The 55,504-nt window shown below is 58.6% G+C and carries 54 protein-coding genes and 5 tRNA genes (2 of these 59 running past the window's edge); 24 read left to right on the top strand and 35 right to left on the bottom strand.

Translation table 11 applies throughout. The features are described from left to right. The 4 genes from AB5Y73_RS11015 to AB5Y73_RS11000 all read left to right on the top strand — a co-directional run. Positions 1–240: the final stretch of a YaeQ family protein gene (locus AB5Y73_RS11015; RefSeq protein WP_005336887.1), read on the top strand. 318 nt of this gene lie to the left of the window's left edge; the window shows 240 of its 558 coding nt (coding positions 319–558); its start codon lies beyond the left edge, outside the window; the stop codon is at positions 238–240. A 12-nt stretch (positions 241–252) separates the two neighbouring features. Next, on the top strand, positions 253–1,137 hold the full coding sequence (locus AB5Y73_RS11010) for an AEC family transporter (RefSeq protein ID WP_107683067.1): 885 nt from the start codon (positions 253–255) through the stop codon (positions 1,135–1,137). 265 nt (positions 1,138–1,402) lie between these two features. Next, positions 1,403–1,867 (top strand): hypothetical protein, encoded by a 465-nt coding sequence (locus AB5Y73_RS11005; RefSeq protein ID WP_058056875.1) that lies wholly within the window; start codon positions 1,403–1,405, stop codon positions 1,865–1,867. Between the two features lie 283 nt (positions 1,868–2,150). Next, entirely contained in the window at positions 2,151–3,986 is a 1,836-nt protein-coding gene (locus AB5Y73_RS11000; RefSeq protein WP_279499638.1) for a sigma 54-interacting transcriptional regulator, read from the top strand. Between the two features lie 134 nt (positions 3,987–4,120). Here the strand turns inward: AB5Y73_RS11000 and AB5Y73_RS10995 are convergent. From AB5Y73_RS10995 to AB5Y73_RS10965, 7 genes are all read right to left on the bottom strand, one after another. Beyond that, positions 4,121–4,197 (bottom strand) — tRNA-Val (locus AB5Y73_RS10995). A 38-nt stretch (positions 4,198–4,235) separates the two neighbouring features. Continuing rightward, a tRNA-Val gene (locus tag AB5Y73_RS10990) sits at positions 4,236–4,312 on the bottom strand. 34 nt (positions 4,313–4,346) lie between these two features. Beyond that, positions 4,347–4,423: transfer RNA gene (locus tag AB5Y73_RS10985), tRNA-Val, on the bottom strand. An 18-nt stretch (positions 4,424–4,441) separates the two neighbouring features. Continuing rightward, a tRNA-Val gene (locus AB5Y73_RS10980) sits at positions 4,442–4,518 on the bottom strand. A 13-nt stretch (positions 4,519–4,531) separates the two neighbouring features. Next, a tRNA-Val gene (locus AB5Y73_RS10975) sits at positions 4,532–4,608 on the bottom strand. Positions 4,609–4,767: 159 nt separating this feature from the next. Continuing rightward, a complete protein-coding gene (locus AB5Y73_RS10970; protein ID WP_047440645.1) occupies positions 4,768–6,147 on the bottom strand; it encodes an MATE family efflux transporter in 1,380 nt (459 codons plus the stop codon). A gap of 149 nt (positions 6,148–6,296) precedes the next feature. Next, positions 6,297–6,503: a YaeP family protein gene (locus tag AB5Y73_RS10965; RefSeq protein ID WP_107683065.1), complete on the bottom strand. Its 207-nt coding sequence runs from the start codon at positions 6,501–6,503 to the stop codon at positions 6,297–6,299. 130 nt (positions 6,504–6,633) lie between these two features. Here AB5Y73_RS10965 and AB5Y73_RS10960 point away from each other — a divergent pair, with 130 nt between their 5' ends. Both AB5Y73_RS10960 and AB5Y73_RS10955 read left to right on the top strand, forming a co-directional pair. Beyond that, positions 6,634–7,536 (top strand): DMT family transporter, encoded by a 903-nt coding sequence (locus AB5Y73_RS10960; protein WP_107683064.1) that lies wholly within the window; start codon positions 6,634–6,636, stop codon positions 7,534–7,536. Between the two features lie 102 nt (positions 7,537–7,638). Then, on the top strand, positions 7,639–8,256 hold the full coding sequence (locus AB5Y73_RS10955) for a riboflavin synthase subunit alpha (protein ID WP_107683063.1): 618 nt from the start codon (positions 7,639–7,641) through the stop codon (positions 8,254–8,256). A gap of 174 nt (positions 8,257–8,430) precedes the next feature. On the opposite strand, the gene AB5Y73_RS10950 is transcribed toward AB5Y73_RS10955, so the two are convergent. The 4 genes from AB5Y73_RS10950 to AB5Y73_RS10935 all read right to left on the bottom strand — a co-directional run bounded on the left by AB5Y73_RS10950 (position 8,431) and on the right by AB5Y73_RS10935 (position 11,848). Continuing rightward, entirely contained in the window at positions 8,431–8,634 is a 204-nt protein-coding gene (locus AB5Y73_RS10950; RefSeq protein ID WP_005336871.1) for a CPXCG motif-containing cysteine-rich protein, read from the bottom strand. Between the two features lie 272 nt (positions 8,635–8,906). Further along, on the bottom strand, positions 8,907–9,566 hold the full coding sequence (hxpB, locus tag AB5Y73_RS10945; RefSeq protein ID WP_107683061.1) for a hexitol phosphatase HxpB: 660 nt from the start codon (positions 9,564–9,566) through the stop codon (positions 8,907–8,909). Between the two features lie 127 nt (positions 9,567–9,693). Further along, positions 9,694–10,872 carry a formate-dependent phosphoribosylglycinamide formyltransferase gene (gene purT, locus AB5Y73_RS10940; protein ID WP_107683060.1) on the bottom strand — a complete coding sequence of 393 codons (1,179 nt, stop codon included), beginning with the start codon at positions 10,870–10,872 and terminating at the stop codon, positions 9,694–9,696. Positions 10,873–10,957: 85 nt separating this feature from the next. Beyond that, entirely contained in the window at positions 10,958–11,848 is an 891-nt protein-coding gene (locus AB5Y73_RS10935) for a DMT family transporter (protein ID WP_069528158.1), read from the bottom strand. Positions 11,849–12,074: 226 nt separating this feature from the next. Between AB5Y73_RS10935 and AB5Y73_RS10930 the strand changes: the two genes are divergently transcribed. After that, positions 12,075–12,662, top strand: coding sequence for an FMN-dependent NADH-azoreductase (locus AB5Y73_RS10930; protein WP_005352326.1), 588 nt, complete (start codon positions 12,075–12,077; stop codon positions 12,660–12,662). 199 nt (positions 12,663–12,861) lie between these two features. On the opposite strand, the gene AB5Y73_RS10925 is transcribed toward AB5Y73_RS10930, so the two are convergent. The 4 genes from AB5Y73_RS10925 to AB5Y73_RS10910 all read right to left on the bottom strand — a co-directional run bounded on the left by AB5Y73_RS10925 (position 12,862) and on the right by AB5Y73_RS10910 (position 15,245). Further along, entirely contained in the window at positions 12,862–13,041 is a 180-nt protein-coding gene (locus AB5Y73_RS10925; RefSeq protein ID WP_107683059.1) for a hypothetical protein, read from the bottom strand. A gap of 163 nt (positions 13,042–13,204) precedes the next feature. After that, positions 13,205–13,393: a DUF4250 domain-containing protein gene (locus AB5Y73_RS10920; RefSeq protein WP_019445848.1), complete on the bottom strand. Its 189-nt coding sequence runs from the start codon at positions 13,391–13,393 to the stop codon at positions 13,205–13,207. A gap of 2 nt (positions 13,394–13,395) precedes the next feature. Then, the gene (locus AB5Y73_RS10915; protein WP_005336856.1) at positions 13,396–13,860 is read right to left on the bottom strand and encodes a MarR family winged helix-turn-helix transcriptional regulator; all 465 of its coding nucleotides are present in this window, start codon (positions 13,858–13,860) and stop codon (positions 13,396–13,398) included. A gap of 170 nt (positions 13,861–14,030) precedes the next feature. Further along, positions 14,031–15,245 carry a UPF0149 family protein gene (locus tag AB5Y73_RS10910; RefSeq protein WP_107683057.1) on the bottom strand — a complete coding sequence of 405 codons (1,215 nt, stop codon included), beginning with the start codon at positions 15,243–15,245 and terminating at the stop codon, positions 14,031–14,033. 231 nt (positions 15,246–15,476) lie between these two features. Between AB5Y73_RS10910 and AB5Y73_RS10905 the strand changes: the two genes are divergently transcribed. Both AB5Y73_RS10905 and AB5Y73_RS10900 read left to right on the top strand, forming a co-directional pair. Then, positions 15,477–16,337, top strand: coding sequence for a S1 RNA-binding domain-containing protein (locus tag AB5Y73_RS10905; RefSeq protein WP_234799731.1), 861 nt, complete (start codon positions 15,477–15,479; stop codon positions 16,335–16,337). A gap of 1 nt (position 16,338) precedes the next feature. Beyond that, complete coding sequence (locus AB5Y73_RS10900) at positions 16,339–16,650, top strand: DUF1289 domain-containing protein (protein WP_107683055.1); 312 nt, start codon at positions 16,339–16,341, stop codon at positions 16,648–16,650. A 55-nt stretch (positions 16,651–16,705) separates the two neighbouring features. Here the strand turns inward: AB5Y73_RS10900 and AB5Y73_RS10895 are convergent, their stop codons facing one another. Next, positions 16,706–17,029, bottom strand: coding sequence for an HI1450 family dsDNA-mimic protein (locus tag AB5Y73_RS10895; RefSeq protein WP_005336851.1), 324 nt, complete (start codon positions 17,027–17,029; stop codon positions 16,706–16,708). Positions 17,030–17,176: 147 nt separating this feature from the next. Between AB5Y73_RS10895 and AB5Y73_RS10890 the strand changes: the two genes are divergently transcribed. Then, positions 17,177–17,305 (top strand): hypothetical protein, encoded by a 129-nt coding sequence (locus tag AB5Y73_RS10890; protein ID WP_265781921.1) that lies wholly within the window; start codon positions 17,177–17,179, stop codon positions 17,303–17,305. 3 nt (positions 17,306–17,308) lie between these two features. On the opposite strand, the gene mtgA is transcribed toward AB5Y73_RS10890, so the two are convergent. From mtgA to minC, 5 genes are all read right to left on the bottom strand, one after another. Next, entirely contained in the window at positions 17,309–18,100 is a 792-nt protein-coding gene (mtgA, locus tag AB5Y73_RS10885) for a monofunctional biosynthetic peptidoglycan transglycosylase (protein ID WP_162895358.1), read from the bottom strand. Continuing rightward, on the bottom strand, positions 18,085–18,411 hold the full coding sequence (locus AB5Y73_RS10880; RefSeq protein ID WP_162895357.1) for an HI1450 family dsDNA-mimic protein: 327 nt from the start codon (positions 18,409–18,411) through the stop codon (positions 18,085–18,087). Before AB5Y73_RS10880 ends, mtgA begins: the two co-directional genes overlap by 16 nt. A gap of 197 nt (positions 18,412–18,608) precedes the next feature. After that, positions 18,609–18,875 carry a cell division topological specificity factor MinE gene (gene minE, locus AB5Y73_RS10875; RefSeq protein WP_005336848.1) on the bottom strand — a complete coding sequence of 89 codons (267 nt, stop codon included), beginning with the start codon at positions 18,873–18,875 and terminating at the stop codon, positions 18,609–18,611. 2 nt (positions 18,876–18,877) lie between these two features. After that, positions 18,878–19,690, bottom strand: a complete 813-nt coding sequence (minD, locus tag AB5Y73_RS10870; RefSeq protein WP_005336847.1) for a septum site-determining protein MinD — start codon at positions 19,688–19,690, stop codon at positions 18,878–18,880. Positions 19,691–19,708: 18 nt separating this feature from the next. After that, on the bottom strand, positions 19,709–20,428 hold the full coding sequence (gene minC / locus AB5Y73_RS10865) for a septum site-determining protein MinC (RefSeq protein WP_013723728.1): 720 nt from the start codon (positions 20,426–20,428) through the stop codon (positions 19,709–19,711). Between the two features lie 107 nt (positions 20,429–20,535). On the opposite strand from minC, the gene AB5Y73_RS10860 reads away from it, so the two are divergent. Further along, positions 20,536–20,814: a YcgL domain-containing protein gene (locus AB5Y73_RS10860; RefSeq protein ID WP_005360946.1), complete on the top strand. Its 279-nt coding sequence runs from the start codon at positions 20,536–20,538 to the stop codon at positions 20,812–20,814. Between the two features lie 851 nt (positions 20,815–21,665). Here the strand turns inward: AB5Y73_RS10860 and AB5Y73_RS10855 are convergent. From AB5Y73_RS10855 to AB5Y73_RS10845, 3 genes are all read right to left on the bottom strand, one after another. Continuing rightward, positions 21,666–23,036, bottom strand: a complete 1,371-nt coding sequence (locus AB5Y73_RS10855) for an L-serine ammonia-lyase (RefSeq protein WP_005336844.1) — start codon at positions 23,034–23,036, stop codon at positions 21,666–21,668. A 275-nt stretch (positions 23,037–23,311) separates the two neighbouring features. Then, entirely contained in the window at positions 23,312–24,697 is a 1,386-nt protein-coding gene (locus tag AB5Y73_RS10850) for an L-serine ammonia-lyase (RefSeq protein ID WP_279499637.1), read from the bottom strand. Between the two features lie 154 nt (positions 24,698–24,851). Next, positions 24,852–25,136 carry a pyrimidine/purine nucleoside phosphorylase gene (locus AB5Y73_RS10845; protein WP_005336842.1) on the bottom strand — a complete coding sequence of 95 codons (285 nt, stop codon included), beginning with the start codon at positions 25,134–25,136 and terminating at the stop codon, positions 24,852–24,854. Positions 25,137–25,406: 270 nt separating this feature from the next. Between AB5Y73_RS10845 and AB5Y73_RS10840 the strand changes: the two genes are divergently transcribed. Continuing rightward, on the top strand, positions 25,407–26,648 hold the full coding sequence (locus tag AB5Y73_RS10840) for a dicarboxylate/amino acid:cation symporter (protein WP_107683052.1): 1,242 nt from the start codon (positions 25,407–25,409) through the stop codon (positions 26,646–26,648). Positions 26,649–28,274: 1,626 nt separating this feature from the next. Here the strand turns inward: AB5Y73_RS10840 and pfkA are convergent. From pfkA to elyC, 3 genes are all read right to left on the bottom strand, one after another. Continuing rightward, positions 28,275–29,246: a 6-phosphofructokinase gene (gene pfkA, locus AB5Y73_RS10835; protein WP_005336840.1), complete on the bottom strand. Its 972-nt coding sequence runs from the start codon at positions 29,244–29,246 to the stop codon at positions 28,275–28,277. A 149-nt stretch (positions 29,247–29,395) separates the two neighbouring features. Further along, positions 29,396–30,151: a triose-phosphate isomerase gene (gene tpiA, locus AB5Y73_RS10830; RefSeq protein WP_005336839.1), complete on the bottom strand. Its 756-nt coding sequence runs from the start codon at positions 30,149–30,151 to the stop codon at positions 29,396–29,398. A gap of 135 nt (positions 30,152–30,286) precedes the next feature. Then, on the bottom strand, positions 30,287–31,057 hold the full coding sequence (elyC, locus tag AB5Y73_RS10825; protein WP_162895356.1) for an envelope biogenesis factor ElyC: 771 nt from the start codon (positions 31,055–31,057) through the stop codon (positions 30,287–30,289). 101 nt (positions 31,058–31,158) lie between these two features. On the opposite strand from elyC, the gene cmoM reads away from it, so the two are divergent. The 6 genes from cmoM (at position 31,159) to AB5Y73_RS10795 (ending at position 39,833) form a co-directional block, all read left to right on the top strand. Further along, a complete protein-coding gene (cmoM, locus tag AB5Y73_RS10820) occupies positions 31,159–31,935 on the top strand; it encodes a tRNA uridine 5-oxyacetic acid(34) methyltransferase CmoM (RefSeq protein WP_031227571.1) in 777 nt (258 codons plus the stop codon). Between the two features lie 100 nt (positions 31,936–32,035). Next, the gene (gene mukF / locus AB5Y73_RS10815) at positions 32,036–33,370 is read left to right on the top strand and encodes a chromosome partition protein MukF (RefSeq protein ID WP_107683050.1); all 1,335 of its coding nucleotides are present in this window, start codon (positions 32,036–32,038) and stop codon (positions 33,368–33,370) included. Beyond that, positions 33,351–34,070 carry a chromosome partition protein MukE gene (gene mukE / locus AB5Y73_RS10810; RefSeq protein WP_279499636.1) on the top strand — a complete coding sequence of 240 codons (720 nt, stop codon included), beginning with the start codon at positions 33,351–33,353 and terminating at the stop codon, positions 34,068–34,070. The genes mukF and mukE overlap by 20 nt, the downstream gene beginning before the upstream one ends. Positions 34,071–34,073: 3 nt before the next feature. Beyond that, positions 34,074–38,501 (top strand): chromosome partition protein MukB, encoded by a 4,428-nt coding sequence (mukB, locus tag AB5Y73_RS10805; protein ID WP_181497336.1) that lies wholly within the window; start codon positions 34,074–34,076, stop codon positions 38,499–38,501. A 259-nt stretch (positions 38,502–38,760) separates the two neighbouring features. Then, on the top strand, positions 38,761–39,147 hold the full coding sequence (locus tag AB5Y73_RS10800; protein ID WP_181294872.1) for a septal ring lytic transglycosylase RlpA family protein: 387 nt from the start codon (positions 38,761–38,763) through the stop codon (positions 39,145–39,147). Between the two features lie 158 nt (positions 39,148–39,305). After that, positions 39,306–39,833, top strand: coding sequence for a hypothetical protein (locus tag AB5Y73_RS10795; RefSeq protein ID WP_234829655.1), 528 nt, complete (start codon positions 39,306–39,308; stop codon positions 39,831–39,833). Between the two features lie 36 nt (positions 39,834–39,869). On the opposite strand, the gene AB5Y73_RS10790 is transcribed toward AB5Y73_RS10795, so the two are convergent. The 3 genes from AB5Y73_RS10790 to AB5Y73_RS10780 form a co-directional block, all read right to left on the bottom strand. Continuing rightward, the gene (locus tag AB5Y73_RS10790; protein ID WP_042055942.1) at positions 39,870–40,496 is read right to left on the bottom strand and encodes a heme-binding beta-barrel domain-containing protein; all 627 of its coding nucleotides are present in this window, start codon (positions 40,494–40,496) and stop codon (positions 39,870–39,872) included. 298 nt (positions 40,497–40,794) lie between these two features. Then, a complete protein-coding gene (locus AB5Y73_RS10785; RefSeq protein ID WP_005352285.1) occupies positions 40,795–40,998 on the bottom strand; it encodes a hypothetical protein in 204 nt (67 codons plus the stop codon). Between the two features lie 477 nt (positions 40,999–41,475). Beyond that, a complete protein-coding gene (locus tag AB5Y73_RS10780; protein ID WP_107683047.1) occupies positions 41,476–42,717 on the bottom strand; it encodes a triacylglycerol lipase in 1,242 nt (413 codons plus the stop codon). Positions 42,718–42,929: 212 nt separating this feature from the next. Between AB5Y73_RS10780 and AB5Y73_RS10775 the strand changes: the two genes are divergently transcribed. Then, the gene (locus AB5Y73_RS10775) at positions 42,930–43,934 is read left to right on the top strand and encodes a Wadjet anti-phage system protein JetD domain-containing protein (protein ID WP_107683046.1); all 1,005 of its coding nucleotides are present in this window, start codon (positions 42,930–42,932) and stop codon (positions 43,932–43,934) included. Positions 43,935–43,975: 41 nt separating this feature from the next. Here AB5Y73_RS10775 and AB5Y73_RS10770 read toward each other — a convergent pair whose 3' ends face one another. Further along, complete coding sequence (locus AB5Y73_RS10770; RefSeq protein WP_107683045.1) at positions 43,976–44,569, bottom strand: hypothetical protein; 594 nt, start codon at positions 44,567–44,569, stop codon at positions 43,976–43,978. A gap of 607 nt (positions 44,570–45,176) precedes the next feature. On the opposite strand from AB5Y73_RS10770, the gene ygeW reads away from it, so the two are divergent. The 5 genes from ygeW to arcC all read left to right on the top strand — a co-directional run bounded on the left by ygeW (position 45,177) and on the right by arcC (position 51,625). Next, entirely contained in the window at positions 45,177–46,364 is a 1,188-nt protein-coding gene (ygeW, locus tag AB5Y73_RS10765; RefSeq protein WP_005336811.1) for a knotted carbamoyltransferase YgeW, read from the top strand. A gap of 137 nt (positions 46,365–46,501) precedes the next feature. After that, entirely contained in the window at positions 46,502–47,701 is a 1,200-nt protein-coding gene (gene dpaL, locus AB5Y73_RS10760) for a diaminopropionate ammonia-lyase (protein WP_107683044.1), read from the top strand. 139 nt (positions 47,702–47,840) lie between these two features. After that, positions 47,841–49,058 (top strand): YgeY family selenium metabolism-linked hydrolase, encoded by a 1,218-nt coding sequence (locus AB5Y73_RS10755; protein WP_040070003.1) that lies wholly within the window; start codon positions 47,841–47,843, stop codon positions 49,056–49,058. 114 nt (positions 49,059–49,172) lie between these two features. Continuing rightward, positions 49,173–50,597 (top strand): dihydropyrimidinase, encoded by a 1,425-nt coding sequence (gene hydA, locus AB5Y73_RS10750; RefSeq protein WP_118854775.1) that lies wholly within the window; start codon positions 49,173–49,175, stop codon positions 50,595–50,597. Between the two features lie 95 nt (positions 50,598–50,692). After that, complete coding sequence (arcC, locus tag AB5Y73_RS10745; protein WP_107683043.1) at positions 50,693–51,625, top strand: carbamate kinase; 933 nt, start codon at positions 50,693–50,695, stop codon at positions 51,623–51,625. 153 nt (positions 51,626–51,778) lie between these two features. Here the strand turns inward: arcC and AB5Y73_RS10740 are convergent, their stop codons facing one another. The 4 genes from AB5Y73_RS10740 to AB5Y73_RS10725 form a co-directional block, all read right to left on the bottom strand. Further along, entirely contained in the window at positions 51,779–53,002 is a 1,224-nt protein-coding gene (locus tag AB5Y73_RS10740; RefSeq protein WP_107683042.1) for an MFS transporter, read from the bottom strand. A 55-nt stretch (positions 53,003–53,057) separates the two neighbouring features. Beyond that, positions 53,058–53,828 carry an ABC transporter ATP-binding protein gene (locus tag AB5Y73_RS10735; RefSeq protein ID WP_107683041.1) on the bottom strand — a complete coding sequence of 257 codons (771 nt, stop codon included), beginning with the start codon at positions 53,826–53,828 and terminating at the stop codon, positions 53,058–53,060. Continuing rightward, complete coding sequence (locus AB5Y73_RS10730) at positions 53,821–54,873, bottom strand: iron ABC transporter permease (protein ID WP_107683040.1); 1,053 nt, start codon at positions 54,871–54,873, stop codon at positions 53,821–53,823. The genes AB5Y73_RS10735 and AB5Y73_RS10730 overlap by 8 nt, the downstream gene beginning before the upstream one ends. A gap of 99 nt (positions 54,874–54,972) precedes the next feature. Then, positions 54,973–55,504, bottom strand: partial view of an ABC transporter substrate-binding protein gene (locus tag AB5Y73_RS10725; RefSeq protein WP_107683039.1) — the 3' end only. It continues 590 nt past the right edge of the window; 532 of the gene's 1,122 nt are visible here — the last part of the coding sequence; its start codon lies beyond the right edge, outside the window — the gene reads right to left on this strand; it ends in the stop codon at positions 54,973–54,975.

Below are 55,504 nucleotides of genomic sequence, written 5' to 3'. Positions count from 1 at the left end.
TACGGCGGTCGTGGCACCAGCGTCTGGTGGAAGCAGAACCAGGGCAAGCTGAGCCAGCATGACAACCTCAGCATCATCGAACTCTCCGACAGCCAGACCCTGCCGCTGACCGCCATGGTCGAACGTACCATGCAGCTCACCTGCACTATCTCTGATGGTCAGCTCTGGGTCAGTAACGGCGCACTGGAAGTGACGCTGGATCCGGTGGTGCTGATGGGCAAACCGGCCCGCGAACTGTAACGGACGCCGCCCATGTTCAGCGCCTTGCTCAATATCGTCATTCCGGTGTTCGGTGTGGTCGGGCTCGGCGCCCTCTATGGGCGATTGCGACCGGGGGCCGCGCTCGGTTACGTCAATCGGGCCAATATCGAGCTGTTTACCCCGGCGCTGGTCTTCTCCGCGCTGGTCAAGTACCCGCTGGCGCTGGCGGAGCATCTGCCGCTGATTGCGGCGGGGGCGCTGGTTATCCTGTTACCCGGTCTGCTGCTCGCACTGATCAAACTCAAAGGGATTGAGCGGGCAGCGCTGATCTTGCCCGCCATGTTCCGAAATACCGGCAATCTCGGTATCCCCTTGATGGTGCTGGCGTTTGGCGAGCAGCAACTGGGGGCCATCGTGATCCTCTTTGTGCTCTCCAATCTGCTGCACTTTTCGGTCGGCATGTTTATCCTCTCGGCAAATACCTCCCGCTGGCTGTGGCTGCGCAGCCCTGTGTTGTGGGCCGCGCTGGCCGGTTTGCTGGTGGCCAACCTGCACATTACGCTGCCGGAATATGTGGTGACCACGGCCTCGCTGCTCGGTCAGATCTCGGTGCCCCTGATGCTCTTTGCGCTGGGTATTCGCCTGATGGAGGGAGAACTCGATCACCTTGGCCTCGCGCTCAAGTGCAACCTGCTCTATCTGCTGGCGGGGGGATTGTCGCTGCTGCTGGCGATCTGGCTGTTGCCGCTCAAGACGGAGTGGATCCCGCTGTTGATGTTGTCGGTTTCCTTGCCCCCTGCGGTGTTGAATTACATGCTCTGCGAGCAGTATCACTGCCAGCCGGACAAGGTGGCCAGTATCGTGCTCGGCGGCAATGCCCTCTCTGTGCTGGTGATCCCGCTGGCGGTCTGGCTGGCACTTCATCTGCCCGGCTAAGCCAGATTGCATTGGTGCGACGGTGCGACTCACTGGCCAATTGCTTGATCGAACCGAGTCACAGTCGTTCGCATCTCATCCTTGCAGGGGAAAGTTAGCCTATCAGGATCAGCAAGCTTTTCCATGTCATCTCTGTCCATCATTGCCTCCGTGATACATCTGTCGTCCCCGTATCCGGCCCTGAGCCCCAGGGCCTAACGGCGACAGCTATAGTTGAAAAAGAGCTGACTGACACTGTTTAACCAATGCCAGTGAGGGAAACCGGATGGGCACAAGTGAGCAATCTGATCCTGTGGGGCAGGCAAAATCGCGCTATGACCCGGCATTGCCTACCGGTTATGACTGGCGCAGACACCGCCGTTTTATCCTTAGTGGCGGTGGTTACAAGGCGGAATGTCGCCGTCGCAACTGGTTTCTGGAGTTGCTCAATCCGGTGCCCTATGTGGTGGTGCGAGACATAGCCATCGGCGGCATCGGCATTCTTGGGGCCATACGGTTGAAAGAGGGGGATGAGCTGGTGATTACCATTCCCTCTGGCGAGAAGCTGCGCGGTCTGGTCGTGAGATCCCAGCCAGACCCACTTTTTCCCAAACTCTATCGCACCGGTATTCGTCTGCATCGTTATCCGACGGCCGAGCTGTTTGCCCGCTGGCAAAGTTACATTCAGCCGCAAGATAAAGCGGATTTCGACCATGAGTGCCAAGTCTTGAAACAGGTACGTGGTGCGTGAACCAGATGCCATTTCAGAGGTTGTTTTCCCCACATTCAGCATGATCTGTCGATGGACTTTGCGGATCAGCAGGCTTGTCTGGCCCAAGTGATTTATCTTGCTGCATGTGTTTTCATCTTTATGTTTTTATTGAATTTTATCTGTGCCACTGAAGTCACGGAGGATACGGATCATTTTCCCTTTTCGTGATCCCCCCCGAAGTAGTTCCCCCTAATATCCCTTAGTATCTGGCCAGCATGACTCCCTTTAGGGGGAGGATAACAAGAACAAAAAGGAATGATGGATGAGATCCGTGAGCAACCAGTGTCTGTTGATGCAGATCCAGCCGACCATCTTGCGCTTTGCCAAGATGCTGGCGAGTGTGCTGCAGCTTGAGGTCGAAATTGTGGATGCCGATATGGTCCGGGTGGCTGGTACCGGGCCCTATGGCAAGTTCTTCGGACGTCAGCTGGAGGGGGATTCCCGCCTGCTGCGCTATGTGATTGATAATCAGCGGGAGAAGATCGTTACCCACACAAGCGATGATCCCGTGTGTGACGGTTGTACCTGCAAGGAGAGCTGCCGTGAGCGCGCCTTCCTCGGGGTGCCCATCATGGTGGACGAGCGCTGCATCGGGGTGATCAGTCTGGTGGCCTTCAGCGACGAGCAGCAGGCGCGCCTCAACAACAATCTTCAGGATGTGTGCGACTATGTGCGCCACATCTCCACCATCTTTGTGGCCAAGTTGCTCGATTCACGCGGGCTGTCGGACGGGGTCAACAAGGTGTTCCTCAATCTGATGACCAACATGGATCAGGGTTGCCTGCTGCTCGATGACAAGAGTCAACTTCTCTACGCCAACGAGGCGGCGCTCCATCATCTGGGTTGCCAGCAGGAACAGCTGCAGGGGCGCGAAGTGGGGATCCGCCCGCTCACCTTTTCCCAACAGGGACTGAGTGGTCATCTTCAGCACATCATCACCTTTGAAGGTCGTCAGGAGCTGATCATCGGCCAGCTACATCATGTGCAGGGGCAGCAGCTCTTTCTGATGGCGTTTCACCAGTCCCACTCCGGTCAGGTTCAGGAGCCGGATCCGGATGTGCGGATCGATCAGCTGATCGGCGAGAGCAAGCCGATGCGCACCCTCAAGCGACTGCTGCACCGCATCGCCCAGAGTCCCTCCAGCGTGCTGATTTGTGGCGAGAGCGGCACCGGTAAAGAGGTGGTGGCACGCGCTGTCCATCGCCTGAGTCCCCGTCAGGACAAGCCCTTTATCGCCATCAACTGTGCCGCCATTCCCGAACAACTGCTGGAGAGCGAGCTGTTTGGCTATGTGAAGGGCTCCTTTACCGGTGCTTCCAGCGGTGGCAAGCAGGGCCTGATTCAGGCAGCCCATCAGGGCACCCTGTTCCTTGACGAGATTGGCGACATGCCGCTCACCATGCAGGCCAAGCTGCTGCGGGTGCTGGAGCTGCGGGAGGTGACCCCCATCGGGGCCAGCCGACCGGTGCCGGTGGATATTCGCATCATCGCCGCTACTCACCAGCATCTCGATAAATACATCGTCGAAGGGAAGTTTCGCGAGGATCTCTACTACCGCATCAACGTCATCCCCCTCAACCTGCCGCCACTGCGGGAGCGGGAAGGGGACGTGGAGCTGCTGACCCACTACTTCCTCAACCTGCACACCAGCCGCATTGGCATCGTCTATCCCGGTTTGGCTCCCGAGGTGATGGCGCTGCTCAAGGGGTATCGCTGGCCGGGCAACGTCCGCGAGCTCAGCAACCTCATCGAATATCTGGTCAACGTCAGCCAGGCGGGCGAAGTGATTGACGCCAGCCTGCTGCCCCCCAATATCATCCGCAATCAGGAGCCCCATCACGTGGCGGCCCAGTCGATCCCGGTGACCAACCTGGATGCGGCGTTCAATGTGCCTGCCACAGCTCCGCTCGCCGCCACGCCGGAGAAGCTGCCTGAACCCGTTCCGGGTGAGAGCGGCCTTGAGAGCATGGAAAAACAGATGATAGAAGAGACCCTGCAGCGGCTCGGCAACAAAAAACTGGCCGCACAGGCGCTGGGGATCGGGATTGCCACCCTCTATCGCAAGATAAAGAAGTACGATATTGCCGTGCAGGCCTGATGGTCTGGCGGTGTCTATTCAGCCCGTGTCATGCAAATGGTGATGCGGGCTTTTTGTTGGCGCAGCAAAAAAAGTGCGAGAAGGCAGGGGAAAGAATGCAAAAAGCCCGCTCGATGAGCGGGCTTTTTATAATCTGGTGCGTCCTAGTGGATTCGAACCACCGACCCCCACCATGTCAAGGTGATGCTCTAACCAGCTGAGCTAAGGACGCAGGGTGCGCAATGCGGCTTTTATTTCTTTATGCAGAAGTGGTGGGTTTAATTGGATTCGAACCAACGACCCCTACCATGTCAAGGTAGTGCTCTAACCAACTGAGCTATAAACCCACATCTGGAATATCTGCAAAGTTTTGAAACTGAATGGTGCGTCCTAGTGGATTCGAACCACCGACCCCCACCATGTCAAGGTGATGCTCTAACCAGCTGAGCTAAGGACGCATAATCAGTATTCTGCAATGGTGCGTCCTAGTGGATTCGAACCACCGACCCCCACCATGTCAAGGTGGTGCTCTAACCAGCTGAGCTAAGGACGCATCACAGAAAAAGTGGTGGGTTTAATTGGATTCGAACCAACGACCCCTACCATGTCAAGGTAGTGCTCTAACCAACTGAGCTATAAACCCACTTTCTCTTACTTCACTACGCCAGCGCTGCTGACGTGGTCGGCATACTACCCATGCCCCCCAAGGCTGTCAACAGGCCATATGCACAAAGGAGACTGTTTGCCCAGTTCTTGCGCAGCCTGTTGATTTTGCAGGCGAGTTGTCGCTTGCCAAGCCCTGTTACTGGGCTCGCGACAGGGTAGTGCAGGCCTCCGGAGTGGCAAAACGGCCATAGATGTAGCGCAATCTCGCCCCCAGCATCAGGGCCGCACTGGTGAGGCCGACGATAAAGCCGATCCAGAAGCCCTGCGGCCCCATCCGCGGCACCAGCCAGTCGGTCAGACCCAGGATCATGCCGGTTGGCAGCCCCAGTCCCCAGTAGGCGACGATGGTGACGTAGAAGATCGCCTGGGTATCCTTGTAACCGCGCAGTGCGGCGGCCGCGACCACCTGCACCGAGTCGGAGATTTGATAGATGGCGGCGAAGAACAGCAAGATGGCCGCCAGGACGATCACCTGCTGATCATCGGTATAGATGGAGGCGATCTGCTCGCGCAGCAGCACCGTCATGGCGGCAGTGGCAGCGGCGATGGCCATCCCCAGCATCAAACCGGTGCGAGCCGCTACCCGAGCATGATGGGGCTGCCCTTCACCGATGCTGTGGCCGACCCGGATGGTGACACCCACCCCGATGGAGAGGGGCAGCATAAAGACCAGGCTGGAGAAGTTGAGGGCAATCTGGTGACTCGCCACCGTCTCGGCACCGAAGGGGGCCAGCATCAGTGCCACCACGGTAAACAGGGTCACCTCGCAGAAGATCGCCATGGCGATGGGGAACCCCAACCGGAACAGGCGCCAGATCCGGCTGCCGTTGGGGCGAGCCAGCTGGGAGAAGAGCCGGATCTCGGTGAAGTGACGGGAGAGCTTCACATAGAGGATCATCGCCAGCAGCATGGCCCACAGCACGATGGCCGTGGCCACGCCACAACCCACCCCGCCCAGTTTCGGCATGCCGAAGTGGCCGTGAATGAAGATGTAGTTGGCGGGAATATTGACCGCCAGCCCGACAAAGCCGATCACCATGGTAGGCATTGTGTGGGAGAGCCCTTCACTGAAGTTGCGCAGCACCTGAAACAGCACGAAAGCGGGCAGGCCCCACAGAATTGCGTGCAGATAACCAGTGGTCTTGGCCGCCATCACCGGCTCCACATCCATGAACTGCAACGCCAGCGGGCTGTAATAAAGCGCAATCATCGCCAGCGGGGTGACGATCAGTGCCAGCCAGAAGCCCTGATGAACGGCCGGACGGATTGCCTCCCGTTTACGGGCGCCATTGAGCTGGGAGACGATGGGGGTGAGCGCCATGATGATCCCCTGCACCAGCAGGATCACCGGTAGCCAGAAGCTGGACGCCACCGACACGGCAGCCAGATCGACCGCACTCACCTGACCCGCCATCACGGTATCGACGAAGTTCATGGCGACCTGGGCCACCTGGGCGACCAGAATGGGGCTGGCTAGACGGACGAGCTGCTTCGCCTCGGACCAATAACGTTGCACTGACACCTCCGAGTGGATCAGATAAGAGTAAAAAAGAGCGGAAATCGGGAAGAGCCTTTGCACTTTCGGACGAAAGTGCAAAGGGTGGGGGAGGCATTCTAGCCTGAAATTCAGCCAGGACGAAATAGTTGCCACCCCAAGGGGCAGGATCAGGCGTCTTCGTGATCGCTGATCAGCAGGTTGGCAGCGGCATAGGCAGCCTGCTCGCGCAGCTCGGCGGGTACCCGCTCATCGACGGCGACCGCGTTGAGGGCGCGGATGGTGGCGGCGATGGCGTTTGGCACATAGCCCTGCTCACCGGACCCAATCTGGTTATAGGCGATACGGATCGCTTCACAGCACTCATAAACCATCATGATTTGCTTCCTTGAAAGTAAAAAGGCGAGCAAATATAGCGGTTTTGCTCCCATTTTGTCAGTCTCGCGGTTGTAATTTGCGGCAAGCCCGTTAGTTTGGTTACCCCCTTTTCCTGTTTCGGCCTCTTTGATGCTGTTCTCTTCGCGCAACTCACTGGCGATCTTTCTGACGCTGTTTGCTCTTCTCGCCCTGACGCTTAAGGATGGCGCGGACAAATATCTGGTACTCCATGGCTACTCCGTGATGGAGATGGTCTGGTTTCGCTTCTTTGTTCCTTTCCTCGGTCTGCTGCTGTTGTTGCCAAGGCGCACCATGTCGGCGCTGCTGGCGGTGGATCGCTGGCTATTGTTGCGCTCGCTGCTGTTTCTGGTCTGTGCGCTGGTCTCGGTGATTGCGCTGGCCCATGTACCGCTCAACGTCTACACCATCATTTGCCAGCTTGGTTCGCTGGCCTTCGTGGTGGCGGGCGTGATCTTTTTCAGGGAGCGTCTGACCCGGGCCAAGGTGGCGGCCGTGCTGCTGGGGTTGTTTGGCGTGCTGGTGATGACCCATCCTGACGGGGGCGACGCGAACCTCTACTATCTGCTGCCACTGGTCATTGTACTGGCCAACACCGGCTACAACCTCATCACCAAGCTGGTGGATCCACGTCTGACCACCCTCGATATCCTGATCGTCACCTGCTTTATGCTGGGGATGGTGGCAATGGTCGCACTCTGCTGGCAGCCTGCACTGTGGCGCTTCCCTGGGCTTGCTGACTTGCCCTATCTGCTGGCGCTACCAGTGGTGACCCTGCTCTCCCAATATTGCCTTATCAAGGCGATGCAGTATGCGCAGGCCTCTACTCTGGCGCCCTTCTTCTATTTCCAGATCTTTTTTTCTACCCTCTGCGGCTATCTGATGTTTGGTGAAATGCCAACCCTCAGTAGTATGGCGGGGTGTCTGCTCATCGTGCTGGCTGGCATAGTGGTCATTCATTCCCAGCGCCGGGCTCGTGTGCTGGCGCGGTCTGAGGCGGCGGAGCAGGTGTGACAGTTTGTACGAAACGAATTGTGTAAAAACGGATTATGTACAAGAAGCGGCCACAGGCCGCGATAAAAAACAGAGCGTGTTACCAGAAACAAAGAGGTGATGATGTTTACCGGAATTGTGCAAGGTGTGGCCGAGCTGGTCGCCATCGAAGAGAGTGCTTCATTTCGTACCTACGTGATCCGCATGCCCAGCCGGGAGTGGGGAGAGGGATTGGCTCTTGGTGCCTCGGTGGCTCACAACGGCTGCTGCCTGACCGTCACCCGGGTCGAGGGGGAGCTGGTCAGCTTCGATCTGATGCAGGAAACCCTGCGCCTGACCAATCTCGGCAAGCTGCAGGTGGGGGACAAGGTCAATGTGGAGCGGGCTGCCCGCTTTGGCGACGAGATCGGCGGTCACGCCATGTCTGGCCACATCATCGGTATGGCAGAGGTCACCTCGGTGATCGACACACCCAACAACCGTCAGGTGTGGTATCGCCTCGCCCCCGAGCTGATGAAATATGTGTTGACCAAGGGGTACATCGGCATCGACGGCATCAGTCTGACCATAGGTGAGGTGCGCGAGCGGGAGTTCTGCGTCCACCTGATCCCCGAGACCCTGGCCCGCACCAACCTGGGTTGGGTCAAGGCGGGCTGGCAGACCAATATCGAGATCGATCCCCAGACTCAGGCCATCGTCGATACGGTGGAGCGGGTGCTGGCGGCGCGCGGGGGTAACTGAAAGGAAACGGCTCGGTTTCAATCGCCTCATAAGCAAGGGCCTGCAGTGTGCAGGCCCTTGTTTTTTACATGGTGAAAATATCCACTCAACTTTCTATGACTCGCAGTCACAACATCTGCTCAGCTCTTTGCGACTTGCAGGCAAAACAGCTGCTCGGCCTTTTGTGACTCGCAATCAAAACAGTTGCTCGTCGTCGGCATCCACAAAGAGTTGCAGGCAGTCGCGGGCTTCGTCGCGGTGGAGCCGCAGGTGGATCGGATTGCAACAGGCCATGCAATCTTCGTAAAACTCCTGATCACCCTGGCTGGCATCCAGCTCGACCCGGGTATGGTGGCCACAGTGGGGGCAGACGATGCGCTTGCTGGTGTACTCGATCATGATAACCTCCTCGGGCCCTGGGGCCGCCTATCAACCCTGATTCTAGTCGGGCTGCAGGGGGTTAACCGCGAGCAAACGCACGTTTATGACAGAGATCAAGCCTGAGGGATGGCAAGGTGCAACCGGTTGGAGTGGTCGTGTGCGAGAGGAACAATCTGGTTGTGAATGACGGGTGAAAAGAGGGGAATTGCCAACGGTTGTTTGGCAATCACAGGGGGCTGGATGCCCCCTGCGGATATGAGAACGCGAGCGCAGCAAGGCGCCGACAGGCGCTACTTGACCCAGCTGGCCAGCATCTCGCTATTCAGCTCGGCCAGCGAGCTCAGCTGGTAGTTGGCGATGGCCAAGCGTGGGTCACCCACTAAAGCGGGATCCGGCACGATCAGCGCAGTCATGGAGGCCGCCTTGGCCGCCAGCAGGCCGGTAAAGCTGTCTTCGATGGCCAGACAATGGACGGGCTCTACCCCCAGCTTTTCGGCGGCGTGGATATAGACATCCGGGTGCGGTTTGCCGAAACGCTCCACCTCGGCCGAGTGAACCGCCATAAAGCGATCGCGAATGCCGAGTTTGCCGAGCACCGCTTCTACCATCGCAAAGGGGGAGGAGGTGGCCAGACCCACTTTCAGGCCGCGGGCCTCGATAAGGTCGAGCGCTTCCAGCACACCGGCCTTGGCCTGACCTTCGGAGAGGATCAGGGCGTTGACCTGATCCAGAATGCGCTGCACAACCTCTTCCTGAGTCGGGCCGCTCCATGGGCGCAGGCGATACCAGTGGGCAACCAGCTGATCGATGCGCACGCCGATGGTCGATTCACAATCCTCGACGGTGTGGGGGTGACCCAGTTCGGAGAAAACGGCGATCTGGGCCCGTTGCCAAAAGGGTTCCGAGTCGATCAGAACACCATCCATATCGAAGATCACGGCAGCTAACATCTTGTACTCCTGACAAATTTGAAGAGGGGATTATAAGCCTGACGGGGAAATGCAAAAGGGGCATTGCCATGCCCCTTGCGCCCGATCACATAGGCAAACGTTTGTTTTGCTGTGGCAAAAAAAGCCCTTAGAACAGCACCTCGACCTTGGCGGCCACGGCTTTGGCTTTCTCTACCGCATCCTGGCAATCCTCTGCGCGGGCCAGCGCCACGCCAAGACGGCGGCGACCGGCGATCTCCGGCTTGCCAAATAGCCGCAGCTGGGCGCCCGGCACCAGCGCCAATGCCTCACCAATCCCCTGATAGCGGATATTCTGGCTGTGCCCTTCGTGCAGTACCACGGCAGAGGCGCTCGGCCCGTACTGGGTGATGGTGCCGACCGGCAGCCCCAGAATGGCGCGCACGTGCAGGGCGAACTCGGAGAGATCTTGCGAGATCAGGGTCACCATGCCGGTATCGTGGGGACGCGGCGATACCTCGCTGAACCACACCTCATCGCCCCTGATAAAGAGCTCGACTCCGAACAGGCCGTAACCGCCCAGCGCCTCGACCACCTTGGCCGCTACCTCTTTGGATCGGGCCAGCGCCAGCTCGCTCATCACCTGCGGCTGCCAGGATTCGCGGTAGTCGCCATCTTCCTGACGGTGGCCGATCGGCTCGCAGAAGTGAATGCCATCGACGGCGCGTACCGTGAGCAGGGTGATCTCGTACTCGAAGGGGACGAAGCCCTCGACGATCACCTTGCCACGACCGGCGCGGCCGCCTTCCTGGGCGTAGGTCCAGCTCTCATCGAGCTTGGCGAGATCGCGCAGTACACTCTGCCCCTTGCCGGACGAACTCATCACAGGTTTCACCACGCAGGGCAGGCCGATAGCCTCGACGGCGGCGACAAACTCCTCTTTGCTTTGGGCAAAACGGTAGGGTGAGGTGGGCAGACCCAGGGTCTCGGCGGCGAGGCGGCGGATCCCTTCCCGGTTCATGGTGAGCTGGGTAGCGCGGGCGTTGGGCACTACCTTGACCCCTTCTTGCTCAAGGGCAGCCAGGGTATCGGTGGCAATCGCTTCAATCTCGGGGATGATGAGGTCGGGTTTAACCTCGGCAACCAGGGCACGCAGGGCGTTGCCATCGAGCATGTCCAGCACGTGGGCTGCGTGGGCCACCTGCATGGCGGGGGCATTGGGGTAGCGGTCGGCGGCGATCACTTCGATCCCAAACCGTTGCAACTCGATGGCGACCTCCTTGCCAAGTTCGCCGGAGCCCAGCAGCAGGGCACGGGTGGCGCCGGGGCGGGTTGCGGTTCCAAACATACGATCTCTCCTGATGTCGATGGTCATTGTTGATGATCGCTATTACACAAATAGCGGACAAAAAAAGAGGCACGCATGGCGTACCTCAGGAAACGGGTTTGTGAGCGCGCTGCTCCAGATGGGTCAGCAAGGTAATGGCGCCAATGATGATGGCGGCGCCAAGCCACAGACGGCCTGGGGGCGCCCAGCCAAATACCAGCCAGCCCGCCAGCACGTTCATCGGCAGCTTGGCAAAATCGAAAGGCTGTACGAAGGAGGCCTCCGCCACGCTGTAGGCGCGAGCGATGGACATCTGGGCCAGTGCCGTCAACACGCCGGAGGCGGCTACCAGCAGCCATTGGCTCTCGCTCGGCCACTGCCACTCCGGCAGGGCCAGCATGACGTTGAACGGGGTACTGAAGATAAGCAGATACACCACTATGGTGTGGGATGATTCGTTGGCTGCCTGATAGCGCACCATCAGGGAGTAGCCGGCCCAGAACAGCGCCGCCGCCACCGGCAGTAGGGAGGCCCAGTTGAATTCGTCAGTCCAGGGGGCGAGGATCAGCATGGCGCCGGCAAAGCCCGCCAGGGTGGCCAGAATGCGGGTGCGGCTCACCTGCTCCTTGAGCAGCAGGGCGGAGCCCAGGGTGGCAAACAGCGGTGAGGTCATTAGCAGAGCGATCCCCTGCCAGATGGGGACGGGGTACGCCAGTGCCCAGAGCCAGAGCTGGATGCCGATCACCGCCAGCAATACCCGCAACAGGTGCAACCGGAACTGATTGGTCATCAGGGATTGGCGCAGGCCATGGCGAACCAGCCAGGGCAGCAGGCAGATCAGGGCGATCAGGTATTGATGAAAAGCGACTTGGGTCGATGGGAGGCCAAGCTTGAAGCTGACATACTGGCTCAGGCTGTTGACGGCGGCGAAGCAGAGTCCTGCCACCATCATCCAGACTGCACCGGCCAGAGGAGAGTGCCTGCGCGAGGGTATCATGGGATCCGGGTCGCTGGAAAAAAGTGCGGCGGATCATAACGGCAATCGTTTGTTCTGCCAAGGGTTGAAGCGCGGCCGCAGGGTTGGCTGGCGAGGAAGTGGCCTTGCATCAAAAAATTTGAACAAGTTGAGCATCTATTTTCGCTATCAGCAAATAAGCACAATGTTTAGAGTGACCTCCATCGACAGCAACGCTGTTCAACCGACAACCAAATGGAGTTTCACCATGGCCAATATCCTCGTACTCAAATCCAGCATCCTGGGTCAATATTCCCAATCCAACGCCCTGATCGATGGCTTCCTGGCTGACCATCAGGATGATGCCGTCACCGTGCGTGATCTGGCAGCACTCAACCTGCCGGTGCTGGATGGCGAGCTGGCCTCCGGCCTGCGCGGTGGTGATAACCTCAATGAACGTCAACTGGCGGTGATCGCCCAGTCCGACGAGCTGATCGCCGAACTCAAAGCAAGCGATCTGGTGGTGATTGCGGCCCCCATGTACAACTTCAACATCCCGACCCAGCTGAAAAACTGGATCGATCTGGTGGCTCGTGCTGGCGTCACCTTCCGCTACACCGAGACCGGTCCGGTCGGTATGGTTGAAAATACCCGTGCGCTGGTGATCAGCCCCCGTGGCGGCATGCACGTTGGCAGTGCCACCGATCTGGTCACTCCCTACATGCGTACCGTGCTCGGTTTCATCGGTATCAAAGAGGTGGATTTCATCTACGCCGAGGGGATGGGTATGGGTCCGGATGCCCAGAGCAAGGGGATGGAAGCGGCCAAAGCGCAGCTTGAGGCTCTGGCTATCTAAGGGCTCTCTCTATAAGGGCTATCTATCCCGTCAGGGGTTATCTCTTCAAGGGGTTGCCCCGCCAGATACAAGAACGCAGCCATCAGGCTGCGTTTGTTTTTTGGCTTGGTGTGATTGCGACAGACGTTATTGCGACAAGACCGTAATGCTACAGAGAGTATCGCGGCAAGCGGTCGGTATAGACGCTCTGGCGGAGTCACTACTCCATCATAAAGCTGCGACAACCACGCACCAGCAGCAATGCCACCGCGACCAGCAGGCCAAGCAAGAGGGTGGTCAGCCACTGTTCGGTACTTTGCGGCAAGTGGGGCGTGAAGAGGCTGATCATCAACAGGGTACAGAGCGTGATCAACAGGCTCTGTCGGGTCATCAATATCATGGGGTCATCCTTGGTTTGCTCACCTGAAACGATTTTAATGCCCTCTTGTGACAGGGTGATGTATCCGTGCATCACCCTGTTGGGGCTCTTCAGACCATATCAGGTTTTTACCGCAGAGCCAGCGCCATCACTGGCGCTGTGATCCCGATCCCGCTAGCTCTCTTTATCTGAACTGTTTCTGCGCTGGCTGGTAGTGAAAATCGCCGCTGGCGAGCCGCGCTTCCAGTGCCGCCTGATCGATCTCCTGCGCTTTGCAGAGATCATCCAGATCGTCATAGCGATCACGCAGCTGCATATTGACGACGCTCAGCAGCATGTTGATGTCCATGGTGGCGAACTTTTTCAAATCCATGATTATTTCTCCCGATCCAGTGATTGCAACTGCTCGATGGCGGCGCTGACGCTGTGCAGATGCTGGCGGATCGCCTCGCGGGATTCGCTTGGCAGATAGTCGGTCAGGGTATGTTGCCAGCTGCCCGCTTCGCTCTTGAGTTGCAGGAAGAGGGCGAGCCCGGCATTGGTGAGGGAGACCAGGCTGATGCGTTTATCCTGCTCGCTGCTCTCGGTAAAGATGATCCCTTTTTCGACCAGACGGCGGATCTCGCGGGAGATGCGCACCTTGTCCATGCCGCTCGCCTCGACCAGCTCTTTCTGGCTGATGGGGTAATTGGGGCCGAGCACCATCATCAGGCGCCATTGCGGCACGGTCAGCTGGTAGCGCTGTTCATAAAACTGTTCGAAGGTATCCCGTAGCATCTCGGCGGCATGTACCAACTGATAGGGCGGGTAGTGAGCGAGTAACGCTATGATTTTTGACATATTACACCCTGCTGTGACGGCTGCATCAGATGCAGTTTCTTTTGATACTTTGACATTGATGATACGAAACTCAAGCTGATTTGTCTGACCCAGTTGCGATGAAATGTGCGGTGGCGCACGCCCTCAAGGAAAAACCGGGTCTGACCGACGGGATTTTAAGCCAACGCTGTTCAGCCTTTACGCAACCAGATGAGGGCGTTCTGCTTGAGCCAGGCCTCGCGAGTGTGGATGGCGTAGAGTGCGGCCTCGTCGCGGCTGCCTGCTTGCCAGCTTTGCGGCTCCTGTTTGGGCAGCTTGCGCTGACCCAGCAGGCAGGCCGGAATGTGCGGGTTGGCCTCGATGGCGACCAGCAGATGGGGTTTGGCTGCCTCGGCACCCTCGGTAGCAAAGACCATCAGCGCCTTGTTATAGAGCAACCAGCTGGAGGCTTCATCGAAGCGCACCAGCAGGGCGGCCAGCGCCTGCCAATCCCCTTGCAGTGCATAGAGGGTGGAGAGGTTGTAGCGGCAACCCAGCTCATCGGCTACGCAGACTGTCAGCAGCGCCAGATACTCCGCTTTGGCCTCGCCCAGCTTGCCAAGGCGCAGCAGGCTGTCGGCGCGGCCGGCTCTGGCGGCCAGCAGAGGACGCAGCTCGGGGGCACTCCAGCCGTGGCCAGCGATTTGCTGCCAGAAGGCTTCATCAAAGAGCGGAGTGGCATCGGCGATGATCTTCTCGAACCAGCCTAGGCGGGCCTGATGATCGCGGCAGCAGTCGGCCAGCTCGAACCAGGTCTGCCACTGTTGAGCCTGCTCGCCATTGAGGGCCACATCAGCGCTGGGGGCGGCCTGATACTGGTCGAGGTTGAGCAACTGGTTGAGGGCGGTTTTCATATTCTGGCGCTGGCGCTTGCAGAACTCGACAAAGGGGAGTTCGCTGGCGGCTGCGCTATAGAGCATCTGGGCCATCTGCTTGTCGCGAAACAGGCTCAGCTCGGCGGCCAGACTGAAGCGGTACTGGGTGGTCGGGTCGTTCAAATCCTTCGGCTTGGGCCAGGTGGCAAAACCCATGCTGAAGCCATAACACCATTGACCGAGGGGGTGGCTCTGTTCGAACACCTGCTCGGGGTTATCGCTGGGCAGGCGGCACTGGCTGGGCAGGGCCAGCTGGGCGTCGTCGGCTTGGGATTCCAGCTCGGCGATCAGGTGATTGAGGGCTTCTGCGCTTTTTTCATCCAACTCGGCATCCTGTTCCAGCAGACCAGCCAGCGGGTGTTGCCAGTCAGGGCTTTCCGGCCCCACCAGACGAGCACAGAGAAAACCGTGCAGGGCCGGGTAGGTCATGTCCTGATCGCTGTGGCTCTGGATCCATTGATTAAGATGGCGGGTACGAGTGGATGGGTTCATCGACAGTTCCTCTGGATTTGAACAGCCGCGAAGTCTACCTAAAAGTGGGGTTATTTGCAGCAAATGGCCGCCTGTTTGGCGATTTAATCACCATTGGCGGATAAGATAGGGGCGAAAGGGCGGCCAGTGGTGGCTTGGGGACTAGGCCGGATCACCGCTCTTGAGGTAACATGCGCGCCCATAGGGGCCATGATCAATTGGCCCATCCGGGTAATGAGAAAAGAGAGCACCATGATACAGATTGGCAAGATGAACACCCTCACCATTGTTGAACTCGAAGACCGTGGCGCCTGGCTTGCGGCCGATGAGTACGGTGAACTGCTGCTGCCCAAGCGTCAACTGCCGGAAGGGGTGAAAGAGGGGGATAGCGTGCAGGTCTTCCTCTATCTGGATGCCGATTGCGAACCGGTGATCACCACCGACAAGCCATTTGCCATGGTGGACGAATTTGCCGGTCTGAAAGTGGTCAATGCCAACAAGATTGGTGCCTTCCTCGACTGGGGCATGAAAAAGGATCTGTTTGTGCCCAGCCGTGAGCAGAACAAGCCGATGCAGGTGGGCCACGTTTATCTGGTGCGTCTGCAACTGGATAACGAAGGGCGCATGGTCGGCACCAGCCGCATCGAGCGTTTCCTGACCCCGGCCGGCAGCAACTTCAAGGTCGGTGACGAAGTGACCGCGCTGCCGGGGGAGCACTCGCCCCTTGGCATCAAGGTGATCGTCAACGGTCAGTATCCCGGCATGCTGTTCAAGAACGAAGTGTTTGGCCGAGTGATGACCGGTCGGCCGCAAACCGCTTGGGTCAAGCAGGTGCGCGAGGATGGCAAGCTCGATCTGACCCTGCAAAAGCCGGGTCTGGCGCGGGTTGATGACGCCGGTGAACGCATTCTGAGCCGGATGAAAAAGCAGGGCGGCAGTCTGGCGGTGGGTGACAAGAGCGAACCCGAGCTCATCTACAAGCTGTTCAGCATGAGTAAGGGCACCTTCAAGAAGGCGATCGGCGGCCTCTACAAGCAGGGCAAGATTGTCATCGAAGATAACGCCATCACTCTGGTGGCCACAGAGACCGACTCGGCAGTGGATAGCGAATAAGATGCCGAGCCCCTGTGTTGGCCTCTGCAAGGCGAAAGATGGGCTTTGCCTTGGTTGTGGCCGCACCCTGAGCGAGATCGGCCACTGGTCGGCGATGGATAGCAAGGCCCAGCTGGCGGTGATGGCCGAGCTGAATGGCTCGAAAAGCACCCACTGTTGTCCGGGTTGTGGCGAACCGGCCTATTGCGCCGTCTCTGCCGGTCAGACCATCGCCCAGTGCTGGTGCAGCCAGTTGCCGGTACTACCGATGCAGGAGGCCAGCGCTTGCTGGTGCCGCCGCTGTCTGGCCAAGGCCATCGCGGCGCAGGATTAGCAGAGAACAGCAATAAGAGTGCATAGAAACAAGAAAGGCGCCGATGGCGCCTTTTTTATGCCTGCTGCTGGCGATGCCAGCGCACATGCACTTGATCTTCGGTCAGCAGACGGGGCAGCAGAAAGGTGGCGAAGATCACCTCAAACTCATCCTGATGATCCAGCAAACCGACCCACACTTCGACCCAGCGCTCCATATCGACCGGCTCACCAAGCTCGGTCGACCAGTCGGCATTGGGCAGAGTCGCCTCCACGGCGCCACGCTGCTCAAACTCCAGGGTGATGTCGACTATTTGTTCGGGGGCCAGCATATCGGCGGCCTGCTCAAGAAACTGATCATAGGCCCATTCGACCAGCTGATCCGGGGTACGCTGTTCCATGAAATCACTCCAGATACATCGAGGTTCGCTACTGTAACAATTATTGGCTGTGGCGGCCAGACCAGTGCGCCGGGCGTGGCAGGCCTGTCCAAGTTGCCGTTGGGGGAGTATGGTTAAGGCGCGGATCATCTGGCAGGGAGTAAGGGGATGAAGCAGCGGGGACGGCGGCAACAGATCAAGCGACGGCGCGAGGCCTGGTGGTGGCACTATCTGCCGCTTCACCGCGAGATGGTGGGCGGCCATCTGGGCCCACCGGAGAAACCCGATGAGCACTGAGGATCAGTCGGCCTGATGCACCCGATTAAGGGTGATCTGACCCAGTTGCCCCATCTGGCGGCGGATCCAGGCAGAGCGCTTCTGCACATAGGGTGAAGGGGGCTTGACCCGATAGCGCCACGGATTGGGCAGGGCGGCGGCCAGCAGGGATGACTCGTAGCGGGTCAAGCGGCTGGCCGGTTTGCCAAAGTAGGTGCGGGCCGCGGCTTCGGCACCATAGATGCCGGGGCCGAACTCGACGATATTGAGATAGACCTCGAGAATGCGGGCCTTGTCCCAACCCAGCTCCATCAGCAGGGTAAACCAGGCCTCCAGCCCCTTGCGCAGGAAGCTGCGATCACTCCACATAAAGAGGTTCTTGGCGGTCTGCTGGCTGAGGGTGCTGGCACCGCGCACCCGTTCGCTGTGCTGGTTGTGCTTGAGTGCGGCGTTGATGGCATCCATGTCAAAGCCGTTATGCTCGGCAAAGCGCTGATCCTCGGCGGCGATCACCGCCAGTTGCAGTTCTTTGGAGATGGACTCCAGATCTACCCATTCATGGCGCACCTGGGTGATCTTGGCGGGCGGAAAGAGGGCCCGCTCGATACGCCAGCTCCACATCGGCGGATCGATAAAACGCAGCAAGGCGACCGAGCCGACCGAGCAGAGCAGCACGGCCAGCGCGATCTTGCCTGCCCACCTCAACACCCGGCGCCCAAACGATACAGATGGGCGTTCAGGGGCCACGGCGTCAGGGCCAGACTCCCACTGATAGTGGCTGGGATCATCGGGATCCGGAATTATTGGGGCAGCCATTCGATGTGGCAGAACTTCTCGTCAACACGGCGGGAGAGCAGCATGCGGGCAAACAAGTGCTCATACTCTTGTTCTTCATTGCCAAGGCCAACCCAGATCTCGGCATAGTCGGTGTCGCTCACCGCAAAACCCACGTCCGCTTCCCAGTCATCGGCCGGGTCGGTTTCGGCCAGCAGGCCGCGGTCGTTGAACTCCTGATTGAAGCGGATGATCTCCTGCTCCGGCAGGTTGTCGGAGGCCAGCTCCATAAAGAGTTCAAGGGCGGTATCGAGCAGTTCCTCGACGCTGTGCATTTCGTCATTCATAGACATAAGCGGTCTGTTCCAGAAAAGAGAAAAAGGTGCCGGCGCAGATCACAGCCTGCGGGGCGGCGCTATTCTAGCGGTCGGCGGACCCCTTGGCGAGATGAGGCGAGCCGCTGTGACCTGTTTTTGTGCCAATAAAAAACCGGATCCAGTGACAGGATCCGGTCTTCATTGGGGGAAGGGGTCACGCATAGGGCGTCAGCTCATCCCTTCTTGTCATCGGCGAAGGTGATGTTGAGCTCCAGTACCGACAGCTCATCACTCTTCTGATCCAGTTGGACGGTTATCTTCTCCGGATCAATGTTGACGTATTTGCGGATCACATCGAGGATATCCTGCTTGAGCTGGGGCAGGTAATCCGGCCCCCCTCTGGATGAACGCTCGTGAGCAACAATGATCTGCAACCGCTCTTTGGCCAGTTGTGCGGTGTTCTGTTTCTTGTTGGAACGAAAATAATCCAATAATGACATGTTTAACTCCCGAACAGTCGGCTAAAGAAGCCCTTCTTCTCTTCTTCCAGAAAACGAAATTCCTTGGCATCGCCCAGCAGGCGGGACACCGCATCTTCGTAGGCCTGACCGGCATCGGACTCCTTGTCCAGAATGACCGGTTCGCCGGAGTTGGAGGCGCGCAGCACCGCCTGGGACTCCGGGATCACCCCGAGCAGCGGGATGGCCAGGATCTCCTGTACATCCTGCACGCTTAGCATGTCGCCGCGGTTTACGCGGGTCGGGCAGTAGCGGGTCAGCAGCAGGTGCTCTTTGATGGGGTCTTCGCCACGCTCGGCGCGGCGGGACTTGGAGGCCAGGATGCCAAGGATGCGGTCGGAGTCACGCACGGAAGAGACTTCCGGGTTGGTGGTGACGATCGCTTCATCGGCAAAATAGAGTGCCATCAGCGCGCCTGCCTCGATCCCCGCCGGGGAGTCGCAGACGATGTAATCGAACTTCATCTCTGCCAGTTGATCCAGGATTTTCTCGACCCCCTCACGGGTGAGGGCATCTTTGTCACGGGTCTGGGAGGCGGGCAGGATAAACAGATTTTCCGAGCGTTTGTCCTTGATCAGCGCCTGATTGAGGTTTGCTTCCCCATTGATGACGTTGACGAAGTCATACACCACGCGCCGCTCGCAGCCCATGATGAGATCCAGGTTTCTCAGACCGATGTCAAAGTCAATGACCACTGTCTTGTGACCACGCTGGGCTAAGCCGGTGCTCAGGGCCGCACTGGTTGTGGTCTTGCCAACGCCACCTTTACCCGATGTAACGACTATGATTCGCGCCATTCTCGCTTCCTTGTAACTCTATTTGATACGGTCTATTCGGAGTTGTTCATTGTCCAGCCGGACGTGTACCGGTTGCTGGATCAGGCCTGCTGGCAATGCATCGCTCAGCTGGAATGTGCCCGCGATGGAGAGCAGCTCGGCCTGTAATTGCTGGCAATAGATCCGGGCCTGGGTGTTGCCCCGGGCACCGGCAATGGCTCTGCCACGCAGGGTGCCATAAATATGAATGCTGTCGTCGGCGAGCACTTCGGCTCCCGGACTGACGGACCCCAGCACCACCAGCGAGGTGCCGGCGGCGTAAATCTGCTGGCCGGAACGAACAGGTCCCACATGTACCTTGCTCGGGATCAAGGGGGCGGGTTCGGGCTCGGGAACCACCTCAGGGGCGGCTGGCGCGGGGGCAGGCTCGGGTTCCGGTTCGCTCTTGCGACTCTTGCCCGAGGCCATCACGGCCAGTCCCACCGCCTTGGCGGCTGTCTTCATCTCTTCACTGCGCGCCCCCGTGATGCCGACCAGCACAAACTCTTCGGACTCCACCAGCTCCTTGAGCTGTTCGAAATCGGGAATATGTTCCAGTCGGGAAACATTGATCACCAGCGGCGCACAATTAAAAAAGTAGGGTGCCTGGGCCACTTTTTCGGCCAACAACTGACGTATCCGCTCAGGCTCGCCATCGCTGATATGCAACACAGAAATAGTGAAGGTGGTCCCTTTCAATTCGTTATCGCGCTCAACCATGAATCTTCCCCGAGGCAGAGATGCTAATCCGTTATTGTTATTCAATTCCTGATGTTATAGTTTGCCCCCATCAGAGGCAATAAACTCGTCGGATTATATCAATTTCCATGTTGTGTGCAGTCTATAAAAGTCGCAAAAAAGCCGAGACCTACCTTTTTGTTGAAAAAAGAGAGGATTTCTCCCGCGTTCCCGAGCCACTGCTGAGCGCATTCGGGCGTCCCGAGCTGGTGCTGATGACCAAGCTGGATCCGGCCAAGCCCTTGGGGCTGGCTGATGTCGGCAAGGTGATGGCCGCGCTGACCAACCAGGGGTTTTACCTGCAGGTGCCGCCGCCCCCCGAAAATTTGCTGGAGCAGCACAAGGCCAGCCTGAAAAAACCATCCTGAATATCCAGCCCCTTGGTGCGTTCTGCCCAGCGGGGCTAATTCTTTGTGACTCTGCATGACGCATTCCGGTCCCGGTGAGGTAGCTTGCGATAATCCCGTGACAGGATCTGGCCAAATTAAACCCTCCCTTTGGTGATATTCACTTTTCGCTGTTTAAATAGAAAGTCAATCTGCTCCCAACTCCATATCCTCAACCTTTGCTGGCGCTCACAAAAATAGCGAGTGGCGCACGCTCATATCCTCCATTTCAACGGCTATTGGCCCATTCATCGATTATTTTCAGCCTCTTCCTTGGGCGCTTTTGGCCTCCACTGCTCGATGCGTTTTACATCAAATAGGGAGTAAAGAGGGCGGTGATAACTGTGCTAAAACCAGTTTGCGTGATGCGCTGTGGCCAAAATGATGAGCTAACCCCCTGTTTGTGTACTTGATTGTTTGCCCTGATCACGAAAGTGCCACATAGGAGGCAATCAATGTGGCGGCGTGATAATCCGCAGGGGGAGTGGTAACCGCGTCTTGCCAAACAAGGGTATGACCAAAGGGGGATATTGAGCTGAGGGGGCATCTCGATATCGATTAGTTGTGGAATCGTGACCGGGGCAAGATAGCAGGTACAGGTTTCATGTCGGGGCGTAATGTCCCTCTCAATGCATTGAGAAGAGTTAATCAAGGTATGTAATTAGATAGGTATGCAGACAAGGCAATCCGCATTGCGGTGGCGTAGCAGGGTATATCAGCGACGCCCAACAGTGAAATAGTCGGTATGCCGGTATAAATGCCTGGCATCCCATTCGGGCAATAAAAAAGGCGGGATATCCCGCCTTTGTTCAGATGAGGGTCGCAACCCTTATTTATTCGCAAGCAACCTGCATCACCTTGATGGCCAGACCACCACGGGAGGTTTCACGGTACTTGGAGTCCATGTCCTTGCCGGTGATGTACATGGTCTCGATCACCTTGTCCAGGGAGACGCGCGGCTTGGAGGTACGACGCAGGGCCATACGGGAGGCGTTGACTGCCTTCATGGCGGCGATGGCGTTACGCTCGATGCAAGGCACCTGTACCTGACCGGCAACCGGATCACAGGTCAGACCCAGGTTGTGTTCCATACCGATTTCAGCGGCTTCGCAAACGTGCTCCGGGCTACCGCCCATCAGCTCGGTCAGACCGGCAGCGGCCATGGAGCAGGAAACACCCACTTCACCCTGACAGCCCACTTCGGCGCCGGAGATGGAGGCGTTCATCTTATAGAGGATGCCGACGGCACCGGCAGCCAGATAGAAACGGGTGTACTCGTCGCGGCCAACCGGCTGGATGAACTTGTCGTAGTAAGCCAGTACGGCCGGGATGATACCGGCAGCGCCGTTGGTCGGTGCAGTGACCACGCGGCCACCGGCAGCGTTCTCTTCACTCACGGCCAGAGCGAACATGTTGACCCAGTCAACGATGTTCATCGGATCGCTCGAGAGGTTCTCGTTGGTGTTGAGCTGACGGTAGAGCGGCGCGGCACGACGGGGTACGCGCAGCGGGCCGGAGAGCACGCCTTCGGTACGGCAGCCGCGCTCGATACCTTCACGCATGGTGTTCCAGATCTTGCCGAACTTCTTGTAGATCTCTTCCGGAGTGTTGAAGCACTTCTCGTTTTCCATCATCAGGGCAGAGATGGAGAGACCGGTCTGGCTGCAATGGGCAACCAGCTCAGCGGCGCTCTTGAACGGATAGCGTACGGACATGTCGCCGCTGTCAGCCTTGCCGAAGTTCTCTTCGTCAACGATGAAACCGCCACCGATGGAGTAGTAGGTCTTGCTGTAGACCACTTCATCTTCGATCAGGGCAGTCAGCTTCATGCCGTTTTCGTGCAGTGGCAGGGCTTCGTCGTGGAATACCATGGCGTCACGCGGGAAGCTGACGGTGTGGCAGTGCAGGCCGATCGGCAGGCGCTCGGTCTGTTCAACACGGGAGATAAACTCGGGGATCGCATCGATATCGACATTTTCCGGCAGGTTGCCAGCCAGGCCCATGATGATGGCAGTGTCGGTATGGTGGCCTTTGCCGGTCCAGGAGAGGGAGCCGTAAACATCGACATTGATCCGGGTTACATCGCGGATCTTGCCGCCCGCGCGCAGCTCGTCAACAAACTGTTTGGCCGCTTTCATCGGGCCAACAGTGTGGGAAGAAGAGGGGCCTACACCGATTTTGAAGATATCAAAAACGCTGATCATGTCACTATTACCTCAGGGTAGAAGGGGGCGGCATGCCCACTCACAGAAATTTGGGAGATCCATGGAACGCGCTTGTCAGCGCAGGTCACAGAACCAGATAACCGTAGTGTAACGGCTCCAGACCTAAAAAAAGTTGAAATAGATCTATTTTTGTTGAATCTGAGGCGCGAGTATAAAATTTATTTTTGTGCTTATCCATTTTGTTAAGCGTTTGCCCATAAAAATACCCGGCGATGCCGGGCATTTCGGAACCAAATGGAGTCATTTGCCGTTTTTTAACATTCGGTAATGTTAACGGCGAGGCCGCCACGGGCCGTCTCCTTGTATTTGGTCTTCATGTCGTTGCCGGTCTCCCACATGGTCTTGATCACCTTGTCCAGTGACACCTTGTGCTCGCCGGTGCCGCGCAGGGCGAGGCGGGCGGCATTGATCGCCTTGACCGCCCCCATGGCGTTGCGCTCGATGCAGGGCACCTGCACCAGTCCGCCTATGGGATCGCAGGTGAGGCCGAGATTGTGCTCCATGCCTATTTCGGCGGCGTTCTCCACCATGGCCGGGCTGCCCCCCAGCAGTTCGGTCAGCGCGCCAGCCGCCATGGAGCAGGCGACACCCACTTCCCCCTGACAGCCCACTTCGGCCCCGGAGAGGGAGGCGTTCTTCTTATATAAGATGCCGATGGCTGCCGCGGTGAGGAAGTAGCGGATCAGCGTCTCGTCATCCACCTTGTGCACGAAGCGATCGTAGTAGTGCAGCACGGCGGGGATGATGCCCGCAGCGCCATTGGTGGGGGCGGTGACCACCCGGCCACCGGCGGCGTTCTCTTCATTGACGGCCAGCGCAAACAGGTCGACCCACTCCATCACCATCAGCGGATCCTTGTTGAAGTTGGTCTCGCAGCTTAACTGGCGGAACAGCCCCGGGGCGCGGCGCCGAACCTTGAGGCCGCCCGGCAGCACCCCTTCGCTTTTGCAGCCTCGCTCGACGCAGCCCTGCATCGCCTGCCAGATCTTGCGCAGCCCCGCTTTTATCTGCTCATCGCTGCGAAAGACCCGCTCGTTGGCCAGGATCAGCCCCGAGATGGAGAGGCCGCTCTCCTGACAGTGGGCCAGCAGTTGGGCGCCGCTGTCGAACGGGTAGGGGACAGGATGTTCGGCATCGGACTTGGCGGCCTCTTCTTTGGCGGTGGCAAAGTAGCTCTCTTCAATGATGAAGCCGCCCCCGATGGAGTAGTAGGTCTGGCTGAAGCGCAGGTTCTCCTCTTTATCAAAGGCGCGCAGAGTCATGCCATTGGTGTGGGCCGGCAGGGTCTTGCGGCGGTTGAAGATGATGGCACCGGTGCGGGGAAAATGGCTTGGTTGCTCGCCTGCCAGCGGCAGGTTCTGCTCCTTTTCCACTCGAGCCAGAATGGCGGGAATCGCATCGATATCGACCGATTCCGGTTCAAAGCCCGACAACCCCAGAATGATCGCCTTGCCGGTGCCGTGCCCTTTGCCGGTCTGGCCCAGCGAGCCGTAACACTCCACTTCGACCCGCGTAACCAGTGGCAGATGCCCTTGCAGCTTGAGCTGCTGGACGAAGGCGTAAGAGGCACGCATGGGGCCGACGGTATGGGAAGAGGAGGGGCCAATTCCGATGGAAAACAGGTCAAACACGCTGATCATGACATCAATCCGGTGATGGTTTATGTCTGTTTATTCTAGGATTTTTGACGTGGATGGAAAGCGGGGATGTGCGGTGCTGTGACATGGACACAGATAATGAGGCTGGGGATTGCCCAAGAAGGTTGAAGGGGCGGATCCCCTTCAACCGGCCTGATCAGTCGAGAAATTCGCACAGATAAGCGGTGGGGGTTTTCACTTCCAGTTTGAAGGAGGAGTGACCGGCCACCAGGAAGGATTCACCCTGGCTGTAGGTGTGCCACTCATCTTCATCAGCCAGCTGGATGGTGAGGGCGCCCTTGATCACTGTCATGCGTTCGGGGGCGGCGGTGTTGAACAGGTAGTCACCGGCGTTCATCACCCCGACGGTTGATTTCTCGCCTTTTTGTTCGAAACCGATGGATTTTACATTTCCGTCGAAATATTCGTTAACTTTCAGCATCTTTACATCCCTGTGTGTACGTTTGTGCAGCCAAACTAGCACAATCTTTTGCCAGTTGTCATGGGGGATGAGGTAAAAATCGCCGAGACCGCTTTGAATCTTCACTTTTTCGCAAACTTATTAATAGCCAAGGTTAATGATTTGCTGATTTAAAACAGCAATTAAATGTGAGATAACACGCGCAAACAGGGGAATGGGCAGCCGCTCATTCCCCTGTTTGGTTAATTGCACTGGGAAAAGTGTGAATTTTGCTACATAAAGGAACATATTGTGTTAACTAAAGGACTCATTAAAAACATCGGCTTCCAGGTTGTGGTCGCCATGGTACTGGGCGCAGTGGTCGGCGTGTTCATGGGTGAACAAGCCACCGTGTTTGCACCGCTCGGTACCCTGTTTATCCAGCTGATCAAGATGCTGGTGATCCCGCTGGTGGCGGTAGCCATCCTCTCCGGCGCCGCTAATCTGGGCGCCAGCCCGGCTGCGGGCAAGATCGGGGCAGCGACGCTGGCCTTCTTCCTCGTGACCTCAGCATTGGCCGTGTTGCTGGCGCTGGTGATGGGGCAGATCTTCAAACCGGGTGTCGGGGTCGATTTCGCTTCCGTTGCCTCCATGTTTGGTGGTGACTACGCCGATAAAGGGGCGCTGCCGGATGCAGTCGCCACCCTGCTTGGCATGATCCCCACCAACGTCTTCAACTCCCTCAACGAAGCGAACATCCTGCAGATCCTGGTGTTCTGCATGTTCCTCGGCATTGCGCTGGCCAAACAACCGCGCGAGCGGGCCAAGCCGCTGGTCGATGGGCTCAATACCCTGGTGGATGCCTTCGTCTGGATGATCAACAAGGTGATGATCATCGCGCCGCTCGGGGTGTTCGGTCTGATGGCGGAAGCCATCGGTACCTACGGCTTCGACGTGCTGACCCTGGTGCTCAAGCTGTTCGTGGTCTATGTGGCTGCCATCCTTATCTTCGGCTTTGTGGTCTATCCGCTGCTGGTGATGATGTTCTCCAACACGCCCGTGATGAAGTACCTCTCTGCCATGAAGAAGCCGCAGATCGTGGCCTTCTCCACCGCCTCTTCCATGGCGACCCTGCCGGTCAATATGGAGACCTGCGAGCATGATCTGAAAGTGACCAACGCGACAGCCTCCTTCGTGTTGCCGCTGGGTGCCACCATCAACATGAGTGGCAACGCCATCTATTACGGTCTGGTCGCCATCTTCTTCGCGCAGGTTTACAACATCGATTTGAGCGTCGGTGCCTGGGCAGCCATCATTGTGACCTCTACTCTGGGGGCTATCGGTCAGGCCGGTGTGCCGGGCCCAAGTTTCCTGGTGGTTGCCGTGCTGCTGGCGGCCGGGATCCCCATTGAAGGGTTGCCGCTGCTGTTCGCGCTGGATCGTCTGTTCGACATGATCCGCACCTCCCTCAATATCACAGGTGATGCGGCCTGTGCTGTCATTGTTGACCGCTTCAGCCCGGAATATGACCCAGAGCGCTGGAACAAGGCATAACTGCTTTGAGCTGGGCTGAGATATAACAGCCTCAAGCTGACACTGCGTAAGCGAGCCCCTGCCATGATGGCGGGGGCTTTTTTATATCTGCCGGACAAGTATCAGAGCAAAGGTGTGCACAAGAGATTGCTGACGGATTTAGCTGTGTTGAATGGAGAGTACAGGAGGAGAAAACATCAGTTGTGGGCATGGGCCGTGTGGCGTCAACCGGCCTGTTGTGGATGCCTGGGTAGGGGATTGTCAAACGACGGGTAACAAAAAGGGGAGCCTTGCTCCCCTCGGATATGATCTGCTGCTGGTTCTACTCCATCAGGCCATATGGTTAAACCATCCTGGTTACACCCTTGTGGCGAAATAAACAGCGTCAACGTGATGAAATCATATCTATGTTGACCATCTCGGCATTATTACTGAAAAACGCCAGTTGGTGGCGATTAAACAGACATGGCAAAGAGGGTCGGTCCGGATTGATGCCTCTCTATCCGGCTCAGAACTGTGACAGTGAGGGCAGAGAGACAGCAACCAGGGTGAAAAACACCGTGAAAACGGCAGTAACGACAAACTCTTTCATTTTTCTCTCCCTAAGTTGTTGGTTGATGCAGTCAAGATACCATAACAAGGGGGTAAAACAAGGTGTAAATTGATAAAATGGTCGCTTTATGTGTATGGTTGGTTGAGATGGCTATTTTTGTCATATTGAGCTGATTTTATCACCTGCTCTGGCGTGGCAGGCATTAAAGATTCTGTTTTCATGGTTATTTCATTTAAATTCAATTAGTTGGCTGGTTACTGGTTGGCTTGGTGGAGGGTTTTGTATGGAGCTCAAGTGGCGTTTTATAAGTTTTCCTCCTCGTAATAGTGTCATTAAGGTCATAAAAAGTGTGCGAGGCAATGATTTGACGATTCATGACGTAGATAGTCCATCCAAAAGAAGTCTATGGAGAGAGTCTGGTTGCCAACCCTTGTCACACCATCACTTTATCAGTCTGGAGTCTCCGCATTTTTACAGCAATACATGGGGGTATAGGGAGGAGAGCCGTGCATCGGGGGGATACAGAGTAGCAGCTGGCTGTTATATCACCGCCAATTTCCCCGTTGGCCTCGGAATAGACATGGCCGCAGCAAGAGTGAGGTGCGCAATAGGCCAGAGGCGTATTCTCTGGCTGGGCTGGGCTGGGCTGGGCTGGGCTGGGCTGGGCTGGGCGCGAGTAGCGATTTGCGTAGCCGGTGCATCTGCGTGAGTCATGTGAGTGCAATACGAGAACTGCGCCGGAGCATGGTTGGGGAAGATATCTGAATCCCTTCTGCAAGATTGAGATATAAAAAGCGGCGTATGACGAGGAGGCTGAACAAGCTCGTTTCAGGGTCGACAGAGCACAGGTCAACGCAATCCGGTTCGCAGTGATAAAACATCCACGACAATACCGGAACTCTGTTCGTAGGCTGAAGCCGGTTGCTGTGAGGAGAGGAAGGCTGGTGATCAGTCAGATGGCGCAAGGGTTGGTAATCAGGCAACCCGTATGGTGAGGGGCACACAGCGTGCCGATGCACCCGTTTTTGTAAGATATTAAAAAACCCTCCGATGGAGGGTTTTTGTCATCAACAGCCGGTTAAAAGCCGCGAGGCTTAGAACAGGGTGGTGGAGAGGTTGTACAGCTCCTGATCGAACGGACGCTTCATGTTCTCGATGCAGTCGATGATGTCGTGGTGTACCAGCTCGTTGCGCTGGATACCGACGCAGCGGCCACCGTGGCCGGCCAGCAGCTGCTCAACGGCGTAAGCACCCATACGGCTGGACATGATGCGGTCACGAGCAGTCGGGGCTCCGCCACGCTGGATATGACCCAGGATGGTGGCGCGGGTTTCACGACCGGTCAGGGCTTCGATGTCCTTGGCCAGCGCGTTCACGTCGGTAACGTGCTCGCAGATGGTGATGATGGCGTGTTTCTTGCCCTTGGCTTCGCCTTCCTTAATCTGCTTGAGCAGCTTCTCTTTGTCGAAGGCCACTTCCGGCACGATCACATACTCGGCACCACCGGCAACGGCGGCAGACATGGCCAGATCGCCACAGTGGCGGCCCATGATCTCGACCACGGAGATACGGTGATGGGAGCTGCAGGTGTCGCGCAGGCGGTCGATGGCGTCAACCACCACGTTCAGAGCGGTATCAAAACCGATGGTGAAGTCTGTACCGGCGATATCGTTGTCGATGGTGCCCGGCAGGCCGATGCAGGGGAAACCCTCTTCGGTCAGCTTCTTGGCACCCATGTAGGAGCCGTCACCACCGATGACGACCAGCGCATCGATACCGTGCTTTTTCAGGTTTTCGATCGCTTCGGCGCGCACTGCGGGGTCTTTGAAAGCAGGGAAACGGGCGGAGCCGAGGAAAGTACCACCACGGTTCACCACGTCGGAAACGCTGTGACGCTCCAGCTTGACGATACGATCCTGGTGCAGACCGAGGTAGCCATCATAAATACCGTAAACTTCCAGGCCATGATGCAAACCGGCGCGAACCACGGCGCGAATGGCTGCGTTCATACCCGGTGCGTCGCCACCACTGGTCAAAACACCAATACGTTTGATTTGTTTGGTCATGAGTGCCTCTGGATCTGAGTTGTCAAATACGAATGTTTAAATAGACAAGCCACTTTTACTATATCGGCTTTCATATGGGATGCGGGGGCCACCATAGGAAAAGCGATACAAGAGAGGGGACGAGCCCCTCTCTTTGCCGTAATCAGCGATTACTTGGCAGCGCCAGCGATGATCTGGGAGAAGTCGTCCACTTTCAGGGACGCACCACCGACCAGGCCACCGTCGATGTCCGGCTGACCGAACAGGTCGGCTGCAGTGGCGCCAGTGACGGAACCGCCGTACAGGATCTGTACTTTGGCTGCAACAGCGGCATCAAAACCGGCCAGGTACTGACGGATGTGAGCGTGAACGGACTGAGCGATCTCCGGAGTGGCAGTCTTGCCAGTACCGATGGCCCATACCGGCTCGTAAGCGATAACGGCGTTGTTGAAGGAGGCGATGCCGCAACGGTCGATAACGGCTTTCAGCTGGGTCTCAACCACGTTTTTGGTCACGCCGGCTTCGAACTGCTCCAGAGTTTCACCGATGCACAGAACCGGCACCAGGCCGCCTTTCTGGATCGCTTCGTACTTGGCAGCAACCACGTCGTCAGTCTCTGCGTGCAGGGTACGACGCTCGCTGTGGCCGACCAGAGAGTAGGTGCAACCAAAGGCTTTCAGCATGGAGGGGGCGTTTTCGCCGGTGAAGGCACCAGACTCGTGAACGTCAGCGTTCTGGGCACCGTAGGCAATCTTGCTGCCAGCGGTCAGTTGCTCAACCAGACCCAAAAAGATAACCGGCGGGCAGACGGCGACTTGCACAGAAGGATGAGCGGCAGCAGCCGGGGTCAGTCCTTTGATCAGAGCTTCTACAGAAGCCTTGGTGCCGTTCAGTTTCCAGTTACCCATTACCAGGTGCTGTCTCATCTTGTATATCTCCTAGGCATTTGATTGCGCGACATTATATGAATTGAACCGAGCCCAAGATAGCTGACCCGGCGGCAAATGACGTAATTTTTTTTCGCTTTCCTGATCCAAATCAGGAATGAAACGCTTGATCGCTCATTCGTTAACCTGCCCCCGCAAGCGAGCCCACCATACCCCAATCCATTCGTGGATGGCAGCTTCGGAATACATCAGATAACGCCCTTTGGGTAAATAACTGTAGAGGGGCTGGGCCACCTGGCTCTGCTTGGCGGTGTAGTCGGTGGGGGCCGGCACGGCCTTGAGTCCCTGACCCTGATAGAGGGCCATGGCCCGGGGCAAATGAGTGGCCGAACTGACCAGCGCCACCTCTTTTCCTTTCAGATGGCGGCTGATACTGACCGCTTCATCATGAGTGTCTTTGTTGTTTTCAAACAACGTCATTCGCGCGCGGGGAATGCCGAGGCTCTCGGCCATCCGGGCATTGACCTCGGCATTGGAGAGGGTATCCCCCGACACATAGCCGGAGAAAACCAGTTCGGCTTCGGGATAGGCCTGGGCGAGGCGCACCCCTTCGAGAGTGCGGGCCAGGGCGATATTGTTCTGCCAACTGCGCATCGGCACCGCCGGGTCACTGACATGGCCGTTGCCGAGCACCACGATGGCATCGATGTTGGGATGCTGTCTCACCTCGAACGGCGGGAAGGTCTGCTCCAGCCCGCGGGCCAGTTCATAGCTCACCGGTCGCATCCCCATCAGGGCCACAATGAGCAGCGAGAGGGTGGCCAGCAGCTTGCCGGTTTTCTGAAAACGGGTGAACCAGAGCAGCAGCAGGGCGACCAGCAGCAGGGAGAGGGAGAAGGGGAGCGGCATCAGCAGCTGACCCAGCCACTTTTTAATCACAAACACGGCAGACACTTCCTTGAGTTTTCAGCAAATTCGGGATGTGACAGAATACCTCTCTTTTATGGGATGGCCACAACCCTGTGGCGCTAATGTTGAGTTTCTCCTTGAAGCACGATCAGAGTTTTGACGGGCGCGCCGACAAGTTCGCCCGCAACATTTACGACTCCACCAAGGGGCGCATCCGCACCACCATTGTCTGGAGCGACATCGAAGCCTGCCTGGCCCGCCTTGGCAACCGTCCGCTGCGCATCCTCGATGCGGGGGGCGGTTTTGGCTATTTCGCCCAGAAGCTGGCGGCCATGGGCCATCAGGTGGAGCTGTGCGATCTGTCAGCAGAAATGCTGGAACTGGCCCGCAGCCAGATCGCCGAGAAGGGGCTGGAAGACAAAATTCGTCTCATCCATTGCCCCATTCAGGATCTGAAGCAACACGTGACCGGGACCTTTGATCTGGTGCTTTGCCATGCGGTGCTGGAGTGGCTTGCTGAGCCGCGCCAGACCTTGCTGGGTCTGTTCCCTTTCGTCAATGCCGGGGGCATACTGTCGCTGCTTTTCTACAACCGTCATGGCTTGCTGTTCCAGAGCCTGGTGGTGGGCAATTTTGACTATGTGCGCCTTGGTCTTCGCAAGAAGCGCCAGACAGCGCTTACGCCCACCAATCCCCAGTTGCCGGAGCAGGTCTATGACTGGATTGGTCGCGGGGGGCTGCGCATCATCGGCAAGACCGGGGTGCGGGTGATCCACGACTATATGCGTCACAAGCAGGATCAGGTGGAGAAGTTCGACGATCTGCTGGCCATGGAGCAGCAATATTGCCGTCAGGAGCCTTTTGTCGCCCTCGGTCGCTATATCCATGTGATGGCCCAGAAGCCGGCCAGCTGATTGCTCGCGGTTCACTTAAATGTGAACCATGTTTTCGATGCTACCGGATGTAGCCGCGCGCACGATTTTGCGCCCAATACAACAACGAGATGACAACATCATGATGAGTACATCCCGTACCCTGCCAGAGCGTTCTTTGCCGGAGCTAGTAGGGTGGGTCAGGCAGGAGGGGTTGGCGTTGAGCCTGCCGACCGACCGGCTGGCCTTTCTGATTGCAATCAAGACCCTGTCCGAAGATGAGTCGGATCTGTCGGAAGCAGCGCTGCACGATGCCTTTGGCTATGTCAGCAACGCTTTTGGCCAGATGGACGAGACCCTCACCGGTCGCGCCAACAACGCCATCAACGACCTTATTCGCCAGCAGCTGCTGTCGCGCTTCAACACCGACATGGTGGCGGGGGAGAGCCTCTACCGCCTGTCGCGCCTGGGTGTGAGCATCGTCGACTTTTTCATGGATCAGCGTCAGGTTGACTCCATCAAGCTCTCCATTCTGCTCGAACACCTGGCTTCCGAGCTCGACACCGCCCGCAAGGCGGCGCTGGAAACCAACACCCGCGAGCAGTGGGATGCCGAGGTGCTGCCGCGCCTCACTTTTTCGCTGGAAGAGACCCTGGGGCGGATCGATCTCACCCAGCGCGCCATGGATGAGCAGCAGAATCAGGTCAAGAGCGAGATTGCGGCCCTGCTGACCCAGAATTGGGTCGATGCCATTCACAGTTGCGAAAAGCTGCTGCACGAGACCGGCCAGACCCTGCGCGAGCTGCAAGATACTCTGGACGCTGCCGGCCACCGCCTGCAGGCGGGGTTGCTCAATATTCAGGAAGCGGCGCAGGGGCGCGATGACCTGTTTCACGTCGAGGAGCTGACTCACGCCTTGCAGGGGCGCCTTGACGTCATCACCAGCTGGGGTCAGCAGTGCATCGAGCTCTGGTCCCGCTACGACAGGCACGTCCACAAATTTATCCGCAACGCCATCGACATGGACAAGAACCGCGCCTTCAGCCAGCGGCTGCGCGAGTCCATCCGCAATTTCGAGCAACACAACTGGCAGCTGCGGGTGGCCGAAGAGCCCCGTCTGCTGGAGCTGCGCGACGAAACCATCGCCATCCACGACGAGGAGGTGACCGGTGAGGTGCCCCTCGAGATGGAGTACGTCGAGATGGTGGATATCAATCAGGAGCTGGCCGAGCGCATCGAGCGCTATCTGGCCCGCTACCCCGAGCAGGGCCAGCAGCTGGACTTGGCCGATGTGCTGCGGGAATACCTGCTGGATTACCCGGCTCATGCCCACTTCGATGTGGCGCGTATTCTGATCGACCAGGCCGTGCGCCTGGGCCATGCCAGCGGCGAGCGCGAACTGCATCGCCAACCCGCATGGAAACCCATTAACCAAGCTGGATCCAAGGTTCAGGCCTATGTCATTGATCAATTCTGAGTTTCCCTTGCCGCTGCGTCTCGCAGAGGCGATTGCCAACCCCTTGTTTCCGCGCATCGACACCGCCTTGCGCTCCGGCCGCCACATCAGTGCCGACGAGTTCGAGCAGCATTCGGCGCTGGTCGAATATCACAGCGAGCTGGAGATCTTCTACGGCCGCTATCAGGTGGAGCTGATCAAGGCGCCGGAAGGCTTCTTTTACCTGCGCCCGCGCCCGAGCTCCGACATAGGCACCACTGTGCTCTCCGAGCTCGATATGCTGGTGGGCAAGGTGCTCTGCTACCTCTACCTGAGCCCGGATCGTCTGGCTTCGGAAGGGGTATTCGCCATGGCCGAGCTGCAGGAGGAGGTGCTGAGCCTCGCCGACGAGAAGCAGCTGCTGCGGATGGTCAACAGCCGCTCCGGCGGTACCGATCTCGACAAGAAAAAGTTGCTCGAAAAGATCCGTACCTCCATGCGCCGTCTGCGCCGCCTTGGCATGATCACCGCCCTTGGCAACGGGGATAAATTCCGGGTCAACGAATCGGTGTTCCGTTTCGCCGCCGATGTGCGTTCCAATGAAGATCCGCGCGCCGTTCAGCTGCGGATGATCCAGGAGGGTGAAGCCATCTTCCACGACGACGAAATGCCGAGCAGCGACTCGCTCTTTGATGACATCGAGGCGGATCTCGATGAAGAACAACTGGATCTGGAGGTATAACCGGTGCGAGGCAAGTTCAAATCCCTGACCATGGTCAACTGGAACGGCTTCTTTGCCCGGACCTTCGATCTCGACCAGCTGGTCACTACCCTTTCCGGCGGCAACGGCGCGGGCAAGTCCACCACCATGGCGGCCTTTATCGCGGCGCTCATCCCCGACCAGTCACTGCTCCATTTCCGCAACACCACGGAAGCGGGATCGAGCAGCGCCTCCCGTGACAAGGGGCTCTACGGCAAGCTGCAGCGCGGCCACTGCTACTCGCTTCTGGAAGTGATGAACAGCCGCGAACAGCGGATCTGGGTTGGCGTGCACCTCGAGCAGGTGGCCAACCGCGACAACAAGGTCAACATCACCCCGTTTGCGCTGGTGGATGTGCCGGAGAATCTGGCACCGACCGATCTGCTGCTGGAGAAGCTTGATGGCGGCAAGGGGCGGGTACGCGCCTTTACTGATCTGAAAGGGGCGGCCGCCGAGCTGGGGGCGCTGAAAGTCGCCAAATTCAATACGGTGACCGACTATCACAACTTCATGTTCGAGTTCGGCATCACCCCGAAGAAGCTGCGTGATCAAAAAGATCGCGGCAAGTTCTATCGCCTGATCGAGGCATCCCTCTACGGCGGTATCTCCTCGTCCATCAGCCGTTCTCTGCGCGAATATCTGCTGCCGGAGAACTCCGGGGTGCGCAAGGCGTTTGCAGACATGGAGGCGGCCATCTATGAAAACCGCCGCACTCTTGAGGCCATCAAGGAGACCCAGGGTCAGAGGGATCTGTTCAAGAACCTGATCACCGAGACCACCCACTATGTGGCGGCGGACTATGTGCGCAACGCCGCCGAGAAGAGCCGCCTCTCCGAGCTGGCCCTCAAGGCGCGCCAGGAGCTGGCCGACAAGCGCCGCATTCTGGCCGAAGAGAAGCAGCGCGCCATCTATCTGGCCGACGAGGTGGAGCAGCTCACCAACCGCGAAAAACTGCTGACCGACGAGCTGGAGTCTGCCTCCGAGCATCTGGCCAAGGTGATGGCGGCTGTCAGCTTGCAGAAGAAGATCGAGATGTATCGCGCCGATCTGGCGGATCTCTCTGACAAACTCGAGCAGCAGCAAGCGGTGGTGGAAGAGATCCACGGCCAGCTGCTGGAGGTGGAAGAGCGCAAGGAGCTGGCACAGGCAGAAGTCGACAGCCTCAAGACCCAGCTGGCCGACTACCAGCAGGCGCTCGATATCCAGCAGACCCGCGCCATCCAGTACCGTCAGGCGGTGCAGGCGCTGGAGGCTGCCCGCGAGCAGTGCGAGCTGCCGGGGCTGACCGCCGAACAGGCGAGCGACACCCTGCACCAGTTCCGCGCAGCCGAGCAGAGCCTCACCAGCCGGGTGCTGGCGGCCGAGCAACAGCTGGCACTGGCCAAGGCGGCAGTGGCCGAGCACGAAGCGGCGCTGGCGCTGCTGCTCAGCATCGCTCCGGAAACAGTGCGCGAGGCCGCCTGGCCTACCGCGCAGGCGCTGCTCAAGCGTCACATCGAAGACAAGGCCCGCATTGCCCAGGGGCAGGGGCTGCGCGCTGCGCTGGCTCGCCTCGAGAAAGAGAGCGAAAGCCAGAAGAGTCTCTTCAAGCTGCGCGACGAACTGCAGCAGGCCTCTGGCCAGCTGATTGCCAGCAGCGATGAGCTGGAGATCTTCCTCGAAGCCCAGCGCACCCGTCAGGAGGAGCTCTCCGAGCAGCAGGCGGAGGTGAACCAGCGCCGCGCCAGCCTCGAGCATCAGGGCATCCAGCTGGGTCGCGATATTGCGGAACTCACCAAGCTGGCGCCGCGCTGGCTGAAATCCTTTGAAAAACTCGAGCAGCTGCGTGAGCAGAGCGATCTGCCGCTGACTACCGCCGAAGAGCTTTCGGCCGGTATGCAAACCGTGCTCGACAAGGAGCGGGAGTTCGAGCAGGAGAGCAACCGCATCGCTGCGCAGAAACAGGCGCTGGAGCTGCAAATTCGCAATCTGCAGCTGGGGGCCGGCGAGGCGGATCCCCGTCTTGCCCGCATCGCCGAGCAGGTGGGGGGCGTGCTGCTCTCCGATGTCTACGACGATATCTCCATCGACGATGCCCCTTACTACTCCGCGCTCTACGGCCCGGCTCGCAGCGCTTTGGTGGTGCTGGACCTTGAGGGCGCCATCGAGCGACTGAAAAAGCTGGAAGATTGCCCGGAAGATATTTACCTGATCCAGGGCAACCCCGACTCCTTTGACGAGGACCTGGTGGAAGCGGATGAGCTGGGGGACGCCGTGCTGGTGCGCACCAGCAAGCGTCAGGTGCGCTTCTCCCGCTACCCCGAGCTGCCGCTGTTTGGTCGCGCGGCGCGGGAAAAACGGATCGAGCAGCTCGACCTTGAGCGCGAAGGGCTCATCGAGGGCTACGCCAAGGCCGCCTTCGAGCAGCAGAAGTACCACCGTCTCTACGGTCACTTCCGCGACTTTATCGGCCAGCATCTGGATATCGCCTTCCGCCCCGACCCCGAAGCTGAAGTGCAGGCCAAACAGGCCGAACTGCGCGCCTTGCAAGCAGCCATCGGCGAGTGCGACAAGCAGCTGAGTGATGCCAAAGCGGCCGCCGCTCAGCTGACTCGCCATATCCAGCTGGTGCAGGGGATGCTGCCCTTTGCTCACCTGTTTGCCGAGACTGATCTGGCGGCCCGCCTCGAGGCGGCTCACGCCGATGTGGAAGCGCTGAAACAGGCCGAAGCTTTTATCGCCAAACACGGTAAGTCGCTGGAAAAACTGGAAACCATGGTGCAGGTTCTGCGTCAGGATCCGCAGGATCTTGCGGCGCTGCAGGCAGCTTACGATGAGGTGAGCGACCTGCTGGCCGAGCAGAAGCGCCGTTGCTACGCCCTCGATCAGTTGGTGGCCCGTCTGCCGCACTTTGCCTATCAGGATGCGCAAGATCTGCTGGGCAAGGCCTCCGAGATGAGCGAGCGACTCAAAGAGAAGCTGAAAGCGGCTGAGCTGGCGGCCCGCACCGCTGGTGAGCAGCACAAGCAGATTGCCCAGCGCCACACCGAGGCGTTGCAGCTGCGCACTGCGCTTAACTCCAGCGTCGAGGCCAAGCGCCAGACCCTGACCGAGTTCGAGCAGGAGCTGGCGGCCATGGGCCTGACCCTCTCTGACGATATGGAAGAGAAGGCGCGCGCCCACAAGAAAGAGATTGAAGAGCTGCTGATCCGCACCCGTTCCCGTCGCACCAGCGCCGAGGCCCAGTTGCAGGTAACCAAGCGCGAGATCGAATCCCTTGGCGGCCGTCTCAAGCTCGAAGGCAAGGATTACTACAGCGCCCGTAAATCTCTGGTGGGTCACAAGGCGAGCTGGTCACGGGTGGTGCGACTGGCGCGGGAGACCGACGTCGAGAAGCGCCTCAACAAGCGTGAACTGGCTTATCTGGACAGCGACGAGCTGCGCTCCATGTCGGACAAGGCCCTTGGCGCCCTGCGGGTAGCTGTGGCCCACGACGAGGCCCTGCGCGATGCGCTGCGTCTCTCCGAGGGCAACCGCAGCACCGAGCAGAAGGTGGCCTTCTATGTGCAGGTCTACCGTTACCTCAAAGATCGCATCCGCAACGACATCATCCGCTCCGATGATCCGGTCGAGGCGATAGAGGAGATGGAGATCGAGCTTGCGCGTCTGGCAGACGAGCTCAAGCAGCGGGAAACCCATCTGTCGCTCTCCTCCCACGAGGTGGCGGCCAAGATCACCAACATCATCCGCCGCGAGCAGAACCGCATCCGGGTGCTCAACCAGGGCTTGCAGAACATCGCCTTCGGTCTGGTGCGCGGAGTGCGCCTCAACGTCAATATCCGCGAGGCCCATACCCGTCTGCTGACGGCGCTGGCCGACCAAACCGCCATGCACAACGATCTGTTCGCCGACAAGGAGCTCAGCTTCTCCGAGGCGATGGCCAAGCTGTTCCAGCGCCTGAACCCGCAAGTAGAGCAGGGGGATCGCAGCTATCAGGTGATGGGCGACGTGCTGCTCGACTATCGCAACTATCTGGAGCTGGAGATCGAGGTGCAGCGTGGGGCCGATGGTTGGCTGCGTGCCGAGAGCGGCGCGCTCTCCACCGGTGAGGCGATCGGTACCGGTCAGGCGATCCTGCTGATGGTGCTGATCAGCTGGGAGGAGGAGTCCCGTCGTCTGCGCGGCAAGGATATCGCCCCTTGCCGTCTGTTGTTCCTCGACGAAGCGGCCCGTCTGGATGGCAAATCCATCGCCACCCTGTTCGAGCTGTGCGAGCGGCAGGATATGCAGCTGCTGATCGCCGCGCCCGAGAACATCAGCCCCGAGAAGGGCACCACCTACAAGCTCATCCGCAAGGTGCAGGGCAAGCACGAGCACGTGCATGTGGTGGGTCTGCGTGGCTTCGGCTTCGCCGATGACAAGCTGATCGCCTGAGAAGTCTCTGGCCCATCCCGTCACGGGATGACCGGTAACTAGTTGAAAGGGAGGCATTTGCCTCCCTTTTTACATGGAAGATATGGCAAAGTAGCGGCACCGTCGCTGCTGCCTGACAACAAGGCGAGTAACATGGTGAGTGCCTTGGAGCTATGGCAAGGAGAGAGCTCCCGCCTGCAAGTGTGTCGCCAGCGTCACCGGCCGCATCGAAGAAGAAAAATTGCGCATAGCGAAAAGAAGAAGAGAGGAGAGGGGAAAGGTGCGATGTATCCAGAAAGGGCTGCTGTTATCTCTTTGCCTGCTGCTGGCCGCCTGTAGCAGCCGTTATGACGAGAGCCACGGCGGCAGCTGGCGCGGCTATAGCGAAACCGGCTATGCCAGCTATTATGCCGACCGCTATCACGGCAAAAAGACTGCCAGCGGCGAGATCTATCGCAACAACCTCAATAGCGCCGCCCATATGGAATTGCCCTTCGGCTCCATGGTGCGGGTCACCCACCTCGCCAACGGCAAGAGCGTAGTGGTCAAGGTCAATGACCGCGGAGCCTTTAAAAACGGGCGTATTATCGATCTCTCCATATCGGCTTTTAGCACCATCGGCAATATTCGCGACGGGATTATCAAAGTAAAAATAGAGGTGCTCTAGGCTGGGTGAACCCGTTTATACACGAAAATGGATGTTGATGAATGATATTGGAAGGCTGACATCGACCAGTCAGCCTTTCGGTAGATAAAGATATAACATTGATATGGATCAATATTTAATTCAGCTAAAAATGGATTTGTTATCAATGGAAAAAATCGATGATCGTGATTGATATTTATTTTAGCTTATCTCGCCTGTTCGGCCTTACTATGGGTCAAACGGAGGGATTAGTGATGATTATCTATGGTAAATATGGTGGTGCAGCGCTGAGAGCTGTTCATCTGATGGTACAGAATAATTACGGTCATGTCACCGCCTGGGATATGGCTATTGCTGAAGCATTTGGTGATGATATCAGTACAGGAAAATTTAAAAATAATCCAAAGGTAACTTTTCTGACTCTTTGCAGTCTTGGTTGTATCAGTTGCATCATGCCAGTTCATTATGTAGCTGCGACCAAAACCAGAGCATATGTATTGGCTGCCATTGATTTATTGTCACACAAGGATATTACCAAACCGATCAATCCCGAGCAGTTATGGCTGGAGGTAATCTCGGCCTGTAAGAGCGGCAAGGTTGTGAAGCATAACAATCAGATGGATGTCATTCTGACACTCTGGTATGCCGGTGTGCTCAATCCCGAGTGGGATAGGGATGCCATCAGGATAGATTATCGACGAATATAAAAAAGCCAAGGTAATGAATACCTTGGCCATGAAACATCAATTGGTTCTGGTCAGGGATGCACTATCGGAGTGTGCGAATGGCTTGCCATACACCATCAGGTTGGTGGTTTGACTGTATTTGAGGAGATCTTTCTCTGAGAAGTCCAGAGTCATCGAGAAATCCGTGGTGGAATCATTAATGGTCATATAATTGCTTTCCGCAATACCGCGCTTGCCCGTCTTGAACTCGATTTTGTTACCCGCTTTGCCTTCAGTGACCACACAGACTGCACGAGGTATACAGTATGAGTTGTAAACGAGCTGATTGGTCTTGTCATAAATCAGATAACCGCGTTGGTCATGAAATTTCCCATTATCACTTTTTCTGAATACTTCCTGCTTGTAATACATGGCTACCAGATATTGTTCGCTGGCATTTTTAGCATCGGCAGCCGGTTCAAAAGTAATGACTTCGTAAAAGGGTTCCACTGCCGGCCCCCCTTTGCCAACTTTGCTACCCTCCTGACCGGGTGCTACATCTACACCACCAGCATCGGTGCTTTTCCATGTGCCAGCCAACTGAGCTAATGGACCAAAATCCAGACCGTTGATAATAGTGCTGGACTCTGCGTGAGCGAGCGTGGCACAGGTAATTAATGCTATGGGTAAGATAACTTTATTCATTATGATAACTCCATCACTAATAATGACTTGCGAATAAATATGTTCAGCAAAGTAATTGTTATAACGGACCAAGGATGTGGTCAATGATATTGAGTGATGGTGGTTCGTTTTTGTGAGGTATGATTTGCTTTTTCGTGGCTAAATAAATTGAATTTGATATAAGACAATGTTGTATTTTTTCATCGCGCTTCCTCAGATATATCGTGATAGAGATAAAGGAACATTGACATGATGCGATGATCATTATGTCTCCGGCGTGAATATTTCACTCAACCCCATCAATTGAAGGCGATAGCCACTAACTTTGCGGCACCCTGACCCCTTTATCGAGATAGAGGCTGCTGTAGTGGGCGCGGTGGGTGACAAACATCACCTGATGGCGGCTGCCGTCGGAGAGGATAATAAAATCCCCCGCCTGGGCAGGGCTCTGCAAGGTGATCTCCTGCTCGGGGGCGGTCAGGCGATCGACATCTTCCTTGAAGGTGAGGGTGTAAGAGTACATATGGCGCTCCACTGCTGGCTCATATCAAACACTCCGTTGAAGGTAGTTGCTGGCATGGGCGCGCGCGGCGCCCGATTGGCGCTGTTAGACCAAATATCAGCGATGAGAACGTGCGTGGCTTCAGTCGGGTTGTTCTGCTGAGGTGCGCTTGAGGCGTTTACATCAAGGCCATTGGTATCAAAACGATGGTAAAGGGGCGAAAGGGGGATGAAAAAACCGCCTATTGGCGGTTTTTCTTATGCGATGGGCCCTACTTCAGGGCCTTCTTCAGCTTCTTGATCTTGCCTTCATGCTTGGCAATTTTCTCAAGACGAGCGGCGATCTTCTTCTTGAGCTCTTTCTTGCTTGCTTTGGCCATCGGTGGCGCTCCTTTGCAGTGGGGACACATCAGGTGTCAGTGTGGGTCTTCCCTTTGACGTCCCAGAGTGCCACAGGGATCCTTTGTGAACCAGCACTCTGTTGCTTTAATAGCCTGTGTTATGGCTGCAAGGGGTCGAGCCAGCGCAGCAGTTGTTGGCCCACTTGCGGGCTGGCGAGCAGGGCCATATGACTGGTGCGATAGACAATCAGGTTATGGCCGGGCAGGAAGGCAAGCTGATGGCGCGCCTCGCTGTGCTGGCCGAGGGCGCTGCGAAGGGGCACCAGTCCATCGCCAATCAGCCGGTCGGCCAGCAGGCTGCGCTTGGCGGCAGTGGTCGCGGCAATGGCATAGCAGTTGACGCCACCGGGCAAGGGGAGTGGGACGCGAGGATCGCGCAAGGGCGCGGCGGGGTCGGGTTGGGCCACTTCATCGACCACCTTGCCGTGGCGCAGATCCTTGATGCCAGCACTGCGCAGCCGCGCCAGTCTGACGAAGGGCTCGCTGTAGGCGGTAGCGGGCAGCAACTGCTCCAGCCAGTGACCGGCGTGTTCGAGCGGTGCGCCGTGGTGTGGTGTGCCGAGAAATATCAGGTTGGCAAGGTGCGCAGGCCAGGTGAGCCCGGCCACGCCGGCATGGTGGCAGGCGCTGCGGGCAACCAGTCCCCCCATGCTGTAGCCCATTATCGTTATCTCTTTGAGCTCTCCCGGCCAGTGGGCGAGCAACTGCTCCAGCAACAGGGCAAGTTGCTGCCCGTTTTGTGTAATGGGCAGGCCCGAGTTGTAGCGCAGGTAAAGAGGCTGATAGCCAAGCGCGGCGGCAAGTTGCTCCCCGTGATTGACCGGTTTGCCTTGATGCTCGGTCTTCCACTGCAGATCGTTCATGCAGAGGCCATGGATCATCAGCAGCACCCGTCCCTCGCGGGGTAGATCCTCCGGCATTGCTTGCCAATCGAGGGGCTTGCCCTGATAGCGCAGGATCATGGGGGTGGCGAGAGCATTGTGGTGCTCGACCAGCTTGTCCCCCAACACGCCGTTGAGCGTGGCGATCAGGGCCGCACGTTTCGGGGTTTCGGGGAGCTGGTGGGGCGGCGGTGTGGCTGGCAGCCGGCTGAGCAGTTCGTTGATGCCGCTGCCCAGGGTGTTGGCGGCACCATGTACCCCCTTGTAGACCAGCCCGGTGATCCCGGCTGTTTTTCCCTCATCCCGTCCCTTGAGCCCCATACTGCTCAGTACCGCCTGATGCACTGCTTCGGTGAGCACTACCGCGGCGGGCAGCGCCAGAGTCAGCAGGTGCGCCAGTTCGCGGATATCCGAAAGATGCCAAGAAGAGGATGGCGAGGGGTCTGTGGCGTCGGTCATGGCAAGCCCTTGTGGAAGCGGGTATCGCGTTGTCGTGCCGCGAAGAGCGCAGCGTATCTCTATATCAAACCAGCTTGCTCCCTTTGTGGCGGGTTTACCAGTAACGGGCCATGCATGGCGGGGCTGATAAGAACCGCTTGCGAAGCCGGTCACGGTAATGACAGGGAAAATCACCTCTACTTCGTCATATGAAGCCACATGGAGAGGTAAGGATGTCGCTGTTTGATGAGGTGCGGGTACAGGATTTGTGTGCACGGTTGCTCGATAGCCAGAACGAGAAGGGCTGCTCTCTTGAGAGCCGGCATGGTAGGGAGCTGAAGGAGCTGTTGCAGGCGGTGGGCGGGATCCAGCCGGTTGGCCGAGGTGCTCATTATGTGTTGACCGACGCGGGGCGGACTTTTCTGACCGGACAACTGGCACGGGCTGCGCCCCCCGAACCGGACAAGGGGGAGCAGCTGCAACGTCTGGGAGTGAGTTTGCCTGCACGGCTCAATCAGGCCTGCTTTTATGCCCTCTGGCATGGGGACAGCAAGCATCCGCGGTCTGCACCCTTTGCAGCGCCACAGCTTGCGAACTTGTCGCTCACGCAGGATGAGGTGATCCGCATCCGTTCCCTCGACCCGCTCTCACTGGTCGATCGGCAAGGTCAGCAGCACGATATGACGGCAATGATGGCGCTGCTGGGGGAATTGGCGTTGCCGGAGCGGACTCTGGGCACGCTGGCGGCCATCGGCTGGCAAGGGGAGCGGGTCATTACGGTGGAGAACAAGGGGGCCTTTGTCGACTACCCACTGCAACCCGGGCAACTGCTGCTCTTTGCTCCCGGTCGCAATACCACCCTGGCCAAACAGCTGATCCCGCTGCTGCCTGCGGGCGTGCAGTGGGCCCATTTTGGCGATCTCGATCAACGGGGTATCGATATTGCCATCGAGCTGGCGCGCGAGCTACAACGTCCTGCCATGCTCTGGCTCCCCTGTGAGTTGCAACCTTATCTGGAGCACTATGCCCGTCCGGTGCGCACCTTTGCGACGGACAGTGGCAAGGTGCCCTGGCGTGTGACGACGCAGGCTGATCAGGTCGATGATCATGGCACGCCGACAGGCGTTCCCTGGCTCGATAAACTGATCACAGACGGGACTTGGCTGGAGCAGGAGGTATTGATTCTGGCCCCTCACTGGCGGAGCTGGTCATTGGAAGCGATGGGCAATCAGGTGTGAAACGGGGAGCCCGCGCTCCCCGTCATTTCGTGGTCAGCTGTTTACTTGGCGTTGATGGGCCCCTTGGTGCCGGCATCATTATCGACCCAGCCGTCTTCACCCTTGATGCGGCGATCACCCTGAATGGTGTAGATGACCATGCCATCCTTGAACACCAGCGCGCCATCGGATTTCTTGGCATTGACCTTCTTGTCGTTGACCCACACCTGATCCTTGCCATCGATGCGGATATTGGCCACGGTGGCGCCGGTTTGGGGGAAGGTGGCGATCCAGTTGCCCGCATAGGGGCTGTCGCTGGTTGCCGCGGCCGGAGCATTGCCAACACCGGCTGCCGCGTTCTCAGCCTTGGTTTTGTTGATATCGCAGCCATTGAGCTCGCTCACCTGAGTGCAGCCCGAGCGCTCCAGCTTCTGCTCATAGCTCAGATTCAGACCGCCCTCCGCGGCTGGGGCGGCCGCGCTAAATCCCGCCTTGGCATTTTCCGCTTTGGTTTTGTGAATGTCACAGCCCTGCGCCTCGGTAACCTGGGTGCAGCCGGATCGCTCCAGTTGCTCGGCATATTTGGCGCTGATGGCGTGGACAGGGGCGATCCCGAGCAGGGTCAGGGTGATGAGCAGAGCGGCATTCCTGGACATAGATAATCCCTCAAAGATGTAAGTCATGCAGGTTCTTCCGCGCAGTTGCGGCAGTAAACGTCGTCCTCTCCTGAGCATCCGAGAAAGATGCGCAGCTGGCGTATTCACGTTAGCACCTTGGGCCAACCGCGCCCAGCGATGTGGCCGGAAGATAAGGCGAGAGGTGATACGGGAGTGCAGGGGAGGCGAGATGGCCGAGACATTTCTGCAGAAGAGCTCGTAACAAAAGAGCAAGGTGCTGCACGGCATTATCATAATGATAACGACAGCCCCGCTGATATCATTTCAGCCCCTGAAACTGACCTTTGATGATAATTCTCACCGATGCCGAGATATCGCCACTGATTATTATCACCCGGCTTTTTTATCGCTCGGCCACCCCATCCATCTTTTTATGGAATAAACCGCTGAAATAGCCGCTGATTTTGTGGGTGGCATCACACACTTTCGCAATTTATTAATATCTGCCTGCATTTTATTGGTTTGGCACGGTTATTGATTGCCTCATATCGACGCTAACCGACGCGCTCACCCACAACCGGGATGCTGGTGACATCGTGAGTGAAAGGGGAGCTATCCATATCTCATCCAATGATTGGGGCGAACGATGAAAGCAGTTAACGAATTAATCAAAGAGATCAGAGCACTCAAATCCAACCTGCATGAAAAAGATTTTCTGCTGACCTGGGAGCAAACACCTCAGGAGCTGGAGCTGGTATTGAAACTGGCCGAATCCCTCAAGACCCTGCGCGCCGAAAATATCTGCACCAAATTGTTTAACAGCGGGCTCGGTATCTCGGTTTTCCGCGATAACTCCACCCGAACCCGCTTCTCTTACGCCTCTGCCCTGAATCTGCTCGGTCTGGCCCAGCAGGATCTGGACGAGGGCAAATCCCAGATCGCCCACGGTGAGACCGTCCGTGAAACCGCCAATATGATCTCCTTCTGCGCCGATGCCATCGGGATCCGTGACGACATGTTCCTCGGTGCCGGTAACGCCTATATGCGCGAAGTGGGCGCCGCACTGGATGAAGGGTTCGAGAAGGGGGTGCTCCCCCAGCGTCCGGCGCTGGTCAACCTGCAGTGCGACATTGATCACCCGACCCAGTCGATGGCTGATCTCGCCTGGTTACAGGAGCACTTCGGTAGCCTGGAGAGCCTCAAGGGCAAGAAGATTGCGATGACCTGGGCTTACTCCCCGAGCTACGGCAAGCCGCTCTCCGTGCCACAAGGCATCATAGGTCTGATGACACGCTTTGGTATGGACGTGACCCTGGCCCACCCGGAAGGCTATGACCTGATCCCGGACGTAATCGAAGTGGCCAAGGAGAATGCCAAGGCCTCCGGCGGCAGCTTCCGTCAGGTCACCTCCATGGAAGAGGCGTTCAAGGACGCCGATATCGTCTATCCCAAGTCTTGGGCCCCCTACAAGGTGATGGAGCAGCGCACCGAGCTGCTGCGTGCCAATGACCACGCCGGCCTCAAGGAGCTGGAGAAACATTGTCTGGAGCAGAACGCCAAGCACAAGGATTGGCACTGCACTGAAGAGATGATGAAACTCACCAAGGGGGGCGAAGCGCTCTATATGCACTGCCTACCGGCCGATATTTCCGGCGTTTCCTGCAAAGAGGGCGAAGTAACCGAAGGGGTATTCGAGAAATACCGTATCGCCACTTACAAAGAGGCGAGCTGGAAGCCCTATATTATTGCCGCCATGATCATGGCCCGTAAATTCTCCGCCCCGGCAGAAACCCTGGAAAATCTGATTAAAGAGGCGCAAAAGCGGGTGAAATAAATAATGGCAGGGCAGGGTGAATATTCATCCTGCCCACACTGTCGAACCCATTATTTTGAGTTTTCTCTCCGTGTTATCTGAATAACGGATCTCCCGGCGAGGCAGCTCTTTGTCAGGTAACGCCTAGTGAGGTAAGCATGTCCCAATTTTCTTTGAAGATGGATATTGCCGATAACCGCTTTTTTACCGCCGAGCCATCTCCGCTGTTTTCTCGCGCCGAAGCACAAAAGGCTCGCGCTTTTCATAAAAAACTGGCCGGTTATGAACCGACCCCATTGTGCGACCTGAAAGATCTGGCCGCCTATATCGGGGTGAAAAATATATTGGTCAAAGACGAGTCAAAGCGTTTTGGCCTCAACGCCTTCAAGATGCTGGGTGGCGTTTATGCCATCGCCAACCTGCTCTGTGAAAAGTACGGGGTGGCCGTCGAGGATTTCTCCTTCGATCTCATCAAACGCACCATCAAGGAGCCGATGACTTTCGCCACCACCACAGATGGCAATCACGGTCGCGGCGTTGCGTGGGCCGCCAAGCAGGTGGGCCAGCATGCGGTGGTCTACATGCCCAAGGGCTCCGCCCAGGAGCGGGTTGACCACATTCTCAATCTCGGTGCCGAGTGCATCGTTACCGACATGAACTACGACGACACCGTGCGCCTGACCATGAAGATGGCCGAAGAGCGCGGTTGGCACATCGTTCAGGACACCGCCTGGGAGGGGTACACCAAGATCCCGACCTGGATCATGCAGGGTTACTCCACCCTGGCCGACGAAGCGGTCGAGCAGATGCAGGATATGGGCATCAAGCAGCCGACCCACGTGCTGCTGCAAGCCGGGGTCGGGGCGCTGGCGGGCGGGGTGCTCGGTTATCTGGTGGACTGCTTCGGGGCGAAAAATCTGCACAGCATCGTGGTCGAGCCGGATCAGGCCGACTGCATCTACCGCTCCGGCGTGGCGGGGGAGATGGTCAACGTGGGGGGCGACATGCGCACCATCATGGCCGGTCTCGCCTGTGGCGAACCCAATCCGCTTGGTTGGCCGCTGCTCAAGAGCTGCACCACCCAGTTTATCTCCTGCCACGACAAGGTGTCGGCATTGGGCATGCGGGTGCTGGGCAACCCTCTTGGCAATGACCCCCGCATCATCTCCGGTGAGTCCGGCTCGGTTGGTACCGGCGTGCTGGCGGCAGTGCGCCACCACCCGGATCGCGCGGCGCTGATGGAACGTCTGGGGCTGGATAGCAACTCGGTGGTACTCATCATCAACACCGAAGGGGACACCGATGTGAAGCACTACCGGGAAGTGGTGTGGGAAGGCAAACATCCTGCCTGCGATTAACCCCGGCTGTGGGTAATCCCTGCGAGAGCAGAGACACGAATTGAAGCATTGATCGCGCCTCGCCAACGGGGCGCGGTAACGGGCACAGGGCGCTGCCGACGAACAGGCCGCGCACTCTCAGTTGTTATGGAGAATCACAATGAGCAAGCAAATTCCGTTTGAAATGGTGTTGGAGAAGGCCTACCAGTACAAGGCCGAGATGAGTCAGTTCCTGCGCGACATGATTGCCATCCCGAGCGAGAGCTGCGATGAAGAGCGCGTCGTGCTGCGCATCAAGCAGGAGATGGAGAAGGTTGGCTTTGACAAGGTCGAGATCGACCCCATGGGCAACGTGCTGGGCTATATCGGCCACGGCCCGCACCTGATTGCCATGGATGCCCACATCGATACCGTGGGCGTCGGCAACATGGCCAACTGGAAGTTTGACCCCTATGAGGGGATGGAAGATCACGAGATCATCGGTGGCCGCGGCGCCTCCGATCAGGAAGGGGGCATGGCCTCCATGGTCTATGCGGGCAAGATCATCAAGGATCTGGGACTGGAAGATCAGTACACTCTGCTGGTGACCGGTACCGTACAGGAGGAGGATTGCGATGGCCTCTGCTGGCAGTACATCATCGAGCAGAGCAAGATCCGCCCCGAGTTCGTGGTCAGTACCGAACCCACCGACTGCCAGATCTACCGTGGCCAGCGTGGCCGCATGGAGATCCGCATCGATGTGCAGGGGGTCAGCTGCCACGGCTCTGCGCCGGAGCGCGGTGACAACGCCATCTTCAAGATGGGCCCCATCCTTGGCGAGCTGCAGGAGCTGAGCCACAACCTCGGCAATGATGACTTCCTCGGCAAGGGCACCCTGACCGTCTCCGAGATCTTCTTCACCTCCCCAAGCCGCTGCGCCGTGGCAGACAGCTGCGCCGTCTCCATCGACCGCCGCCTCACCTGGGGTGAAACCTGGCAAGGGGCGCTCGACGAGATCCGCGCCCTGCCTGCGGTGCAAGCTGCCGGGGCCGAGGTCTCCATGTACCAGTACGACCGTCCGGCCTACACCGGTCTGGTCTATCCGACCGAGTGCTACTTCCCGACCTGGAAGGTGGAAGAGGATCACATCACCGTCAAAACCCTCTCCAAGGCTTATCGCGAGCTGTTCAACAAGGAGCCGGTGGTGGACAAGTGGACCTTCTCGACCAACGGGGTCTCCATCATGGGTCGCCACGGTATTCCGGTGATCGGTTTTGGCCCGGGTAAAGAGCCGGAGGCCCACGCCCCGAACGAGAAGACCTGGAAAGAGCATCTGGTCAAGTGCGCCGCCATGTACGCCGTGATCCCCATGCTCTATCTGGCTGAGCTGGACAAGTAAGGGGTCTGCCGGGTGGTGACTGCCATCGCCGCCCGGCTGTCGCAAGTGTGGCAAGTGCCCCGTCTCCATTGAGGCGGGGCTTTGCTGTTTGAAGTGATGTTCGAGGTGGTGGGGATGAAACGGCTGATCAAAAACGGTGTGCTGGTCGATGCACAGGGTGAATATCGTCAGGATCTGCTGATCGATAACGGGGTGATCCGCGCGCGGGCCACCGCTATCCAGCCCGATGGCGAGACCGAAGTGATCGATGCCAGCGGCTGTTATGTGATGCCGGGTGGCATCGACGTCCATACCCACTTCAACATCGACGTAGGCATTGCCCGCAGTTGCGATGACTTTTTCAGCGGTACCCGTGCCGCCGCCTGTGGTGGCACCACCACCATCGTCGATCACATGGGATTTGGCCCGGCGGGGTGTAACCTGCATCACCAGCTGGTCCGCTATCACGACTATGCCGCCGATCAGGCGGTGATCGACTACAGCTTTCACGGCGTTGTCCAGCATGTGGATGACGCCATCCTCCACGAGATGGCCGCCATGGTGCAGGAGGAGGGGATCAGCAGCTTCAAGCTCTATCTCACCTACCAGTACAAGCTGAGTGATCACGACGTGTTGCGCGCCCTGGCCCGCCTCAAAGAGGTGGGGGCGCTTGCCACCGTCCATCCCGAGAACGATGCCGCCATCGCGGCGCGCCGTGCGGCCCTATTGGCCGCAGGCCACTGTGAGCCCTGGTTTCACCCGCAAAGCCGCCCGCTGGAGTGCGAGGCGGAGGCGGTGGCCCGGATGATCAATCTGGCGGGGCTCGCTGGCAATGCGCCGCTCTATATCGTCCACCTCTCCAATGGCTTGGGGCTGGAGTATCTGAAACTGGCGCGCCGGCAGGGGCTGCCGGTCTGGGTGGAGACCTGCCCGCAATATCTGCTGCTCGATGAGCAGTGTTATTACAGGGAGAACGGGGTCGACTATCTGCTGAGCCCGCCGCTGCGCTCGCGCCGCGAGCAGGACAAGCTGTGGGTTGGCATCGCTGCGGGTGACATCGACACGGTGGCGACCGATCACTGCAACTTCTCTCACGCCCAGCGCATGACCCTCTCGGGGGGCGATTTCAGCCGCTGCCCCAACGGCTTGCCCGGGGTCGAAAACCGGATGCTGCTGCTGTTTGCCCACGGGGTGCTGGGCGGGCGCATCTCGCCGTCGCGCTTCGTAGCTCTCACCAGCGCCAACCCGGCGCGCCTGTTTGGCCTCTGGCCGCGCAAGGGCAACCTGCAAGCGGGGTCTGACGCCGATCTGGTGCTGATGGATCCCCGCGGTGACACCCTGATTTCCCATCCACTGCTGCACGACAACGGCGACTACAGCCCCTACGAGGGGATGCGCTGCCCCGGCCAGCTCAGGATGACCCTCAGTCGCGGCGAGATAGTGGCCCGCGACGGCGAGTTTACCGGACAACGGGGGCATGGCCGTTTTCTGGCCAGAGCGCCCTTTGATCCGGCGTTGGCGCCGGAGCTGCACTCGCCTTGCCCCACAGTGACCGGCTGACAATCCGTTCGAAACACGCAGAGCAGCAAGGTTATGTGAACAACGAAAGGTGGGCCGGTATTGCGCCGGCTTGTCCCATCACTGGAGATAACAAGATGAAACAGAGAATCGTACTGGCCCTTGGTGGCAATGCGCTGGGCAACAACCTGCCCGAGCAGATGAAGGCGGTGCAGAGCACGGCGGGCACCATTGCCGACCTGATCGCCCAGGGGCATGAAGTGGTGGTGACCCACGGCAACGGCCCGCAGGTGGGGATGATCCAGCAGGCGTTCGAGGTGGCGGCCCGTCATGACTCCAAGGCGCCCCATCTGCCCATGTCGGTCTGCGTGGCCCTGAGTCAGGGTTATATCGGTTATGACCTGCAAAACGCCCTGCGCGAGGCACTGCTTGAACGCGGCATCCACAAACCGGTTGCCACTTTGGTGACCCAGGTTGAGGTGGATAAAAACGATCCCGCCTTCCTCGACCCGAGCAAACCCATCGGCGGTTTCTTCAGCAAGGAGGAGGCCGAGGCGTTGATGGCCAGGGGCGAGCGGCTAAAAGAGGATGCCGGCCGTGGCTATCGCCGGGTGGTCGCATCCCCCAAACCCGTCGATATCATCGAGAAAGAGACCGTATCTGCCATGCTGGCCGCTGGTCAGGTGGTGATCACCGTCGGTGGCGGCGGCATTCCGGTGCTGCGCGAGGGCAATCTCCTGCGCGGTGCCAGCGCGGTGATCGACAAGGATTGGGCCAGTGCCAAGCTGGCGGAGCTCATCGACGCCGATATGCTGATCATCCTTACCGCGGTAGAGAAAGTGGCCATCAACTTCGGCAAGCCCGAAGTGCAGTGGCTCGATCAGCTGAGCGTGGAGGATGCCCAGTGCTTTATCGAGCAGGGGCAGTTTGCCAAGGGCTCCATGCTGCCCAAGGTGGAGGCGGCGCTCTCGTTCGCGACCTCCATGCCGGGGCGAAAATCCCTCATCACCCTGCTGGACAAGGCAGCCGAGGGGATCGCTGGCAAGACCGGGACCGTGATCAGCCTGTAATCATGCGTACTGATCCACAGGGGCATCCGGCCCCCTGATAGAGTGTGGATCCTTGGCTCCACACTCAGTTTTATTGGGATGGCGGTGACGGATCATCACTGTCGATCGTGTTCTGCAGGCCAGATGAACCGCTCTGTGGGAGTGGCAATGGGGCTAGTTGGAGTGGCAGCCGGGTTTTGTGGATGGCAGAAACTTGTAGAGGCCGATACCGGCGAGCAAACCAAACATCGCCAGCAGCAGCCAGATGACTGTGGCGGGGCGGCTGCCCGCATCCCCCAACATAAAACCGATGAGCAGGTTGCCAAAGAGCGCCATGCAGCCGCCAGCGCTGGCATAGAAGCCGTAGTAGCTGCCGAGCTGCTCGGGAGGGGCGTAGCGGGGCAGTTGGGCGGCAAAGAGCGGGAAGCAGAGAATGGATCCGAGCGATAGCAGGGCTACCTGCGTCAACACGCCTACCGTCGGCCAAGGTGCCAGCAGCGGTAGAGCCAGGTAGCTCAAGCCCATCATCCCGATACCCAACCCCATGGCGAGCGGCACTCCCAGACGCCTCTCTACCAGACGGGAGGCTGGTAGCTGGAGCAGGACGCCGATCACCGCCGAGAGGGTAAAGACGCCGCCGAGCAGGTGGGTGGCGTCCGGCAGACTCTGGATATGGGCGGGCAGGGCGAGATAGAGCTGGTGGAACAGGATCTGGTAGCTGCCCGCCAGCAGGGTAAACACGATAAATGGGCGCTGGCGCACTATCTCTCTCCATTGGCGCAAAATGGCGCCACGCTGACTCTGGTGGCTCACCGGGCGTTTGGGCAGCACCCGGTATTGCAGCACGCCGAGCAGGGCGAACAGACTCGCCGCCAACAAGCCGGTCAGGGTATAGCTCTGCTGGGTCAGTGTCAGTCCAACCAGGGGCCCGAGCAGCATGCCCGCCTCGCTGGCGAGATTGTGCAGGGCAAAGGCGCGCTGACGCTGGCTCGGGTTGTGGCATTCGCTGGCAAGATACGCCTGGGCGCAAGGGGTGAACAGGGCCCCCGCAAAGCCGGTGAGGGCGGCGGCCAGCAGCAGGATGGGCAGGGACTCGGCCCAGCCGAGCAACACGAAGCCTATGGAGCGCACCAGGCAGCCCCAGACGATGGCTGGGTGATAGCCGATGCGATCCCCAAGGGTGCCCCCCAAGAGAAAGAGCCCCTGCTGGCTGAAGACCCGCATCCCCATGACCAGGCCACAGGCCCAACCGGCGAGACCCAGCCCGCTACCCATGTGCTGGGCGAGGAAGGGCATCATCATGTAGAAGCCGAGGTTGAAGGCCAGCCCGTTGGTGATAAGCAGGCGGGCTGCCGGGCTCATGCCCTGCCAGTCCCGCCAGTAGGAGGCGCTGTTCATCTTCGCCTCCCGTTTGTATGTCGGGAGGGGGCCGCAGGGGTTGTGCTGCGCTCTGTCATGACGCCTTTCGCACGGTTCTGAGGAAGGGGATGCCGCGCTGATCGTGGCTTATCTCCACCGGCACATGGTAGAGGCGCTCGATGAGGGCCGCGTCGAGCACCCGGGCGGGGGGGCCGAAGGCCTGCAGATCGCCGTCTGCCAGCACGATCAGCTGATCGGCAAACTGGGCGGCGAGGTTGAGATCGTGCAGCACCACCAGGGTGATCCACTGCTGCTCGCGGGTCTGCTGACACAGGTGCTCCATCAGTTGCATCTGGTGGTGCAGATCCAGGGCGCTGACCGGCTCGTCCAGCATCATGATGCGGGGATCGCGTAGCAGCACCTGGGCAAACAGCACCATCTGCCGCTGGCCGCCGCTCAGGGAGTAGAGGGGGCGATCCGCCAGATGGGCGATGCCGAGCGCCTGCAAGGCGCGGCCCGCCGCCAGGATGTCCTCGTCCGCCAGACGCATGGAGAGGCTGTCGAGGCGACCGAGTACCACCACTTCGATGACGCTCAAGTCCAGCTCCAGCTGGATGTTCTGGGGCATGTAGCCAAACTGCTGGCGCCACTTGGCCTGCGTCATCTGGCGGGCACTCTGGCCCCCCAGGCGGATATCGCCGCCATCCGGGGTCAGTTCACCAAAGAGGGTGCGCATCAAGGAGGTCTTGCCGGTACCGTTCGGACCGATGATCACGTGGACCTGACCCGGATGCAGGGTGAGGTTGAGCTCTCGCAGCAGGGTCTGCTGGCCGAGGGAGAGGGTGAGTCGGGATATTTCAAGCACGTTTACGCCCCCTGCCGAGGATCAACCAGATGAAGAAGGGCACGCCAATCAGAGCGGTGACGATGCCGATGGGAAAGAGGGCCCCTGGAATAATGGACTTGGAGAGCACCGAGGCCGCCGAGAGCATGCAGGCGCCGCACAGGGCCGAGAGCGGGATAAGAAAGCGCTGATCCTCCCCCACCAACATGCGAGCGATATGGGGCGCCACCAGGCCAACGAAGCCGATGACACCGACGAAACTGGTGGCAGTGGCGGTGAGCAGGGCGACCAGTACCAGAGTCTTCATGCGCAGTCTGTCCACGTTGACCCCGAGGCTGCGGGCGCGGGCCTCCCCCAGACGCAGGCTGGTGAGGGCCCAGGCATCCCGGTAGATGAGCAGGGTGCAGATCAGGGTGACGGTGGCGGTGATGATCAGGGAGTCCCAGGTGGTGCGCATCAGGCTGCCAAACAGCCAGAACAGGATCTGCTGGTTGAGCTCGGGGGAGGAGAGAAACTGCAGCAGGGAGAGCAGGGACTGGAACAGGAACAGCAGGGCGATGCCCGCCAGGATCAGGGTCTGGCTGCTGACATGGCGCATCATGGCCAGGCCAAATAAAAGGCTCGCGGCAAACATGCAGAGGATGAAGGCGCCAGCCGGAATGGCAATCAGAGGAGGGAGCCCAAGACCGCCGGTATAGAGCGCCAGTGCGGCACCGAGCCCCGCTGCGGCAGCGAGCCCCAGGGTGTAGGGGCTGGCCAGCGGGTTATCCAGCAGAGTCTGCATCTGGACGCCGCCAAGGCCCAGCGCCGCACCGACCACCAGCGCCATCAGGGCGATGGGCAGGCGCATGTCATGGACTATGGTGCGGGTCATGGGATCTGCCTGGGCGGGGGCGAGCAGGGCATCGACCACTTCGCCCAGTGGCAGCAGAGAGGGGCCGGTGGCGATGTCGAGAACCAGGGTAATGCACAGCACCAGGGTGAGCAGCAGGAGCCAGTGCCCGCGACGGCGCTCCCGTTGCCGCTGGCGGGCGAGGGTCTGCTGGAGGGCAGCCAAATCATTCATGATGACAATCCTGAAACGGGCGCCATGAGAGGCGCCCACAAGGGTGAAAGAGGGATGAAGAGGGCTTTGCCTAGACAGGCAAAGCCCGAACGACCGGATTCAGTTTGCGTCACCCTGCTTGATGCCCAGCATAAAGGTGCCCTGGGGGCGGATGGGCAGATAGCGCTGGTAGAAGCCCTGATAGGTGGCCAGGGGATCGAGATCCTGGAACAGATCCGGGTAGAGGGCCTTGGCCATGAACTCGATGAGAGCTGCATCCATGATGCTGCGGGTGGCGCCGTGATAGACCGCATAGAGACGCCCCTGCTGTACGGCGGGCAACTCGCTCCAGCCCGGGCGGGCGGCAAAACCCTGCAGACGCTGGCGCACCGTCTCGGCCGACACATCCTGGCCGACCTGCATCGCCTCTGCGCTGCTCACGCTCTCGTAGCCCGCCATCAGGATGACCTCGGGTTTGCTCGCCAGCAGTTGCTCAGGATGGATGGGGCCCCAGCGCTCGACGAAGGGAGCCGCGACGTTGTCACCCCCGGCCAGCAGGGCCATCGCGCCCCACATGTCCTTGCCATAGGTGTAGCTGTATTCTGCAGGTCCCTTGTCCCCCAGCTCGATATAGACCCGAGGGGGCTGGCGC

It is taken from the genome of Aeromonas sp. s7(2024) (genome assembly GCF_040907825.1).
GTDB lineage: Bacteria > Pseudomonadota > Gammaproteobacteria > Enterobacterales > Aeromonadaceae > Aeromonas > Aeromonas veronii.
This window is presented reverse-complemented; position numbering and strand designations above follow the sequence as displayed.

Excerpts from the sequence above, each read along its gene's own strand:
- AB5Y73_RS10955 (WP_107683063.1), top strand. The coding sequence starts at position 7,639 with ATGTTTACCGGAATTGTGCAAGGTGTGGCCGAGCTGGTCGCCATCGAA.
- minE (WP_005336848.1), bottom strand. The coding sequence starts at position 18,875 with ATGTCATTATTGGATTATTTTCGTTCCAACAAGAAACAGAACACCGCA.
- AB5Y73_RS10845 (WP_005336842.1), bottom strand. The coding sequence starts at position 25,136 with ATGCTGAAAGTTAACGAATATTTCGACGGAAATGTAAAATCCATCGGT.
- mukF (WP_107683050.1), top strand. The coding sequence starts at position 32,036 with ATGATGAGTACATCCCGTACCCTGCCAGAGCGTTCTTTGCCGGAGCTA.
- AB5Y73_RS11010 (WP_107683067.1), top strand. The coding sequence starts at position 253 with ATGTTCAGCGCCTTGCTCAATATCGTCATTCCGGTGTTCGGTGTGGTC.
- AB5Y73_RS10785 (WP_005352285.1), bottom strand. The coding sequence starts at position 40,998 with ATGTACTCTTACACCCTCACCTTCAAGGAAGATGTCGATCGCCTGACC.
- AB5Y73_RS10780 (WP_107683047.1), bottom strand. The coding sequence starts at position 42,717 with ATGACCGACGCCACAGACCCCTCGCCATCCTCTTCTTGGCATCTTTCG.
- minD (WP_005336847.1), bottom strand. The coding sequence starts at position 19,690 with ATGGCGCGAATCATAGTCGTTACATCGGGTAAAGGTGGCGTTGGCAAG.
- AB5Y73_RS10790 (WP_042055942.1), bottom strand. The coding sequence starts at position 40,496 with ATGAATAAAGTTATCTTACCCATAGCATTAATTACCTGTGCCACGCTC.
- AB5Y73_RS10890 (WP_265781921.1), top strand. The coding sequence starts at position 17,177 with ATGAAGCAGCGGGGACGGCGGCAACAGATCAAGCGACGGCGCGAGGCC.
- arcC (WP_107683043.1), top strand. The coding sequence starts at position 50,693 with ATGAAACAGAGAATCGTACTGGCCCTTGGTGGCAATGCGCTGGGCAAC.
- pfkA (WP_005336840.1), bottom strand. The coding sequence starts at position 29,246 with ATGACCAAACAAATCAAACGTATTGGTGTTTTGACCAGTGGTGGCGAC.
- AB5Y73_RS10925 (WP_107683059.1), bottom strand. The coding sequence starts at position 13,041 with ATGATATTGATGACCCGACAGAGCCTGTTGATCACGCTCTGTACCCTG.
- mukE (WP_279499636.1), top strand. The coding sequence starts at position 33,351 with ATGTCATTGATCAATTCTGAGTTTCCCTTGCCGCTGCGTCTCGCAGAG.
- AB5Y73_RS10905 (WP_234799731.1), top strand. The coding sequence starts at position 15,477 with ATGATACAGATTGGCAAGATGAACACCCTCACCATTGTTGAACTCGAA.
- AB5Y73_RS11005 (WP_058056875.1), top strand. The coding sequence starts at position 1,403 with ATGGGCACAAGTGAGCAATCTGATCCTGTGGGGCAGGCAAAATCGCGC.
- AB5Y73_RS10920 (WP_019445848.1), bottom strand. The coding sequence starts at position 13,393 with ATGGATTTGAAAAAGTTCGCCACCATGGACATCAACATGCTGCTGAGC.
- tpiA (WP_005336839.1), bottom strand. The coding sequence starts at position 30,151 with ATGAGACAGCACCTGGTAATGGGTAACTGGAAACTGAACGGCACCAAG.
- AB5Y73_RS10950 (WP_005336871.1), bottom strand. The coding sequence starts at position 8,634 with ATGATCGAGTACACCAGCAAGCGCATCGTCTGCCCCCACTGTGGCCAC.
- AB5Y73_RS10880 (WP_162895357.1), bottom strand. The coding sequence starts at position 18,411 with ATGTCTATGAATGACGAAATGCACAGCGTCGAGGAACTGCTCGATACC.
- ygeW (WP_005336811.1), top strand. The coding sequence starts at position 45,177 with ATGAAAGCAGTTAACGAATTAATCAAAGAGATCAGAGCACTCAAATCC.
- AB5Y73_RS10935 (WP_069528158.1), bottom strand. The coding sequence starts at position 11,848 with ATGATACCCTCGCGCAGGCACTCTCCTCTGGCCGGTGCAGTCTGGATG.
- dpaL (WP_107683044.1), top strand. The coding sequence starts at position 46,502 with ATGTCCCAATTTTCTTTGAAGATGGATATTGCCGATAACCGCTTTTTT.
- AB5Y73_RS10795 (WP_234829655.1), top strand. The coding sequence starts at position 39,306 with ATGATCGTGATTGATATTTATTTTAGCTTATCTCGCCTGTTCGGCCTT.
- AB5Y73_RS10770 (WP_107683045.1), bottom strand. The coding sequence starts at position 44,569 with ATGTCCAGGAATGCCGCTCTGCTCATCACCCTGACCCTGCTCGGGATC.
- AB5Y73_RS10730 (WP_107683040.1), bottom strand. The coding sequence starts at position 54,873 with ATGAATGATTTGGCTGCCCTCCAGCAGACCCTCGCCCGCCAGCGGCAA.
- AB5Y73_RS10965 (WP_107683065.1), bottom strand. The coding sequence starts at position 6,503 with ATGATGGTTTATGAGTGCTGTGAAGCGATCCGTATCGCCTATAACCAG.
- AB5Y73_RS10775 (WP_107683046.1), top strand. The coding sequence starts at position 42,930 with ATGTCGCTGTTTGATGAGGTGCGGGTACAGGATTTGTGTGCACGGTTG.
- AB5Y73_RS11000 (WP_279499638.1), top strand. The coding sequence starts at position 2,151 with ATGAGATCCGTGAGCAACCAGTGTCTGTTGATGCAGATCCAGCCGACC.
- AB5Y73_RS10850 (WP_279499637.1), bottom strand. The coding sequence starts at position 24,697 with ATGATCAGCGTGTTTGACCTGTTTTCCATCGGAATTGGCCCCTCCTCT.
- AB5Y73_RS10960 (WP_107683064.1), top strand. The coding sequence starts at position 6,634 with ATGCTGTTCTCTTCGCGCAACTCACTGGCGATCTTTCTGACGCTGTTT.
- AB5Y73_RS10860 (WP_005360946.1), top strand. The coding sequence starts at position 20,536 with ATGTTGTGTGCAGTCTATAAAAGTCGCAAAAAAGCCGAGACCTACCTT.
- AB5Y73_RS10915 (WP_005336856.1), bottom strand. The coding sequence starts at position 13,860 with ATGTCAAAAATCATAGCGTTACTCGCTCACTACCCGCCCTATCAGTTG.
- hxpB (WP_107683061.1), bottom strand. The coding sequence starts at position 9,566 with ATGTTAGCTGCCGTGATCTTCGATATGGATGGTGTTCTGATCGACTCG.
- AB5Y73_RS10895 (WP_005336851.1), bottom strand. The coding sequence starts at position 17,029 with ATGGAACAGCGTACCCCGGATCAGCTGGTCGAATGGGCCTATGATCAG.
- hydA (WP_118854775.1), top strand. The coding sequence starts at position 49,173 with ATGAAACGGCTGATCAAAAACGGTGTGCTGGTCGATGCACAGGGTGAA.
- AB5Y73_RS10910 (WP_107683057.1), bottom strand. The coding sequence starts at position 15,245 with ATGAACCCATCCACTCGTACCCGCCATCTTAATCAATGGATCCAGAGC.
- AB5Y73_RS10855 (WP_005336844.1), bottom strand. The coding sequence starts at position 23,036 with ATGATCAGCGTTTTTGATATCTTCAAAATCGGTGTAGGCCCCTCTTCT.
- AB5Y73_RS10740 (WP_107683042.1), bottom strand. The coding sequence starts at position 53,002 with ATGAACAGCGCCTCCTACTGGCGGGACTGGCAGGGCATGAGCCCGGCA.
- AB5Y73_RS10755 (WP_040070003.1), top strand. The coding sequence starts at position 47,841 with ATGAGCAAGCAAATTCCGTTTGAAATGGTGTTGGAGAAGGCCTACCAG.
- purT (WP_107683060.1), bottom strand. The coding sequence starts at position 10,872 with ATGTTTGGAACCGCAACCCGCCCCGGCGCCACCCGTGCCCTGCTGCTG.
- AB5Y73_RS10930 (WP_005352326.1), top strand. The coding sequence starts at position 12,075 with ATGGCCAATATCCTCGTACTCAAATCCAGCATCCTGGGTCAATATTCC.
- AB5Y73_RS10900 (WP_107683055.1), top strand. The coding sequence starts at position 16,339 with ATGCCGAGCCCCTGTGTTGGCCTCTGCAAGGCGAAAGATGGGCTTTGC.
- mtgA (WP_162895358.1), bottom strand. The coding sequence starts at position 18,100 with ATGGCTGCCCCAATAATTCCGGATCCCGATGATCCCAGCCACTATCAG.
- minC (WP_013723728.1), bottom strand. The coding sequence starts at position 20,428 with ATGGTTGAGCGCGATAACGAATTGAAAGGGACCACCTTCACTATTTCT.